This window comes from Alkalibacterium sp. 20 (genome assembly GCF_001885615.1).
Classification (GTDB): Bacteria; Bacillota; Bacilli; order Lactobacillales; family Carnobacteriaceae_A; genus Alkalibacterium.
The window spans coordinates 1-57671 of the sequence record NZ_LSRN01000089.1; the positions used below are offsets into that span (position 1 = coordinate 1).

The following is a 57671-nucleotide window of genomic DNA, read 5'->3' on the forward strand; positions in this document are numbered from 1 at the left end:
ATTCAAACCCAATAGTTATCTGTAGTTTACCAATATCAGAGGGAGTATTTCAATTTTTAAACAACAAAAAACTGGGTCCTAAAAGTAGGGTGCTTTATTAAGCGTCTACTTTATAGGATCCAGTTTATTTAGCTTGTTCATTGATTTAGGTCTTTTTTTTTCCTCATGTGTGTCTCTGAAGCGCTGGATGGTCGAGACGTGTTCCATCAGGAAGTTAGCCGCTATCCCGATCGCTATCCCCGACAGGATACCCATCGAAGACAGGATCGGAAGATAAAGGAGCACGGTCCATGTTTGTGCGATACTACTCGCAACAAGCAGCTGTCCCAGATTATGCAGGATACCTCCCGTGGCACTCACGCCGATAATGCTGACACGTTTCCCTCCAAAGAATTTAACAAATAGCATCCCGAAGTAACTGAGGAGTGCCCCGGCGGTACTGTAAAGAAAGGTTGAAAGAGTACCCCCGAGCAATGTCGTCATTAAGAGTCGCATCCATACCACTGTAAAACTATCTTTAAAAGGCAGCGTATAGATGGCGACGATTATTATTAAATTAGCTATTCCCAGCTTCGCACCGGGTGCAAAGGCAAAAGGAAATGGAATACTGCGTTCAATCAAACCTAGGATAACAGCCTGAGCGGAAAGCAGTGAAATGTAAATCATTTTTTGTGTACGGTTCATATAAATCCCTTCTTTTCTGCACTTACTTGTAATAGTTATAGTTTGCCACAAATGGAGCCAAGTAGCTACGGTCATTAAAAAATTATTAAATCAAATCTAATCTTGTGAAAACATAGACAGAATAGCACTTTTGAGGTAATATGTACAGAGAAAATGAATGGGAAGGATAATGAATAATGAAAAAGCGCAATAAAATGGCTTTTGCTTTAATTGGTCTACCCCTTTTCGCATTGTTTCTAGGGGCCTGTGAAGAACAAGACCCAAGAGGACTGGCTGAGAGACCCATTGAAGGTACTGAATTCTTACTTGGAACAGTTGCAAGCATCAAAGTATATAATGAAGGAAAAGAAGAAGCTCTGGATCTGGCTTTTGAACGTGTCACAGAACTTGACGAGTGGTTTTCGATGCAGAAGGAAGAGTCTGAAATTTCAGAAGTGAACCGTCAAGCAGGTATAGCGCCAGTAGAAGTTTCTGAAGAAGTCTTTCACGTGATGGAACGTGCCCTTTATTATGCGGAAGAATCTGGTGGAAAGTTCGACCCGACCATTGGAGCAGTGACGAGCTTATGGAACATTGGACAGGAATACGCAGCTGTCCCTGACCAGGATGAATTAAATGCGATTTTGGATGTCGTTGACTACAACTTAGTTGAGTTGAACGAAGAAGACCAGACGATTTTTCTTCAAGAAAAAGGGATGAAACTTGACTTGGGCGCGATTGCCAAAGGATATATTACGGATGAAGCTGCCCGGGTACTGACCGAAGAAGGTGTGAATACCGCAATCATCGATTTAGGCGGGGATATCGTAGTCGTGGGTAACAGCACACGAGGCGAAGATGAACCTTGGCGCGTGGGTATTCAAGATCCTTACGGTGAACGTGGAACGATCCTTGGAATGATCGATTTGGCAGACAGCGCGATTGTAACATCGGGTATCTACGAACGTAATGTCGAAAAAGACGGAAAATCTTATCATCACCTGATGAATCCGGCAACAGGTTTTCCTGTTGAGAATAATATATCCGGGATCAGTATCATTGCGGACAATGCGATGGATGCAGATGCGATAGCGAATATAGCTTTTTCTAAAGGCGTAGAAGAAGGACTTGCCTATATCAACGAGCTGCCGGGTGTAGACGTCATATATGTAACAAAAGATAAAAAAGTGTACGCTTCGGATGATGTCATTGACCGAGTAGAAATTACAGATGAATCTTTTGAGAAAGTAGAATAGACTGATTTGACAGTCTTTCACTTAGATGTTAAAGTAAACAAGATAATGCACAAATTCAACTTTAAATATGTAATGCGAAAAGCGAGGATAAACCGATGAAGAAAAAATTAGCACTAGCTTGTACTGTATGTGGATCAAGAAACTACACCAAAGAAGTAGGCGATAAAACGCGTACAGAGCGTTTAGAAATAAAAAAATATTGTCGTTATTGTAAACAACACACATTGCACAGAGAAACAAAATAAAGACGGGCAAAATGAACGTGGAAGGAGTAACACATGAATAAAGTTAAAACATTTTTAGGCGAAGTAAAACACGAATTAAAAGAAACAACATGGCCTACAAAAGTAGCCATGAAGAAAAACACAATAACTGTATTTGGTGTCATGGCATTCTTTGGCGTTTTCTTTTATGCCGCTGACTCTGTCATTACTTTTTTATTGAATTTAATATGACAAAAGGGAAAAAGTAGAATTCGTTAAGGTTTCGTGCTATACTACACTACGAGAACCGGTAAAAACCTTCTCTATCGCAGATTGCGTAGAAGGTTTTTTTTAATACAAAAAAACAGTAAAAAAAGGGAGTCGAAAATGGAAGAATTAGAAACTTCAAAAGCGTGGTACGTGTTACAAGCATACTCAGGTTATGAGAATAAAGTGAAACAGAACTTGGAATCTCGTGCACACAGTATGAATATGGAACATAATATCCTGCAAGTGTTGATACCTGAAGAAGAAAAAACCGAAGAAAAAGACGGTAAAACTAAAACGGAAATGGAAAAAGTGTTTCCTGGTTATGTATTAGTTGAAATGATCATGTCAGATGAAGCCTGGTATATCGTGAGAAATACGCCTGGAGTAACAGGGTTTGTAGGATCACACGGCGCAGGGAGTAAACCCGCTCCTTTATTACCTGAAGAGGTAGATCAAATTCTCCGTAGTATGGGTATTAATCCGCGTAAAGTGGAAATGGACCTTGAGATTGGAGAACGTATCAAGATCAACGATGGCGCGTTCGCTGGCATGGAAGGAAATGTGACTGCGCTCGAAACTGAAAAAGGTAAAATCAAAGCATCGATTGAAATGTTTGGTAGAGAAACGAACGCAGAACTGGATTACAATCAAATCTCAAAAATAGATTGAGTAGATATTGCTTAATTTATTAAAGTATGGTAATGTTTGTCAGTGCGCTTTATACACTTAATTAGTGTGAAAGAGTAGAAACATAGTGGGAGAGGAAAATTGAAACCTCATTTAACCACTCACGGACACAAAATCAAGGAGGTATGTCTCGTGGCAAAAAAAGTAGTCAAGATTGTGAAATTACAAATACCCGCAGGGAAAGCTAATCCAGCACCCCCAGTAGGTCCGGCATTAGGACAAGCTCAAGTAAACATTATGGGATTCTGTAAAGAGTTTAACGCTCGTACAGCTGACCAAGCAGGTATGATCATTCCTGTAGTTATTTCTGTTTATGAAGATCGTTCATTCACATTTATCACTAAAACTCCACCTGCAGCAGTATTGCTTAAAAAAGCAGCTGGCGTTGAGTCTGGTTCTGGCGAACCAAACACTAAAAAAGTGGGATCTGTTACAAGCGATCAAGTTAGAGAAATTGCTGAAACAAAAATGGAAGACCTAAACGCAGCTAGTGTAGAAGCAGCAATGCGCATGGTTGAAGGTACAGCACGTAGTATGGGATTCACTGTCGAAGGTTAATTAGACAATCTCATTGCTTGCTGGCTCCGCACCCAATCATTTAAAGAAGACTTTAAATGGAATAGAAGGTATTGGTTAAGCCGATACGTTCAGTGCGGAGATCAAGTGGGAGGTCAAACCGTTAACACCACAATAAGGAGGAAAAAATTATGGCGAAAAAAAGCAAAAAATTCTTAGCTGCTTTAGAAAAAGTAGACAGAGAAAATAAATATGATGCAATTGAAGCATTAAAATTAGTTAAAGAACTTGACTACTCCAATTTCGATGCTAGTATTGAAGTGGCTTACAGATTAGGAGTAGATCCTAAACAAGCAGATCAACAGATCCGTGGCGCAATGGTATTGCCACACGGAACAGGTAAAACTCAAACGGTTATTGTTTTCGCAAAAGGCGATGCTGCTAAAGCTGCTGAAGAAGCAGGCGCAGATTTCGTTGGCGACAGCGACCTAGTAGAAAAAGTTCAAGGTGGATGGTTAGACTTTGACGTAGTTGTAGCAGCTCCAGATATGATGGCTGAAGTAGGGAAATTAGGTCGTGTGTTAGGACCCAAAGGTTTAATGCCTAACCCTAAAACAGGAACAGTTACACCAGATGTAGCCAAAGCTGTTAATGACATCAAAGCTGGTCAAGTCACATACCGTGTCGACCGTCAATCAAATGTACACGTACCAATCGGTAAAGTATCATTTGACCTTGAAAAATTACAAGAAAACTTAGTTGCATTGCATGACGTTATTGTAAAAGCTAAACCTGCAAGTTCTAAAGGTATTTACATTAAAAACATGGCAATAGCAAGTACGTTTGGTCCTGGCGTAAAAGTAAACCAGAGTACAGTTCTTAAGTAAAAAAAGTTTATTTTCTCTTGACCTGCATACAATAGCTTGCTATACTTATGCAGGTCAAAGAAATAAATTAAATATGTATTTATAAATGAAGGTAATGGGTTACTATTACCGGATAATACCGAAGACAGTATGCGGCTTAGGCCTTAATATCATACCGAGGACACATGTGATTACGTTAATCAACTATGATCCCTCTATGTCTACGGTGACATGGGGTTTTTTTATACGATAAATTCCTTTCGGAACGTAAGTAAAATCAAATCCTCATTTCAATCGATCAGGAGGTGAAATATCAATGAGTAAAGCAAATGTCATTGCAAAAAAAGAAGAGATCGTCAATGATATTACGAAGAAATTTCAAGACGCTGAAGCTGTCATAGTTTTTGACTATCGTGGTTTAACAGTGGAACAAGTGACTGAATTACGTAAACAATTACGTGAAGAAGGAATTGAAATGCGTGTATTGAAGAATACTATGCTTCGTCGTGCTGCAGAAGCAGCTGAGTTATCAGAATTAGTGGATATCTTTAAAGGACCCACAGCTGTAGCATTCAGTAACGAAGAAGTAGTTGCCCCTGCAAAAATTATTGCAGAATTCGCTAAAACTGCAGAAGCTTTAGAAATTAAAGGTGGCGTATTGGAAGGTAAAGTTGCAAGTGTTGAACAAATCAACAAAATTGCTAAACTACCAAGCCGAAACGGACTACTTTCTATGCTATTATCTGTACTTCAAGCACCTATTCGAAACACAGCCTTGGCAATCAAAGCTGTTGCAGAGAAAAAAGAAGAAGAAGCTGCATAAAGCAGTCTATTCGACTAATTTACAGTTATGCTTTTGTATAGCTGGTTAAAAAAATAACTTAAACTATAAATGGAGGAAAACAAAAATGGCATTAGATATTGAAAAGATCATTGCTGACTTGAAAGAGTCAACTGTCGTAGAATTAAACGACTTAGTAAGTGCAATTGAAGAGGAATTTGGCGTTGAAGCAGCAGCACCAGTTGCAGCAGCAGGAGCAGCAACTGTAGAAGAAGAACAAACAGAATTTACTGTTGAATTAACAAGCGTAGGTTCAGCAAAAATCAAAGTTATCAAAGCAGTTCGTGAAGCTACTGGCTTAGGCTTGAAAGAAGCTAAATCATTAGTAGATGGCGCACCTGCAGCAATTAAAGAAAGTATTTCTAAAGACGAAGCAGAAGAAATGAAAGCTAAATTAGAAGAAGCTGGCGCATCTGTAGAAGTTAAATAATTTTATTTAACTAAAACATATTGAATCCCTTTGCTGTAAGGAGTATCTTTATAGCAAAGGGGTTTTTTTGTTCTACACTTTTGTGTCAATTTTGCTATAAAGTGGGAATTATACGGAATATCTGATAGAATATGTCCTTGAATAAGCTTTCTCATGACACTTACCAGGATTTGCGTTTACAAAAGAAGGAGAAAAAAATGAATGATGATAAATATCCTCACCGTATTGATTATGGGATAATTCTATCCGTATTGCTCTTGGCTATCATAAGTATTGTTTCATTATATTCTACGACAGTGATGATTCAAGGGGCTCCGTTAAGTATGACGCTACGTCAAATCTTGTGGTACGGTTTAGGAACAATAGCCGTACTTGTAATCATGCAGTTTGATTCAGAGCAATTATGGAAGATGACGAATTATTTATATATCTTAGGGATTGTCGCCCTGGTTTTGACACTCATACTTTATGATCGAAATATGGCAATGAGTACGGGTGGAAAATCATGGATTCGTATTGGCCCATTGGGCACTCTTCAACCTTCGGAATTTGTCAAGATCCCTTTTATTCTGATGCTGGCCAAAACAGTGACTAAACACAACAGTACTTATCAAGCGAGGGACTATTCCAGTGACTTTCTCTTAATGGGAAAATTGGTATTATATTCCTCATTGCCGCTCATTTTGGTTTTTATGCAAAATGATTTAGGAACAGGATTGGTTTATATTGCGATCCTTGTTGGTGTCGTGTTGCTCTCAGGCATTAAATGGCAAATCTTGTTACCCATTTTCCTGATTATTTCTACGATAGGGTTAACACTTATTGTATTGGCGGTCTATAACCGAGACATGTTACTCGCGACTGGTTTATTTAAGCCTTATCAGTTTGCACGGATCGATACTTGGTTGAATCCGCATCAGGGCTCAACCGATGCGACCTATCAAGTGATGCAGGCATTTAAGTCTATTGGTTCAGGAGGCGTATTTGGTAAAGGCTTCGGTGTGAGTGAGGTTTATGTCCCTGTTAGAGAATCGGATATGATTTTTACGACTATTGCTGAAAACTTCGGATTCGCAGGTGGATCAATTCTTGTTTTCATTTACTTTGTCCTCGTGTATCATATGATCAAAGTGGTCTATGACACGAGAAATGAATTTTATGCGTACATTGCCACTGGAGTCATTATGATGATCGCTTTTCACGTGTTGGAAAACGTTGGGATGAATATTGGCTTGCTGCCAATAACAGGCATTCCTTTACCGTTTGTTTCTCAAGGAGGGTCATCTCTGCTTGGAAATATGATGGGTATCGGTTTGATCATGTCCATGCGTTACCATCATAAATCTTACTTCTTCTCGGGCGAAGGAGAAGACTTTCATCCGGGAACGTCATAAGATGCGTAGGAAAGGAGCTGCTTTTTGTTAAAGAATAGAATAAAATATGTTGATAAATATCTAGTGTTACCCTATATTGCTCTGACGCTTTTCAGTGTTATTATGGTTTATAGTGCGAGCAGTTACAGCGCATTAAATGATTATGGCAATCCACATCATTATTTACCTAGACAAGCTGTCTTTGTAGGCATGTCATATTTCTTTTTTGTTGTCTCGCTGTTTTTACCTTTACAGATATTGAAACAGAAGAAGGTCGTTATATTTGGGATCCTACTCACTGCGGTGTCGTTATTTTTTCTTCTGCTATTCGGCAGAGAGATATATGGAGCGAAAAGGTGGATCGAAACACCGCTGTTTAATATTCAGCCGGCTGAATTCACTAAATTTATGGTTATCTGGTATCTAGCTTACATCTTATCTAAAAAACAAAAGAAAATTGCTGAGAATTTTTATCGAGCAGTTGTTGCACCTGTTTTCCTGGTAGCATTAATCGTGTTGTTCATATACATTCAGCCAGACACGGGATCTGCTTTTATTATTGTGATCATTAGTGCTGTTATGATTTTTGCTAGTGGGGTGTCACCTAAACTAGGAATGGGTTTCGGCTTGTTCGGAGTGGGAAGCCTTTTTGGTATGACTCAACTCATAAGAAATTTCGGAACAGATCTTTTCTTTCTTGACGAGTATCGATACAATCGCTTCTTAGGGTATTGGGATCCATTTCAGCTAGCTGAAGGTGCAGGCCTTCAGCTCGTTAATTCTTACTATGCCTTAAGTCGTGGTGGCTTACTTGGTGTAGGCTTTGGCGACAGCATCCAAAAGACCGGTTATTTACCGTTCCCTTACACCGACTTTATCGTGTCCATCATCGGAGAAGAATTTGGATTGCTCGGTATTTCCGTTCTTTTTTCAGTTTTCGCTTTGATGGTCTCTCGGATGTTCTTGACTGGCATTCGGTCTAAGAGTGCGTTCAACTCATTATTGAGTATCGGTATCGCATCCATGTTTCTAATTCAATCGCTCATTAATCTTATGGGTGTCGTTGGTTTGATGCCTATCACTGGCGTGACTTTTCCGTTCATCAGTTACGGAGGATCCAGTCTGATGGTGCTATCTGTTTCATTGGGGTTAGTTGCCAATGTCTCAGCTCGGGTCAACTATCAACGAGCAGAATCTCAACTCTAGGAGGGATTGTATGCGTTTATATATCAAGCAAAAAGTCTGGTCATTCAAAGATCGTTTCACGATCAAAGATGACGTGGAACGAGATGTGTATTATGTCGAGGGAGAAATGCTTACCTTTGCGAAGAAATTGAGGTTATTTAATCAGCAGAATGAGGAACAACTTTATATTGAACAAAAGTTATGGCATTTATTGCCGGAGTTTGATTTGTATCAGGATGGACAGAAAGTCGCCACGGTCAAGAAAAGATTTGCCCTCTTCAATAATAACTACACGATCTCAGGACCGGACTGGTATATTGAGGGTTCGGTGATGGCTCATGACTATGTCATCAAAGAAGGCGATAAAGTCATCGCGGACATCAATAAAAAGTGGATGTCTTGGGGAGACTCGTATGAGATCATCATTCATGACAGAAAGTCGGTCTCCATTTTGCTTGGTGTAGTCGTCGTCATCGATGCTGTCATCTCTAAAGCAAGAAATAGTCAGTCAGCCACATAAACAAGTATCAATCGACGAAAAAAGACCAGGATATTATGTCCTGGTCTTTTTTCGTCGATTATTCATTCTTCAAAGCGTTGATTATCTATTTAATGCTTATTGGTTTGTCGAAATTGGTTGATTAAACATACCCAGGAAAAAAGACCAGTGAGTTAGGCAAATAGGTTTTACTTCGGCAAACTCAGCGGAAAACCTCAGTGAGTGATGCTAAGAAGGCCTTAGTTCGGCAAGCTCAGTGGAAAACCTCAGTGGGTGATGCTAAGAAGGTCTTACTTCGGCAAACTCAGCGGAAAACCTCAGCGAGTGATGGTAAGAAGGACTTAGTTCGGCACACCCAGGAAAAAAATTAGACGAGTTGTACCAATAGTACGATAATTGCCGTTGTTTAATAAAAAAACTTGCCGAGTGAGAGGCTGATTGCCTGATGAATCTGTTTAAGATGACCAGACGGAACTAGTGCGAGAGTACCTAGCTGTATGAAATGTTAAGTTAAGGATTTCCAGTTTGATTAACCAACAAAAAAGTTAGTATTTTCGGTTTATTTACTGAGAGATGGATGTTACATAATAAACAAATCTATGAAGAAGATTATTAAAATTTGGTAATAATTATGAGAGAAGGTATGATTCAGCTTTAGCGTTTGTTAAAATGTGGACTTGGCAAGACTATCAATAAGAATCGAGCTGATTGGAAAGGGGGGAATAATGAATAACGATAAATATCCTCAGCGAATTGATTACGGCGTGATTTTATCTATCATGCTTTTAGCTATTATAAGTATCCTTTCATTATATTCTACGACAGTACTTATTCAAGGTCATGGAATAGGCATGACTCTCAGACAAATCGTTTGGTATGGGTTAGGTGTCTTGGCAATTTCGATCATAATGCAATTCAACTCAGAACAATTATGGAAAATGACAACTTATTTATATATTGTAGGTATCGTTATATTACTGCTCACACTACTTTTTTATGATCGAAACATGGCGCTAAGTACGGGAGGAAAACGATGGGTGCGTTTAGGGCCGATAGGAACAATACAGCCCTCCGAATTCGTCAAAATTCCGTATATACTTATGTTGGCTAAAACGGTGACTAAGCATAACAGTATATTTGATCAAAGAGATTATCATACTGATTTCTTATTGCTTGGAAAAATAGCTTTCCTTTCTTTACTGCCCATAGTACTCGTTTTCATGCAAAATGATTTGGGAACGGCACTCGTCTATATTTCGATTGCAGTGGGTATAGTCCTGTTGTCAGGAGTGAAATGGCAAATATTGCTTCCTATTTTCTTAGTAATCGCAACGGTAGGAGCAACGCTTATTATACTCGTTGTCTATAACAGGGAAATTTTGTTAAACACTGGATTATTTAAACCCTATCAATTTGCTCGAATAGATACGTGGTTAAATCCTCATCAGGGGGCAAATAGCACGTCCTATCAAATCGTTCAAACGTTTAAAGCTATTGGATCGGGCGGTGTATTTGGTAAAGGATTTGGAGTAAGCGAAGTCTATGTGCCCGTTAGAGAGTCTGATATGATCTTTGCAACGATCGGGGAAAATTTCGGTTTTACAGGCGGAGCATTTCTGATATTTGTGTATTTCGTGTTGATCTATCACATGGTTAAAGTGATTTATGACACCAAAAACGAATTTTATGCTTACGTAGCCACAGGGGTCATCATGATGATCATGTTTCACGTTTTTGAAAATATAGGAATGAATATTGGCCTGCTGCCAATGACAGGCATACCGTTGCCCTTTGTTTCTCAAGGGGGATCATCGCTCTTAGGAAATATGATGGGGATAGGATTGATCATGTCCATGCGTTACCATCACAAATCTTACTTCTTTTCCGGTGATGGAAAAGAATTCCATACGGGTGTATAAATCAGGTGATTATGAAGCGATTAAAGAATGGGAAAAACGAAAAAAACCCGGTAAACCTCCATTTCAGAGGTTGCCGGCTTTTTTTTTCTCGTTTTAAAGAATGTCTTTGCGCCGAAAAGAGTAAGGGTACTGTGAGAATAGCGAGAACGGTCCCGAAGAGCGATATGCTGATTTCGTAAGCTTTTTATGTAAGTAGTAGAGTTTAGTCTCATGAATTGCTCGGTCCGGGTTATGAACAGCCCGCTAATTTGGCTGAGAAGGATCATAAATGGCAATGTTTTAGATGGCGCATATTTTCTTCTCGGATATCGTATTATCAAATGGATATTATGTTATACTAAGTTTCATAAAAATGGTCAGGAATCCTCTTGCAGCAAATTTCTCAAATATAAACAGTAAGCATTTTCCTCTTAATGTCAGAGCGTTAGGGATTTACAAAATCAATAATACATACTATGAATGATTTTTCTGATAAAGTATATTAAACAATGAATCCACGTAGCAAATCAAATGATATGAAAAATAACAGTAAGGAGCAGCGCTATGATTAAAAAAAATTTTGCTGTCTCATTTTAAATTTATAGATTGGTCCAAAATCTCTTATGTTCTGAAAGGTATCCTTGTAGGAGCCGTTGCCGGAATAGTCGTGAGTGCTTTCCGATGGGCCGTTTATCGAATTCTAGATTTGATGCCATATATCTATTCCTTTTTACGTGACAATCCAAATTGGATCATAGTTTGGGTTATTCTCGTTTTGATAATTGCATTTATCGTTATCTTGATTGGGAGAGATGAACCTGATATACAAGGAAATGGTGTGTCAGAATTAAAAGGGCAACTGCAGGGGACCCTTAAACTCGACTGGTTTTCGATTTTATGGAGAAAATTTATTGCGAGCACGTTGGTTCTTGGCATGGGTCTCCCAGTCGGAAGAGAGGGACCCTCCATTCAAATCGGAGGAATGGTTGGGCAAGGGATAAATAAAATGCTTAAAGGCAATAAATCCCAGGAGAACATATTGATATCCGGGGGTGCGGCAGCGGGTTTATCTGCGGCGTTTAACGCCCCGTTATCAGGGTTAGTTATCATATTAGAAGAAGTCCACCACCGATTTTCAACGATTCTGATTCTGTCGGTTTTCTCAGCTTCAGTCACTGCCAATTATTTGTCGTTTCATATTTTTGGAGTTGAACCAGCATTATCGTTAGGGCGAATGAATGTGTTTCCGTTGGAGCATTATTTTTATCTGGTAGCTTTGGGTACGAGTCTCGCGCTTGCCGGCTGGGTCCAGAAAGCTCTTTTTCAGATGCCGAGAATATATGCCAAGTTACCCATTCCTAAATATTTGTATGGGTTCATACCCTTCCTCATTGTTATTCCAACCGGATTGTTTTGGGGGGATATGTTAGGCGGAGGTACGGGCATCATCACGACTTTGGCTTCGGGAAGAACAGCGACAACCGTATTACTGGCTATTCTTCTGTTCAGATTTCTAACATTTAACATAGCTTTTGGATCCGGTATTCCTGCTGGGGTTCTAATACCGATGCTATCAATGGGAGCGATACTTGGAGCGATATTTGGAAACATGGTCTTGGACGTTACCGGTCTGGATGATTTCTATCTTAGAAGCTTTATCATTTATGCTATGGGCGGTTTTTTTACTTCGATTTCTAAAGCGCCTTTGACGGCTATTATATTAATTACCGAAATTACCGAATCGATCTCTCAAATGATGCCTATTGCGGTGTTCTGCTTAACTGCCTATATTGTGGCAGATATCATCGGTCTAGAGCCATTAGATGAAGTGACGTTAGAAAATAAGACTTCACGCATTCCTACTGTCTTCGAAGGTAAACTAGCAAACATTGATATCTTCATAGAACCGGATAGTTATTTAGATGGGGCTCAGTTAAGTAACCTGACGCTGCCCTATAATTCCAAAGTGCTCAGAATCAAACGTCATCATCATGAATTTATTCCCCATAGAGATACGGTGTTTCTAGCTGGAGACGAATTAAGAATCGCCTGTGACTCTGGATTTGTCAAAGAGGTGAATAAATACCTTGCAAAAGTTAATTGATTATTTTATCTCAACTTTATTAAAAAACAGAGCATAGGTTACGGGAAAAAACTTATGAAGTGGACGCTATAGCGGAACAATTTGGTGTAGCCTTGAATTTTGATCCCAAACGAAAAGGTCATTCTCCTGTTATCGGAGAATGACCTTTTGTGTTTGCGACGATTATTATACTTGGGTATCAGCTGATCAGCAATTTAAAGTTGTTAAGCTCGTTTTAAAGCGTGTCTTTGTGCCACGAAAAGTAAAGGGATGTTTACCATATGGAAGACAAGAGCAACAGTAAAGGCCAGGGCATATGAACCTGTAAAGTCGTACGCATAGCCAACCAGAGTCATGGATAAAGCGGCGCCTATCCCCGCTGAAAACGAAAGGATGGGGTAAATTCTGACGTATAACTCTTTTCCGAAAAATTCTGTCGTTAACAGCGGTAAAGCGACTGAAGGAATCGTAAAGACGGTACCAAATAGAAAGGCTGCGAATATCAGAAGATAGATATTGGTCAGTGTCAGAAGCATGACGATGCTTGCTGCATTAAGAATCAGCGTGAGGACGCTGGATCTGATGACTCCTAAATAATCGCTCAATGAACCGAAGATAAGTTTAAAGGTGATATTTCCGATCATGACAGCAGATAACAGCACACCACCAATTTGTTCAGACAGAAAGTTTGATTCCGCAAAACCGGGTAAGTGCTGTGCAATCCCTGCTATTGACGTGTGAGTAAATGCAATCACAAAAATAAGAATAAAGGCTATATTAGTGTAAGAAAAATTGAGCCAGTTCGGTTTTCTGATCAACCGTTCCGCAGTATCCTTTGAATCGTCATGACCATAGGGAAGAAGTCCTTCGTCTTTGGGATCCAGAGAGTAGGGAAAAAGTATAGCGGGTAAGGCCAACACTATCATGAGCAGTCCCATAGCGATGAAGGCATTCTCCCAGCCAGATGAACTGATCAATGTAGTGAATATGGGGGAGAAGACAGCGCCCGCGATACCACTGAAACTAAAAGAGAGGCTCATTGCCAATCCCCTTTTCTTTTCAAACCAGTTATTTATAATGAGAGATAAGGGAACCATGGAATAAAGGCCAGCACCAAGGCCTCGAAGCGTACCAAGGAGGTAAAAGACCCATATCTGATTAGTGAAAGCCATAGCGATGGTAGATAAAGAAGCGAGGGCAACACCAGTGGTTAATATTTTCTTCCAGCCAAAGCGATAAATCAGTGGGGCGAAAAATAAGGAGATAACGGCCAGAGAAATGGATGACAACGTGGCGTGCATGGCAAAGGTTCCTCGGTAAATATTTAAATCTTCAGAAACGGGTGTGTAAAAGACGCCAATCACGTTCATTGTCAACCCGATGGCACTTGCGAACATCATGCAGCTTACAGCTAAAACCAGCCAGTGCTTCAAATTCTTTGAGGGGGTATTCATGTCAAGCAGACCTCTTCCTAGTGATATATTACATTTAGTATACTAGCACATTCTCATTAAAGTAAAGCCTATTCAAGAAAACAATAAAAGGGAAGCGAAATTAGTCTTGCATTAAGGATAGACACTTGGTAAACTAGAAGAAAGCAAAATTCCTTTAATTCTATTCAGAGAGATAGAAAAGGATGGAAAAATTTTATAAGCTAAAATTTTTAGGAGTATGCTGCACGTGTAAAATGCGTGAAGACAGTTATTCTTAATGCGGAATTAGCATCCATCTTACCTAAAGGTCCTTTTGCACAATGAAAAGGGCATTTTTTTATGCCCAAAAATAGGGAAGAAGGATGATAAGGTATGGCAGTTATACAACGACCGTTAATATTAGACGTGGAGGATAAACCGACTCTCTTTACCGGGTTGTTTTTAAGTCTACAGCATGTATTCGCAATGTTTGGGGCAACAATACTCGTCCCTGTACTGCTCAACATGCCCGTTTCCGTTGCACTTTTAGCGAGCGGGGTCGGCACGATCATTTACCAGATAGCAACGAAAGCGAAAGTGCCTGTATATCTCGGTTCTTCATTTGCCTACATTGCAGCGATGCAAATAGCGATAGAACAAATGGGCGGGGACATCAGCGCCGCGCAGACGGGCGTCATCATGGCCGGATTGCTTTATATTGTTATCGCAGGAATCGTAAAGTTCGCCGGAACAGCTTGGGTGGATACCATTTTGCCTCCGATCGTCATTGGACCAATGATCATGGTGATCGGGTTAGGCTTAGCCAGCAATGCTGTACAAAGTGCTGGCTTCGTTATGGATTCCGACTGGCGCACGATCCTAGTCGCCGTTTCGACTTTTTTGATCACAGCATTTATTAATACTTCCGCCAAAGGATTCATGAAAATCATTCCTTTCTTAATGGGCATAGTCGGTGGATACATTTTGTCGATACTTCTGGGTATCGTCGATTTTTCCGTAGTAGCAGAAGCACGGTGGTTCGCTTTACCGGAATTGTATCTCCCATTTGAAACCAACACCTTCAATAATTATTCGTTTTACTTCGGACCGGAATCCTGGGCGATCCTGCCTATCGTGTTAGTCACTGTGGCTGAACACATTGGTGATCACACGGTTTTAGGAAAGATTTGTGACCGAGAGTTTTTAAAAGAACCCGGTTTGAAACGCACGTTGATCGGTGACGGCGCAGCAACAGCCGTGTCAGCCTTTTTCGGCGGACCGGCCAATACAACTTACGGAGAAAATACTGGCGTCATCGGTATGACGCGCATAGCGTCTGTGTCAGTCATAAGAAACGCGGCCTTTATTGCCATTACTCTAAGTTTTATGGGTAAGTTTACGGCATTGATTTCAACCATACCAGCTGCGGTACTTGGCGGGATGTCTATCCTGTTATATGGAGTCATCGCAAGTAATGGACTCAAAGTCATGATCGAAGATAAAGTAGACTTCAATCAGTCAAGAAATCTGGTTATTGCAAGTTCGATGCTGGTGATCGGTTTGGGCGGCGCAGTGTTTGACATCGCAGGCTTTATGACCTTGTCAGGAACGGCTCTCAGTGCTATTATAGGCATCATCCTCAATCAGTTGTTACCGAAACAAGAAACGGAAGAGGCTTAAGTCTCGAGCGTGTAGTAGAAATCAAATGAACATCCGTTGTGATAAGGCCTATAGCATAGTATACTGTAAGAGAAAAGTTATAATGGAAAGAGGCTTTATACAATGACGGATCATTATTACACTTCTCAGCCGAGCGCAAAAGGGAATGAAAAGAATTTTGAAGTGAATTTAAAAGGTAACACATTAAAATTATATACAGATTCAGGTGTATTTTCCAAGGATCGTGTCGATTTTGGCTCACAGGTATTGATAGAAGCGATTGATGCAGCAGTTTTTCTTAACGATAAATTGCTGGATATGGGATGCGGGTATGGACCAGTAGGCTTGTCTCTAGCTAAAGCGTATCCAAACCTGACTGTCGATATGGTCGATGTCAATGAGCGGGCACTCGATCTTGCCAGGAAGAGCGCGGAATTAAATCAGATCAAAAACGTCAATATCTACCGTTCATTCATATATGAAGAAGTGAAAGAGCCGGCATTTGGTGCTGTCATCTCTAATCCGCCTATACGAGCAGGAAAAGAAGTTGTGCACCAAATCATCACAGAGGCGCATAACCACCTGGCCGATAAAGGTGTGCTGATTATTGTTATTCAAAAGAAACAAGGCGCACCGAGTGCCAAACAGAGAATGATCGATGTGTTTGGCAATGTGGAACGTATTGGTCTGGATAAAGGCTATTGGGTTTTACAGTCAATTAAATAAAGAGTTTGGTGGAAAGAATAACCATTGCCTTTAAAAGCAATGGTTATTCTTTTTTGTATCCACATTGATAGTGGATTTGGTCTTGACATTCTAGTTGCTTTAATATAAGATTAATAGACGCTTAACAAAGTATGAAAATGAGACACGTGCGAAATATTGTCCGTACGCGATTTTTGAAGCTAAACAAAAGAATGTGTGATGATTGCGACTGTATCTTTCACTAATCTTTTGTATTTTTTTTGGTCTAAAATAGGTTGAAACCCTAATTTTTAAACGAATGGTAACATTTGTAACAAGATTGTAATGTTTTTATTGAAAATATTTCGATTCAGACCAAGTAGCTTTTGATTATGGCGACTAGTGATTAATAATGAGGGGTGAAGAGGTTGGCAGGCCAAAATGTGAAATACGGCAAGCACCGTACACGTAGAAGTTATTCACGAATAAGTGAAGTATTAGAACTTCCAAACTTAATTGAAATTCAAACTAATTCATATAACTGGTTCCTAAAAGAGGGACTTAAGGATATGTTTAAAGATATCTCTCCTGTTGAAGACTTTTCTGGAAATCTAGCATTAGATTTTACGGACTATAAATTCCAGGAACCAAAATATACTACAGACGAAGCAAGACAACACGATGCAAATTATTCGGCACCTTTATATGTCAAGTTACGTTTAATGGTCAAAGATACAGGAGAAGTGAAAGAGCAGGAAGTGTTCTTTGGCGACTTCCCATTGATGACTGAAGAAGGAACGTTTATTATCAACGGTTCTGAACGTGTTATCGTTTCGCAACTTGTTCGTTCACCAGGCGTATACTTTCATCCGAAAGTTGAAAAGAATGGAATGGAAGGGTTCGGTTCAACCGTCATACCTAACCGAGGCGCTTGGCTAGAGTATGAAACGGACTCTAAAGGTTTATCCAATGTCCGTATTGACCGTACCCGTAAGATCCCGCTAAGTGTACTTGTTCGTGCACTAGGTTTCGGATCAGATGACGAAATCTTGGATATCTTTGGAGAAAACGAAAGTTTATCCGCAACGCTGGAAAAAGATATTCATAAAAACAGTTCTGACTCTCGCGTAGAAGAGTCTTTGAAAGATTTGTATGAACGTCTGCGTCCAGGAGAACCCAAAACAGCGGATTCTTCACGTAGTTTACTAACCACGCGTTTCTTCGATCCTAAACGTTATGACCTAGCGCGTGTCGGTCGTTATAAAATGAACAAAAAAATGGACTTGAAAATTCGTTTGATGGGGCTTACTTTAGCAGAAGCAATTGTAGATCATGAAACAGGCGAATTGCTGGCTAAAGAAGGAACCGTCGTTACGCGTGAACTCATGAACGAATTAGGTCCACGTATCGACAACGGGTTGAATCATGTCACACTTCATCCTTCAGATGATGGGGTTGTGCCAGAACCGATCGAAATTCAAATGTTCAAAGTCTATTCCCCTAGTGATAATATACGTGTGATCCACGTCATCGGAAATGCTTATCCGGATAGAGAAATGAAATATATTATCCCGGCCGATATGATTGCGTCAATGAACTACTTCTTCAATTTACAAGAAGGTATTGGCGAAGTAGATGACATCGACCACTTAGGAAACAGACGTATCCGTTCGGTTGGAGAGTTATTACAAAACCAGTTCCGTATCGGTCTATCTCGTATGGAACGTGTGGTACGTGAGCGTATGTCTATTCAAGACACGTCAACGACGACACCACAACAATTAGTAAACATTCGTCCAGTCGTTGCGTCGATCAAAGAGTTCTTTGGTTCGTCTCAATTGTCTCAGTTTATGGATCAAACGAACCCACTAGGTGAATTGACCCACAAACGACGTCTATCTGCTTTGGGACCCGGCGGGTTAACACGTGACCGTGCGGGTTATGAAGTGCGAGATGTTCACTATTCCCACTATGGCCGTATGTGTCCGATCGAAACGCCTGAGGGACCAAATATCGGATTGATCAACAGTTTATCAACTTATGCAAAAATAAATGAATTTGGTTTTATCGAAACACCTTACCGTAAAGTAGATAAAAAGACCGGTCGAGTGACTGATAAAATTGATTATTTAACTGCAGATGTAGAGGACTTATATGTGGTAGCCCAAGCGAATGCACCTTTAAATGAAGACGGGTCATTTGTTAATGATCTAGTATTAGCACGAACAAAAGATAACAATGAAGAATTAGAAGTATCCAAAGTGGATTACATGGATGTATCACCTAAACAGGTTGTTTCTGTAGCGACGGCAAGTATTCCGTTCTTGGAAAACGATGACTCCAACCGTGCGTTAATGGGTGCAAACATGCAGCGTCAAGCGGTTCCTTTGATCCAACCAGAAGGACCACTCGTAGGAACAGGGATTGAATTTACGGCGGCACGAGATTCTGGTGCGGCAGTGATTGCTAAAAATTCAGGTAAAGTAGAATATGTGGATGCAAGAACAATCCGTGTCAGACGTGAAGACGGTACTTTAGATAAATATCAATTAGCTAAATTTAAACGATCAAATGCTGGAACTTCATACAATCAACGTGCTTTAGCACGCCATGGCGATGTTGTTGATAAAGGGGATATCTTAGCAGATGGTCCTTCTATGGAAAATGGCGAAATGGCTATTGGACGTAACCCGCTGATTGCCTTTACAACATTCGATGGGTACAACTTTGAAGATGCGATAATCATGAGTGAACGTTTAGTCAAAGATGACGTGTATACTTCGATCCATATAGAAGAACATGAATCAGAAGCGAGAGATACAAAATTAGGACCCGAAGAAATCACTCGTGAACTGCCTAACGTGGGTGACGATGCGCTTAAGAACTTAGACGATCGCGGCATCATCCGTATCGGGGCAGAAGTACACGACGGTGATATTCTGGTTGGTAAAGTAACACCTAAAGGCGTATCAGAACTATCTGCAGAAGAAAAACTGCTGCATGCTATTTTCGGTGAAAAAGCACGTGAAGTGAGAGATACGTCTCTTCGTGTTTCACACGGTAGCGGGGGTATTGTTCATGATGTGAAAATCTTTACACGTGAATCCGGAGATGAATTGTCTCCAGGCGTGAATTATCTCGTCCGTGTATTCATCGTTCAAAAACGTAAAATCAACGTTGGGGATAAACTTGCTGGACGTCACGGTAATAAAGGTGTTGTATCCTTGATTTTACCTGAAGAAGATATGCCGTTCATGCCAGATGGCACACCTGTTGACATTATGTTGAACCCACTTGGCGTGCCTTCACGTATGAATATCGGACAAGTTCTTGAACTTCATATGGGTATGGCCGCACGTAAATTAGGTATTCACATTGCTACGCCAGTATTTGATGGTGCATCAGATGAAGAAGTCTGGGATATCATTAAAGAAGCGGGCATGGATGAAGATGCCAAGACAGTGCTGATCGATGGCCGTACAGGCGAACCGTTTGACAACAGAATATCTGTTGGTGTCATGTACTATATCAAGTTGGCGCACATGGTCGACGATAAACTGCATGCACGTTCTACTGGACCGTACTCACTCGTTACGCAACAACCACTTGGTGGTAAAGCGCAATTTGGTGGACAACGTTTTGGTGAGATGGAAGTTTGGGCTCTTGAAGCATATGGAGCAGCTTACACCTTGCAAGAAATCCTGACGTATAAATCCGATGACGTTGTTGGTCGTGTGAAAACATACGAAGCCATTGTCAAAGGTGAAACTATTCCTAAACCGGGCGTTCCAGAATCCTTCCGTGTTCTTGTCAAAGAGCTTCAATCATTAGGATTGGACCTGAAAGTCTTGGACATTAATAAAGAAGCAATCAATTTAGAAGATTCTGATGAAGATGATGATTTTGGAAACATTGACTCTTTAGAAAAAATGAAAAAAGAACAAGATGAAAAACGCGCAGAAGAAGCTAAGAAAAAAGCTGAAGAAGAAACCGCACGTGCCGAACTAGAACAGCAACAAGAGCAAGAGTGAAAATGTAGCCTAAACGTGAGTGCGGTCGAATGACCGGCTCTCGATCAGTTACATGAAAATGAGTAATAGAAACGTGAAGCAATAGGGCAGCTTCATAATCTACAAAAGGGAGGTAGCCCCTTTGATCGATGTAAATAAATTTGAAAGTATCCAGATTGGATTGGCTTCACCAGACAAGATCCGTAGTTGGTCTTATGGAGAAGTTAAAAAACCAGAAACAATTAATTACCGAACATTGAAACCAGAAAAAGATGGCTTATTCTGTGAAAGAATATTTGGACCATCAAAAGACTATGAATGTGCGTGCGGTAAGTACAAACGTGTTCATTATAAAGGCATTGTTTGTGACCGTTGTGGGGTCGAAGTAACAAAATCTAAAGTCCGAAGAGAACGTATGGGACACATAGAACTAGCGGCACCAGTCACACATATCTGGTATTTTAAAGGGATCCCAAGTCGTATGGGTCTGATTTTAGACATGTCACCACGCGCGCTGGAAGAAATCATTTATTTTGCTTCTTACGTTGTCATCGATCCAGGTGATACACCACTCGAGAGAAAACAATTAATGACAGAAAGAGAATATCGTGAGCGTCGTGCACAATATGGAAAATCTTTCCAAGCTGATATTGGTGCCGAAGCCATTAAGTCATTATTAAACAATGTAGATTTAGTAGAAGAAGCCAAAGAGCTGAAAGAATTGCTTCAAACAGCTTCCGGTCAAAAACGCACACGTGCGATCCGTCGTTTAGATATTCTGGAAGCATTTAGAAATTCAGGGAACGATCCATCATGGATGGTCATGGACGTTGTGCCAATCATCCCGCCTGAAATCAGACCAATGGTTCAACTCGAAGGTGGACGTTTCGCAACAAGTGACTTGAACGATCTTTACCGCCGAGTCATTAACCGTAACAACCGTTTGAAACGCTTGTTAGATTTAAATGCACCTCATATCATTGTTCAAAACGAAAAACGTATGCTGCAGGAAGCTGTCGACGCATTAGTTGATAATGGTCGTCGCGGCCGTGCAGTAACTGGACCAGGTAACCGTCCGCTTAAATCGTTGTCTCATATGTTGAAAGGGAAACAAGGACGTTTCCGTCAAAACTTATTGGGTAAACGTGTAGACTATTCTGGCCGATCAGTTATCGTAGTTGGACCAACCTTGAAAATGTACCAATGTGGTTTGCCTAAGGAAATGGCAATAGAACTGTTCAAACCTTTTGTTATGCGTGAGTTAGTTGTAAGAGAAATTGCAAATAACATTAAAAATGCTAAGCGAAAAGTGGAACGCATGGATGAAGAAGTCTGGGCAGTCTTGCAGGACGTTATTCGTGAACATCCCGTTCTTTTGAACCGCGCACCTACATTACACCGTTTGGGTATTCAGGCGTTTGAACCGATTCTTGTCGAAGGTAAAGCAATTCGTCTGCATCCACTAGTCTGTGAAGCCTATAATGCCGATTTCGATGGAGACCAAATGGCTGTTCACGTTCCTTTAAGTGATGAAGCTCAGGCAGAAGCACGTATTCTGATGCTTGGTGCTCAAAACATCTTGAACCCTAAAGATGGTAAACCCGTTGTAACGCCTTCACAGGACATGGTTTTAGGAAACTATTACCTGACTATGGAAGTGGACGGAAAAATCGGAGAAGGAATGGTATTCTCAAGTAATGCTGAAGCTGTTCAAGCTTATCAAACTGGCTATGTTCACTTGCATACACGCGTTGCGGTACATGCGTCGTCATTACCTGACAAACCATTTACAGATGAACAAAAAGAACAGTTTTTGATTACAACAGTCGGGAAATTGATTTTTAACGAAATCATGCCTAAAGAATTCGCTTATTTAAATGAACCAACGATGGAAAACCTTGAGGAAAAAACACCTGATAAATATTTTGTCCCTTATGGTACAGATATCAGAAAACATATCAGCGAAATGCCTCTTGTTGTGCCATTTAAAAAGAAAAATCTAAGTAATATCATTGCTGAGGTCTTTAAACAGTTCCAAGTAACTGAAACATCTAAAATGCTTGATAAGATGAAAAACCTAGGCTATAAATATTCGACGAAATCCGGTATCACAGTTGGGATTGCCGACATTTCTCACTTGGAAGAAAAAGAAGAAATCTTAGAGAAGGCGCATAAGCAAGTAGAACGTATCAATGCGTCACATCGTCGTGGTTTAATTACCGAAGAAGAACGTTATACTTCTATTATTGAAGTATGGACGAAAACAAAAGATACGATTCAAGCACACTTAATGACCACTTTAGATAATCACAACAACATCTTCATGATGAGTGATTCCGGAGCGCGTGGTAATATCTCTAACTTTACACAGTTAGCAGGAATGCGTGGATTGATGGCCGCTCCAAGTGGACGAATCATGGAACTGCCGATCACATCGAACTTCCGAGAAGGCTTATCCGTTTTGGAAATGTTTATCTCAACTCACGGAGCTCGTAAAGGTATGACTGATACAGCGCTTAAAACAGCTGACTCAGGTTATCTTACACGTCGTTTGGTTGACGTGGCACAAGACGTTATTATTCGTAACGAAGATTGTGGGACGAAACGTGGTTTAGTTGTTGAAGCGATTCGTGACGGCAATGAAATCATTGAACCGCTAGAAGAACGTATCAGCGGAAGACATGCACGTAAAACAGTGTTACATCCTAAAACGGGTGAAGTGATGGTTTCTGAAAATGACTTGATCACGGAAGGTTTGTCCAGAGCAATCGTTGAAGCAGGAATTGAACAAGTAACCATTCGTTCAGCCTTTACATGTAACGCTAAACATGGTGTATGTAAAAAATGTTATGGTCGTAACTTAGCAACGGGACGCACGGTAGAAGTTGGAGAAGCAGTCGGAACCATCGCTGCTCAGTCTATCGGCGAACCAGGCACGCAGTTAACTATGCGTACGTTCCATACAGGGGGAGTTGCCGGTGATGATATCACTCAAGGTCTTCCTCGTGTTCAAGAAATATTTGAAGCAAGACATCCTAAAGGGCAAGCTGTCATTACGGAAGTAACGGGCGAAATTGTCTCGATCGATGAAAAACAAGGTGAGAGAACGAAAGAAATCACGGTTAAAGGAGCAACAGATACACGAACGTATACCGTGCCAAGTAATGCACGTATGCGTATCAAAGAAGGAAGCTTCATTGAACGTGGCGATGCCTTTAACGAAGGGTCGATCGATCCCAAACAACTGCTCGCAGTTAGTGATGTTCTTAAATTACAAAACTACTTGCTTAAAGAAGTACAATACGCTTACCGTAGTCAAGGGGTAGAAATTGGCGATAAACATATCGAAGTAATGGTTCGCCAAATGCTGCAAAAAGTTCGTGTTCTCGATCCGGGGAATACAAACATCTTGCCAGGTAGCCTAATCGATATAGACGACTTTAAACAAGCAAACAAAGAAACGTTATTATCAGGCGGACTTCCTGCCACGGCACGTTCAGTATTATTAGGTATCACTAAAGCATCACTTGAAACAAACAGTTTCTTATCTGCCGCATCCTTCCAGGAAACAACACGTATCCTGACAGATGCTGCAATCAGAGGTAAAAACGATCCGCTCATTGGCTTGAAAGAAAATGTTATTATAGGTAAATCTATTCCAGCTGGAACAGGTATGAAAGTCTATAACGATATGAAGCCTAAAGAAGTGGGCGTAGTCAGCGAAAATGTTTATAGTATCAATGATGAAAAAACACCGACAAAAAATACAGAAAAATAAAATGTAATTAGGAGACAGAGCAGCTATCGCTTCTCTGTCACTCCTATTATTTTTTTAAAAGAACAAGAGAAGCTATTGACACTCTAATTCTCACGTGATATTATGTTATATGTGCTTTTGTGTAGAGATTCCTGTTCAAGATTTGTCTAATTCGTAAGAGTTAAAACCATTCTGACTGGCGCGCAAGAGCCGCATATAACCATATATTATGGTAGTTTATATGAAAGTTGATTGAACCGCATGTAATGCGATTATTCTTTTTTACTTTTAAATGAACCGCCTGGTAGTGTGGGTCTAGAAACAAAAAATTGAAAGTCAGCACTAATGAAGGGAGGAAACATGAAATGCCTACAATGAATCAATTAATCCGTAAACCTCGTAAAGCAAAAGTAAGAAAATCTGAAGCACCTGCTATGAATAGAGGGTATAACACTCAGAAACGTAAACAAACAATGGTATATTCTCCACAAAAACGTGGTGTTTGTACACGTGTTGGAACAATGACTCCTAAAAAACCTAACTCAGCGTTACGTAAATATGCACGTGTTCGTTTATCTAACATGATGGAAGTTACTGCATATATTCCAGGTGAAGGACATAACTTGCAAGAACACAGCGTGGTACTTATCCGTGGAGGTAAAGTAAAAGACTTACCGGGTGTACGTTATCACGTCATTCGTGGTGCTCTTGATACTGCTGGAGTTGCCGACCGTAAACAAAGCCGTTCTAAATACGGTACAAAACGAGCAAAGAAATAATAAAAATGCACAGTTTATTATTAAGCTGACATTAACTTGTAAAAAAATCAATTAAAAAATATAAAAATACTATCTCTCGAAAGGAGGAATTTGAATGCCTCGTAAAGGTCCTGTTGCAAAACGTGATGTATTACCAGATCCAATGTACAATAGTAAATTGGTATCTCGTTTAATTAACCGCTTGATGGTTGATGGTAAACGTGGTAAAGCATCTTCAATTTTGTATGACGCATTTGATATAATTAAAGAACAAACGGGTAATGACCCAATTGAAGTGTTTGAACAAGCACTCAAAAACATCATGCCTGTATTAGAAGTTAAAGCACGTCGTGTAGGAGGTTCTAACTACCAAGTACCTGTAGAAGTACGTCCAGATCGTCGTACAACTTTAGCGTTACGTTGGTTAGTTAACTATGCACGTCTCCGTGGTGAAAACACAATGGTTGAGCGCTTAGCTAAAGAAATCATGGATGCAGCAAACAACACTGGTGCTGCTGTCCGTAAACGTGAAGAAATCCACCGTATGGCAGAAGCGAACAAAGCGTTTGCTCATTACCGTTGGTAAGATAATCATTTCTGTATTTCTATCTGATAGAAATCCGGTCAAAGATTATTATTGTGATACTATTTCCGGCTTCATTAAGTATGAAGCAAAATTTATTTAAGAGAGGTGTAATGATTAGTGGCCAATAGAAAATTTCCTCTACAACAAACGCGTAATATTGGAATCATGGCGCATATCGATGCTGGTAAAACAACAACAACCGAGCGTATCCTTTATTACACTGGCCGAATCCACAAAATTGGTGAGACTCACGAAGGTGCGTCACAAATGGACTGGATGGCGCAAGAGCAAGAACGTGGTATTACAATCACGTCAGCTGCTACAACAGCTCAATGGAGTGACCACCGCGTAAACATCATCGATACTCCAGGACACGTAGACTTCACAGTTGAAGTTGAACGTTCACTCCGTGTATTAGATGGAGCGGTAGCTGTACTAGATGCACAGTCTGGTGTTGAACCACAAACAGAAACAGTATGGCGTCAAGCAACAACTTATGGCGTACCCCGTATTGTTTTCGTAAACAAAATGGATAAAATTGGTGCAAACTTCCTGTATTCAAACGAAACACTACATGATCGTTTACAAGCCAATGCACATCCGATCCAATTACCAATTGGTGCTGAAGATGACTTCAAAGGTATTATCGACTTAGTTGAAATGAAAGCATTTATGTATTCAAACGACTTGGGAACTGATATTGAAGAAGTCGAAATTCCTGAAGATATGATGGAATCAGCTAAAGAATGGCGTGTTAAATTAATTGAAGGCGTTGCTGAAATGGACGAAGAGTTCATGATGCGATATCTTGAAGGAGAAGAAATCTCTATAGCACAATTAAAAGAAGGAATCCGAAAAGCAACGTTAACGGTAGAATTTTACCCTGTACTTGTCGGTTCTGCTTTTAAAAACAAAGGGGTTCAATTACTTCTCGATGCAGTCGTCGATTACTTGCCATCACCATTAGATGTTCGTGCCATAGTTGGGCATGAACAAAGAAATCCAGAAGCTGAAGTTAAAATTCAAGCGGGCGATGATCAGCCATTTGCTGCTTTAGCCTTTAAAGTTATGACAGACCCTTATGTTGGTCGTTTAACTTTCTTCCGTGTATACTCAGGGAAGTTGGAATCAGGTTCTTATATCTTGAATGCAACTAAAGATTCCCGTGAACGTGTTGGACGTATTTTACAAATGCACGCGAACTCTCGTCAAGAGATTCCAGAAGTATTCTCTGGTGATATCGCAGCTGCAGTTGGACTAAAAGATACATCAACTGGTGACACTCTATGTGACCTAGAACATCCTGTAATTTTAGAATCTATGGTATTCCCTGAGCCAGTTATTCAAGTGGCCATCGAACCTAAATCTAAAGCTGACCAGGATAAAATGGGAATGGCTCTCCAAAAATTAGCTGAAGAAGATCCTACTTTCCGTGCTGAAACAGATCAGGAAACAGGAGAAGTAATCATCGCTGGTATGGGTGAGTTACACTTAGACATCATTGTTGACCGTATGAAACGTGAATTCAAAGTTGAAGCTAACGTTGGAGCACCACAAGTTTCTTACCGTGAAACATTCACTAAACAAGTTGAGTCTGAAGGTAAATTCGTTCGTCAATCTGGTGGTAAAGGTCAATACGGTCACGTATGGATCGAATTTACTCCAGGTGAAGAAGGTTCAGGCTTTGAATTTGAAGATGCTGTTGTTGGTGGGGTTGTTCCTCGTGAATATATTCCCGCAGTTAAATCTGGTTTAGAAGCGTCACTTGCCAATGGTGTCTTAGCAGGCTATCCATTAGTTGACTTTAAAGCTAAGCTTTATGACGGTTCATACCATGATGTCGACTCAAATGAGACTGCATTTAAAGTAGCTGCGTCATTAGCACTTAAAAATGCTGCAAAAAGAGCTGGCGCTGTTATCCTTGAACCTCTTATGGCTGTTGAAATTACAGTTCCAGAAGATTACATGGGTGACATTATGGGTCATATCTCAGCACGTCGAGGAAACATAGAAGGTTCTACTCAACGTGGGAACGCAGTAATCGTTAAAGGATTCATTCCTTTATCTGAAATGTTTGGTTACGCAACTTCATTACGTTCTGCAACACAAGGTCGTGGAACATTCACAATGCAATTTGACCACTATGAACAAGTGCCTAAGAGCATTGCAGAAGAAATTATCAAGAAAAATGGTGGAGCAGCTTAATTTAGGATCAAACCTAAGAGCTGCACTCAAGCACCCCTGATATTTTAAAGATGTTTGAGTGTACATTCATTATAATATTTGATATTATGCCGTGCACTCGGTATAATATATTAGAAAAAATAGGAACAGAAAAATCTATTTTCTGTTTTAAAATAGAACAAAACCCTAAGGAGGAAATGTTTAAAATGGCAAAACAAAAATTTGACCGTACAAAAGAACACATGAACATTGGTACTATTGGACACGTTGACCATGGTAAAACAACATTAACAGCTGCTATTACTACTGTATTGGCTTTAAAAGGTTATGCAGAAGCACAAGCGTACGACAGCATTGACGGTGCTAAAGAAGAAAAAGAGCGTGGAATCACAATTTCTACTTCTCACGTTGAGTATGAAACAGATACTCGTCACTATGCCCACGTTGACTGCCCAGGTCACGCGGATTACGTTAAAAACATGATCACTGGTGCTGCACAAATGGACGGAGCTATCTTGGTAGTTTCTGCTGCTGATGGCCCAATGCCACAAACACGTGAGCACATCTTACTTTCTCGTCAAGTTGGCGTACCTTACATCGTTGTTTTCTTGAACAAAGTTGATATGGTCGATGACGACGAATTACTAGAATTAGTTGAAATGGAAGTTCGTGACTTATTATCAGAATACGATTACCCTGGTGACGATGTTCCTGTAATCGCTGGATCAGCTTTAAAAGCTTTAGAAGGCGACGAAGCATACCAAGAAAAAATTACAGAACTCATGGAAGCAATAGATACCTATATTCCTGCTCCTGAGCGTCATTCTGACAGACCATTCATGATGCCAGTTGAGGACGTATTCTCAATTACTGGTCGTGGCACTGTTGCTACAGGTCGTGTTGAGTCTGGTAAAGTTTCTGTTGGTGACGAGATTGAAGTTATCGGTATCAAAGATACTGCTAAAACAACTGTTACTGGTGTAGAAATGTTCCGTAAATTGTTAGATTACGCTGAAGCTGGCGATAACATCGGCGCATTGTTACGTGGTATGTCTCGTGAAGATGTTGAACGTGGACAAGTATTAGCTAAACCAGGTTCAATTACACCACATACAAAATTTGACGCTGAAGTTTATGTTCTTTCTAAAGAAGAGGGTGGACGTCACACTCCATTCTTCTCAAACTATCGTCCACAATTCTTTTTCCGTACAACTGACGTAACTGGTGTTATTGATTTACCAGAAGGTACAGAAATGGTTATGCCTGGCGATAACACAAACATGATCGTTTCATTAATTGCTCCTATCGCTGTTGAAAACGGTACTAAATTCACTATTCGTGAAGGCGGACGTACAGTTGGCGCTGGAGTTGTAACAAACATCATCGAATAATTTCGATTTTGCTTAAACAATTCAAACTCGAAGCACTTGGAAGTTTTCTTCCAAGTGCTTTTTTTATACTCAAAAAGAGGAAACTGACCCCACAGGGTCAGTTTCCATAACCTTTTAAGATCAAAGAGACCATACTCGCCGTTGGGGGTGAGTATGGTCGTAACTTAGAGCAGGCAAAATGCTGAGATGAAATTGATTAACATCATTTAGTGCCGGCTCAGTCTCTGAATAAACTGACTAGTCAGTAGAGATTTTTTAAGTATCTACTCAATGAATTACACCAAGTGACTGGACGATTACTAAAGACGAACCGAAGTTCCAACGCAACCGGTCGATGTTAATCAGCAGCTACTAGATGTTTTTGAAGTGACCGCTCAAACAACGAAGGATTACCAGTAGTCACTTGTTTTCAAGGCGATACTCAAGTGCTATCTTGTCTTATAATAAGTGTTAGAGGACTTGCCTTCTATACGCGGGAGTATAGGATATAATTCCAACATAGCTAGCGCTACCTGCCGCTGTTTTTCTGTCAGCTGATGAGCTGTTCCCCTGGGTTTATAATAGGCAGCATCGGCTAGTTCGGTGAAATGCTCGAGTGTTTCTGTATGATCTGATACATAAGGTTTCCAGTTGTTAAAATACATCGGTATCGTTTGTCCGGCAGCGGGCTTCTGCTTTAAATAATAGAGTTTAAGGATAAGGGTAGAGGCTTGTCTCGAGGAAAGAAAGTTATTCCTTATCAGGAGTTTAAACAACCACAATACTGTATGCCAGCGGAAGATAGCGATAAAACCGGCAAATATTGAAATGAAAAGGCTGAAACGATAAAAGGTGTTACGCCATTTCAAACGATTTGCCTGTCGTGCTTCTTCTGCGGCTTCTTCACTAATTACACGTATCGCTTCTTCGGCTGGATTGGATACATCTCCAGTCTCGTTTTCTCCAGAGATCTCGTCTGTAGTTGAAGCAGCGTCATTAACATCACCTATGTCGATCACATCATCATTGCTGAATGAATAGGTCTGACCTCTAATGCTAGTAACGGGTTCGGTGCTAGTGACCGGGTTGGCAAAAGAGGGGCTCGGCTCAAATGGTATCCATCCGTAACTTGGGAAAAACACTTCAGACCATGAGTGAGCATTTGAATTATCCACGAGAAAATAGTCTTCCTCCAGCTCGTTAACTAGGAGGCTCCCTGGTGTGAATCCTTTGGTCCAACGGGCTGGAATCCCAACTGCCCGCAACAACACGGTCATAGCAGACGAAAAGTTGTCGCAGTATCCCACTCCTGATTCAAACAGAAAATGATCCACGTAATCGCCATTTCTGGGGGTCTGTTCTACATCAAGCAAACTATAACGATACCCACTGTCTTTTTTTAGGTAAGTTTCTATAGCGCGGATCATGTCGTATTCCGTGTCCAGTCCTTGGGTTATTTCTTCTGCCAATTCGATCACACGCTCGGGCAGAGAAGAAGGCAATTGCAGCTCTTCTTCAAACAAGAGGTAAAATAAGTCTTCATCATCTAATTCGCTTAAAGTATCATCCGTCGTTAAGTCTCTATAGGTATTGACTGTCTCTTCGCGCCAGCCATCGTCCACGCGTAAAGTTTCCTCATCGAAGCGGTCAGGAAAGGTTTCGTCATAAGCAACGGTATAGTAGGATAAAGCGTCCGGCTCAGGTTGAATAGCGAAATAACCACTCAAGGTATTTAAGCTGAAAGAGTCATCCGCGTCACTTTCAGCTAATTCGATATCAAACCAGCCATATGGATAAGCAAGATAGGATAATTCTTTGGTCCACTCCAGTCTGGCTAGAGAAACTGATTCTGATTCAAGCAGTTCTTCACGTTGAGTGGGCCCCGCAGGACCATCTATCCAAATATTGTAAGGTGAATCGACTGATTCAAAATAATCGTCATAGTCGCTTTTCCAGCCAGACCCGGTATATTCTGTCCGATGCAGCACTTTCCAGTATTGCGGGCGAGTAGTGTAGGCTTTAAAGACAAGTGAAAAGTCCTGATGTAAGCGACCACCTAAATCAGTGTCATCCGTGCCCATGCCCGTCCGCCTAAAACCTGAGCCTATCGCATTGTCATTGACCCAATCAAATAGGCCTTTATTATCCAACTCTTTTTGATAAGCATTGGACTTTGTCTCCACCCATTCTTGAGTCGGTCGTAGATAATCCAAGCTGAAGTAAGCGATTAGAATCAGAAGCAAGGTGAATGGAATGGTTAGGAACATAGTCGTTGTGAAAAGGATCCAATTAGACTGAGTATCGATCTGGTTGAAAGCAATCAATAGAAAGCCAAACCCGATCAAGGGGATCAGATAAGATAAAACACTTTGAGAGGTAAAGGTGTGCAGCGTCAATAAATAGACGATCCCAGAAAATAATGAGGGGAGGGCCAGTTGAAAATGGAAAAGTAAGAAAGTCAGGAGTGTAATGAGTAAAAACAAGAGGCTCATCGTCAGTAAAACCGGTAATTCGGTTAAACGAGTTGCCAGCAGATCATTCCATTGCGCGATACCTAAAGACCATGTCTCTCGAAGCCACTTTCCAAAATGGAGAAAATCAGCTGCTGGCGGAAAGAGGATGTACAAAAAGAAGGTGATCATGATTGCCTGGAAGAAGAAATAGAACCATCCTTTTTTGAAAAAGAGAGCAGCAAATTGAGTAAAGATAAAAAAAGTGAAAAGAAACCATTTACCGGGAACTTTGTTGATGTCCATGAGTAAATTCAGTATAGGTAAAAGTAAAAAACTATGCACACTTCCGAGCAATAAATTTCGACTAAGCGCCTGTTTGTTTTTTATGGTCTGCAGCATTCAGCCGTCCTCCTTTCACTTGGAGAAGGGTATCTTCATCGATAAAGCGATGATCGAGGTGTGCGTTTAACGGCAAAGGAATCTGGACTTCACGAGATTTAATAATGATTTTACTTGAGTGTTTGTTTAACACAGACCGGGTCACTTCAGTTAGCTCATGTTGGCTTTTGATCGGCTCGATGGTCAAGAAACTGTCTTCTGTTGTTTTTACAATCACTTTGTTCTCGAATCGTCCAATTAAAAAGATGTTTACTTTCCGAGTCGCTTTCAAGTCTTGCAGCAGGCTGTATCCAAGGCTAAGTAAGTCTTCGAAAGAGGTTGTATTGAAGCCTATAAAGTAAAAATCGACGGGTGCCTCCTCTTCAGCTTCATATTCTTTGACCATCCATTGTCCGCGTTTCAAACTGGCTTTCCAGTCGATACCGGCAAGGGAGTCGCGATTTTGAAAAGATCGGATCTCATTCATATAATAATCATGATTAAATGAACGAGACGTCTGTGTGAAGTGTGCAGTCAGAGTGTGCATCAGCTTGTCCCGTTCAGATTTTTTAAGTATGGTCGGATAGACATCAATATTGATCGGCACGGTTAATTGTGAATGCTTTTTCCAAACCCCAAATAAACCGATAGCTGTGATTTCGAGCGTGAGAGTATCATGATGTCCTCTTGGGAGAACGACAGCTTGAAACTCACTGTCTATCTGTCTTGAAAAGAGGGTGGATGTATAAAATGTTTGCTGAGTATTATTGAGCAGCAAGTTTATTTTTACTGCGGATAGAAAGAAGGGATACCTTCTTTTGTTTTGAATCGTAAAAGCGAACGAAAATCGATTGTCGTCTTTTTTGATCCGTTCAGTATGAGTGAGGTGATAAGATTGACGTGTGGAAAGAAATGAAGAGATGATCCAAAGTGTCAGAGCATAGAAAATAAACCAGGAGGCATTCGTTGGGAAGATAAGGGTGTAAACAACAATTGTTAGATAGAATAATAGAAATAAGACAAGCCGGATTACGTACATAAATTTAGTCATCGTCTGAACCTGACTTGAGTCGGAATCATTAACTCTTTCGTCAGTTGTTCTATAAATGCGTCGATTTCATCCTTGCTTAAATTATTCTCGAATAATAAACGGTGTCGGTACAGAGGTTTGAGGATGGTTAAAATATCTTGAGGAATAACATAATCACGCCCTGCCAGTAAGGCATGAGCGCGGGCAGAGGCTAAAGCGAATTGATTCCCTCTAGGACTGATACCTAGTCTTACTGCAGGATGATTACGCGTTAACGATGCCAAAGATACAATATATTTAAGCAGGTTTGTTTCAGCATGAACCTGTTCAACTGTGTCTTTCAGAGTTAAGAATTCTTCGAGGGACATAACGGGTTTCAGTTTTTCAACTTCTTTTTGCTGATCGGGAGCTGCCAGCATCTGAATCTCCTGATCGGTTTCCGGATAGCCTATAGATAATTGGAAAAGAAAACGATCCAATTGTGCTTCAGGTAGAGGGTAGGTCCCTTTATATTCGATCGGATTCTGAGTAGCTAAAACAAAAAAGGGATTTGGCAGGGCATGGGTCACGCCATCTAAAGTCACTTGCCTTTCAGACATGGCTTCGAGCATAGCGGCTTGGGTCCGCGGCGACGTCCGGTTGATTTCATCAGCGAGCAGGAGTTGATTGAAGATAGGACCTTTACGGAAACTAAATAATGTGCCATCAGCATTAGGAACAGAAAAGCCTATAATGTCAGAAGGGATGAGGTCAGGTGTGAACTGGATACGCGCGAAATCAGCATCAAGACATTTGGCAATCGTGCGGATCAAAAGTGTTTTGCCTACGCCAGGAATATCTTCGAATAAAACGTGACCGCCGGCTAACATTGCGACGATCGTTAATCGGGTGACATCCTTTTTCCCAATGACAATGCTGTCCACAGTATCGATCAGCGTGTGAAGCTTTTCGATAGACAAATGTGTCTGCTGGATAAACGCCATATCGTTCCCTCCTTTTTTCGCAGTATTTAAAAACAGGCTATCTGTATGAAGACAGCTGAAAAGTTGTTTTGTTTCTTTCTATTATTGTATAGAGAATAGCTAGATAATTCAACGATTTAGCCGGACGAGGCATCGACAGATCGATAGCCGAAACGACTTGGGTGGATAGCTGTTACAGGAGGAAGGATGGAAGAAAACAAAAAGTAATAGTAATATATAGAAGAAACAGCAAAAAGAGAAAAGCACTATACAGGTGAGATATTTCAAACTTTCGCGACGCTAGAAAAAAATAGACGAGGAATAAAAAGGTGCGCACGTGAAAACTTTTACGTTATTAAAAAAAAGAAAGAAAAAGACTTGATTAAATTATTTGTTGTCTGTATACTTATAAAGGTGTCTGTGAGTGACGCTTCTTTTCTGGAAAAAGAGCATACCGTAAGGGTTTTGCCCGACATCCAGAAGGGGAGGTTGAATCGCAGAACCAAGGCTAGGAAGCGAGAGGTTGCGACACACCCGGGTGCATTGCCATGGAGGGTCGTTGGAAATTTTCGTGGAGCTAGGTTTATTTTTTAAATAAGCGAAGGAGGGAAAATCATGGCAAAACAAAAAATACGTATTCGTTTGAAAGCTTACGAACATCGCGTGCTTGATCAATCAGCAGATAAAATTGTGGAAACAGCAATAAGAACTGGGGCGACCGTATCTGGTCCGATTCCATTGCCGACTGAACGTCAATTGTTTACTGTAATCCGTTCACCGCACGTATACAAAGACTCGCGCGAACAATTCGAAATGCGCACTCACAAACGTTTAGTGGATATTATAAACCCAACAGCTAAAACTGTTGATGCTTTAACTAAACTTGACTTACCATCAGGCGTAGACATTGAAATCAAACTATAATAAATAATAAAAAATATAAAATAACGGAGGTGTACTCATGACCAAAGGAATCTTGGGAAGAAAAGTCGGAATGACTCAAATGTTCAGTAAATCAGGTGAATTACTACCTGTAACAGTAATCGAAGTTCAGTCAAACGTTGTCTTGCAAGTTAAAACAACTGAGACAGACGGTTACAATGCTGTTCAATTAGGGTATGAAGATAAACGTGAAGTTTTATCTAACAAACCGGCACAAGGTCATGTTAAAAAAGCTAACACGGCTCCTAAGCGCTTCATTCGAGAAATACGAGATGCTGAGCTAGAGGACGTAGTAGTTGGAAATGAATTAAAAGTAGACACATTTGCAGAAGGTGACATCGTTGATGTCACAGGAACGTCTAAAGGTAAGGGATTCCAAGGGGTTATCAAACGTCACGGCCAAAGCCGTGGACCCGAAACTCACGGATCTCGTCATCATCGTCGTCCTGGTTCGATGGGTATGGCTACTCATCCCGGTAAAGTATTCAAAGGGAAGAAATTAGCTGGCCGTATGGGTGGAGAAGTAGTAACTGTACAAAATCTTGAAGTAGTAGGCGTTGATACAGAACGTAACGTTCTATTGATTAAAGGTAATGTACCTGGTTCTAAAAAAGCACTTATAGAAATTAAATCTGCAGTAAAATCTAAGTAATAGTAGGAAGGGAGGACTAGCAGAATGCCAACTGTAAAGTTATTTAAACAAGACGGAACGCAAAATGGTGAAGTAACTTTAAACGATGCGATCTTTGGGATCGAACCAAACGAAAACGTTGTTTTTGATGCAATCACTATGCAACGTGCGTCTTTAAGACAAGGAACACACGCAGTAAAAAACCGTAGCGCAGTACGTGGCGGGGGACGCAAACCATGGCGTCAAAAAGGAACTGGACGTGCGCGTCAAGGTTCAATCCGTTCACCACAATGGCGTGGAGGTGGCGTTGTCTTCGGACCAACACCACGTTCATACAGTTACAAATTACCGAAAAAAGTTCGTCGATTAGCTATTAAATCTGTTTTATCTGCGAAAGCAGCAAGCGATGAAATCATCGTATTAGAAGGTTTGAACTTCGATGCACCGAAAACAAAAGAATTCAGAGCTGTGCTTACTAATCTTGATTCAAGTAGAAAAGCATTGGTTGTCGTAGAAGATGATAATGAATTTGCAAAATTATCTGCACGTAATATTCCCGGAGTTAAAGTAGTAGCTCCTAACAATGTATCCGTGCTAGACGTTGTTTCGCATGACAAACTCATCTTGACGAAGGCTGCTCTGGAAAAAGTAGAGGAGGCTCTTAATTAATGGATGCACGCGACATAATATTACGCCCGATCATTACTGAAGCTTCGATGTCTGCTATGGAAAATAAAAAGTACACATTTGAAGTTCATGTTCGCGCTAAAAAAACAAACATCAAAAAAGCTGTTGAAGAATTATTCGATGTAAAAGTTGACAAAGTCAACGTTATCAATACAGCTCCTAAACCTAAACGCATGGGACGTCACGAAGGTCATACTAAAAAACGTCGTAAAGCGATTGTAACTTTAAAAGCTGATTCTAAAGATATTGCATTGTTCGGAGACGAAGAATAAGAACTTAATTTTAATATAGGTTTCGATAAACTAGCTTAACAAGGAGGGGAATAACGTGGCAATTAAGACATACAAAGCTACCACAAACGGACGTCGTAACATGACAGGGTCTGATTTCGCAGAAATCACAACTAATAAGCCTGAGAAAAGCTTACTAAGACCAAGCCCAAAACGTGCCGGACGTAACAATGCTGGTAAAATTACTGTCCGTCATCAAGGCGGCGGCCACAAACAAAAATACCGTGTGATTGATTTCAAACGTCAAAAAGATGACGCCCGCGGTATTGTTAAAACCATTGAATATGATCCAAATCGTTCCGCAAACATCTCATTGATTCAATATGAAGATGGAACGAAAACTTACATCTTATCACCTAAAGGAATCGAAGTAGGCCAAAACATCTATTCAGGTCCTGATGCTGATATCAAAGTAGGGAATGCCTTACCATTATCTAATATCCCTGCTGGTACAGTAGTACACAACATTGAAATGAAACCAGGTAAAGGCGGACAATTAGTTCGTTCAGCCGGAACTTCAGCTCAAGTATTAGGTAAAGAAGGTAAATACGCACTTATTCGTTTAGGTTCAGGAGAAACACGCTTGATCTTAGCTAGCTGTCGCGCAACGATCGGTGCAGTTGGTAACGAACAACATGAATTAATCAACATTGGTAAAGCAGGACGTAACCGTTGGTTAGGTAAACGTCCGTCAGTTCGTGGTTCTGTAATGAACCCTAACGATCACCCACACGGTGGTGGTGAAGGTAAAGCGCCTATTGGTCGCCCAAGCCCAATGTCACCATGGGGTAAACCAACTCTTGGTAAGAAAACACGTTCAAGTAAGAATCGTTCAGATAAACTTATCGTACGTCGTCGTAAAACTAAGAAAAAATAAGCAAAAATAAGCCAAACAGCAAAAAAATTATAACGAGAAATATTATGGGGTAAACCCGAAGAGGAGGGCAATACATGAGCCGTAGTTTGAAAAAGGGACCTTTCGTCGATGATCATTTGATGAAAAAAGTTCGCGAAATGGATGATGACAAGAAACGTGTAATTAAGACATGGTCACGTCGTTCAACTATCTTTCCGAACTTTGTAGGTTATACCATTGCCGTATATGACGGAAGAAAACATGTGCCAGTCTATGTTCAAGAAGACATGGTTGGACACAAATTAGGTGAATTTGCACCAACAAGAACGTACCGCGGACACGGAAAAGATGACCGCACTACGAAACGTTAAGAGCGAAGGGAGGATACATTCATGGCAGAAACAGTAACAGCAGCTAAAGCAACTGCTCGTACGATTCGCATCGCACCACGTAAAGTACGTATGGTGATCGATACCATCAGAGGGAAAAGTGCTGCAGAAGCTATTTCTATCCTTCGCTTCACTAACAGAGGCGCAGCGGTAGCGGTAGAGAAAGTTTTAATGTCAGCGATAGCAAATGCTGAACATAATTACGATATGGATATTGAAGAATTAGTCTTAAGTGAAGCCTATGTAAATGAAGGAGCTACTTTAAAAAGGTTCCGTCCACGTGCTAAAGGTGCAGCATCACGAATCAACAAACGTACTAGCCACATTACCATTGTGGTAACAGAGAAGAAGGAGGGGTAATCAGTGGGACAAAAAGTAAATCCTCATGGTATGCGTGTTGGCGTCATTCACGACTGGGACGCAAAATGGTACGCAGAAAAAGATTTTGCAGACAAATTACATGAAGACCTTGCTGTTCGTGAGTACATTGCTAAAAAATTAAGTGATGCCTCCGTTTCTCGTGTAGAAATCGAACGTGCAGCAAACAGAGTTAATGTTTCAATTCATACTGCTAAACCAGGAATGGTTATTGGTAAAGGCGGAACAGAAGTTGATTCATTAAGAAATGGATTAAATAAATTAACTGGTAAACGAGTACACGTTAATATCGTGGAAATTAAAAGACCAGATCTAGATGCTTTATTAGTAGCTAAGAGTATTGCTGAACAATTAGAAAACCGTATTTCATTCCGTCGTGCACAAAAACAAGCTCTTCAACGCACAATGCGTTCAGGTGCTAAAGGTGTCCGTACAATGGTTGCTGGTCGACTAAATGGAGCAGATATCGCTCGTAGCGAAAGCTTTGCTGAAGGAAGTGTTCCTTTGCATACTATTCGTGCAGATATAGATTATGCTAACGAAGAAGCCGATACTACCTATGGTAAAATCGGAGTCAAAGTATGGATTTATAAAGGAGAAATTCTTCCTGAAGTTAAGGAAGACAAGAAAGGAGGGAAATAATCAATGTTAGTACCAAAACGTGTAAAACACCGTCGCGAATTCCGTGGTAAAATGCGTGGAGAAGCAAAAGGCGGCAAAGAGATCGCTTATGGTCAATATGGTTTACAAGCACTTGACTCTGTATGGATCACAAGTAGACAAATTGAATCAGCTCGTGTAGCGATGACTCGTTATATGAAACGTGGTGGGAAAGTTTGGATTAAAATTTTCCCTCACAAACCAGTGTCAGCTAAGGCAATTGGTGTTCGTATGGGTTCTGGTAAAGGAGCTCCTGAGAGCTGGGTATCACCTGTCAAACGTGGTAAAATAATGTTTGAAATTGGTGGAGTATCTGAAGAAGTAGCTCGCGAAGCATTGCGTTTAGCTTCACACAAACTACCGGTTAGAACTAGAGTAGTAACTCGTGAAGAAAGTGGTGACTCAAATGAAGGCTAATGAATTAAACAGCTTATCCACTACTGAATTAATTGAAAAAGAAGCAGAATACAAAGAAGAGCTATTTAACTTACGCTTTCAATTAGCTACTGGACAATTAGAAAACACCGCTCGTATAAATGCAGTACGCAAAAATATCGCGCGTGTTAAAACTGTATTGCGCCAAGCTGAAACGGCATAGTAAGAAGATAAAGCAATAGCTTATTCAAAGGAGGCTAGCAAATGGCTGAACGTAATAATCGTAAAGTGTATCAAGGAAAAGTGACTTCTGACAAAATGGATAAAACCATTGTTGTTGAAATCGCAACTCAAAAACAACATCCTAAATACAAAAAACGTATAAAATACTCAACTAAATTTAAAGCACATGATGAAAATAACACTGCTAAAACTGGCGACGTTGTTAAAATCATGGAAACACGTCCGTTATCTAAAGATAAACGATTCCGTTTATTAGAAGTGGTTGTTGAATCAGTAGTTTTATAATACGAAATCCGGGAAACCGGGAGCTACACAACGACGGAGTAATCTTTGTCGTGAGTTTGAAAGGAGGATCCTAACGTGATTCAAACAGAAAGTCGTATGAAAGTCGCTGACAACTCTGGGGCACGTGAAGTGCTTGTCATTAAAGTTTTAGGTGGATCAGGAGCCAAAACTGCTAACATTGGTGACGAAGTAGTTGTTACTATAAAACATGCTACACCAGGCGGCGTTGTCAAAAAAGGGGACGTTACTCGTGCAGTAATCGTTCGTACTAAATCTGGCGCTAGACGTGCAGATGGTTCTTATATTAAATTTGATGAAAATGCATGTGTAATAATTCGTGAAGATAAAGCACCACGTGGAACACGTATCTTCGGACCAGTTGCTCGTGAATTGCGTGAAAATAACTTTATGAGAATTGTTTCGTTAGCTCCGGAAGTTTTATAATTCCGATAAACGTCATAAGGAGGTGCGATAGAAATGTTTGTAAAAACAGGAGATAAAGTCAAAATATTGACAGGCAAAGATAAAGGCAAAGAAGGCACTATATTAGCTGCTATGCCTAAACGAAACAAAGTTGTTGTTGAAGGACTCAATATTATGAAAAAACATACCCGTCCTACTGGTATGGGACAAGAAGGCGGAATTGTTGAAAAAGAAGCACCAATTCACGTTTCTAATGTTCAATTAATTGATCCGAAAACAAATGAATCTACTCGTGTAGGTTATAAAGTTGAAAATGGTAAAAAAGTTCGTTACGCTAAAAAATCTGGCGAAGAACTTTAATCTAAAGTAGGAAAGGAGGGCATTCATAAATGACACGCCTTAAAGAAAAATATAACAATGATGTACGTAAATCATTAGTTGAAAAGTTTGACTACACTTCTATCATGGAAGCACCATCAGTTAATAAAATCGTTATCAACATGGGTGTTGGTGAAGCTGTATCAAACACAAAAAACTTAGATAAAGCAGTAGAAGAATTGAAATTAATTTCTGGACAAAAACCAATCATCACGCATGCAAAAAAATCTATTGCTGCATTCCGTTTACGTGAAGGTATGCCAATCGGTACTAAAGTCACACTACGTGGCGATCGCATGTACGATTTCTTAGATAAATTAGTTACTGTTTCATTACCTCGTGTACGTGACTTCCGTGGAGTAAGTAAAAACTCATTCGACGGACGTGGAAACTACACGTTAGGAATCAAAGAGCAACTTATTTTCCCTGAAATCAATTATGATGATGTGGACAAAGTTCGCGGTATGGACATTGTTATTGTAACATCAGCTAACTCCGATGAAGAAGCTCGTGAATTACTTGGACAATTGGGAATGCCGTTCCAGAAATAACCTAAACTACCTATTAGGAGGGTAATTGTAAAAATGGCTAAAAAATCAATGATTGCAAAACACAAAAAACCAGCCAAGTTTTCGACCCGTGAGTATACCCGTTGTGAACGTTGTGGACGCCCACATTCTGTATACAAAAAATTTAAATTATGCCGTATATGCCTGCGTGAGCTAGCATATAAAGGTCAAATTCCTGGATTGAAAAAAGCAAGCTGGTAAACAAAACGAAAACTCGCCGTAAAGGAGGCTACAACGAATGGTCATGACAGATCCAATTGCAGATTTCTTAACTCGTATTCGTAACGCTAATAGCGCGCGCCATATGAAAGTAGAAATTCCTGCTTCTAACATAAAAAAAGGTATGGCCGAAATCCTGAAATCGGAAGGTTTCATCAAGGGTTTTGAATTCGTGGAAGATGATAAACAAGGTATCATCCGCGTTTTCTTGAAATATGGTCAGAACAACGAACGTGTCATTACTGGTTTGAAACGTATATCTAAACCAGGCTTACGCGTTTATGTCAACGCAGAAGAAATGCCTAAAGTGTTGAACGGACTAGGAATAGCTCTCGTATCTACATCAGAAGGTATTGTAACAGATAAAATTGCTCGTGCTAAAAATATCGGTGGAGAAGTCCTCGCATACGTTTGGTAATGAGTTAAGATAGATGAAGGAGGTGCCGGACTTTGAGCCGTATTGGAAAACTACCAATCACAATTCCTGAAGGTGTTGAAGTAAACATCGACGGAAATGTGGTCACAGTTAAAGGGAAAAACGGAGAATTAAGCCGTGAATTAAGCCCAATTATTGATGTAAAAATTGAAGATAATCAAATAATATTTGAACGAAATAATGAATCAAAAACTAGTCGTTCGATCCACGGAACAACTCGTGCCAATGTGAATAACATGGTAGAGGGTGTTGCTGTAGGTTTTGAAAAGATTCTTGATTTCAATGGTGTTGGTTACCGTGCGCAAAAACAAGGTAACAAGTTGATTTTGAACGTCGGACTATCTCACCCAGTTGAATTTGAAGCAGTAGAAGGACTAACCGTTGAGGTACCATCTAACACTGTTGTTTCTATTAAAGGTGCAAATAAAGAAAGCGTTGGCGCATTAGCTGCCAACATTCGTTCCGTACGTCCACCAGAACCTTATAAAGGTAAAGGTATTCGCTATCGTGGCGAAGTCGTACGTCGTAAAGAAGGTAAAACGGGTAAATAATAAGTTGAAAGAAGACACTATAACGATCTGTTGTAACGTTCTGCTTTCCTTTTTACCGGGGAACCTATTGATCTCATAACTATGAGAATTTTGAATAAAGAGGTGACAATTGTGATTACAAAACCAGATAAAAATAAATTACGTCAAAAAAGACATAAACGCATTCGCAGAAACCTTTCTGGTACTGCTGTGCGCCCACGTTTAAGTGTGTTCCGTTCGAACACAAACATCTACGCTCAATTAATTGACGATGTAGAGGGTGTAACGCTCGCAAGTGCATCTTCCTTAGATACTGACGTTTCAGGAGATTCGAAAGTTGAAGAAGCTGCTGCGGTAGGAACTTTGCTCGCTAAACAAGCTAAAGACAAAGATATTTCTGTCGTTGTTTTCGACCGTGGAGGATATCAATATCACGGACGTGTGAAAGCTTTAGCAGACGCAGCTCGTGAAAACGGACTATCATTCTAAAGAAAAGGAGGAATAACAGTATATGACAACTCATATAGATGCATCTAAATTAGATCTTGAAGATCGCGTAGTTGCAATCAACCGCGTAACTAAAGTTGTTAAAGGTGGACGTCGTTTACGTTTCGCTGCTTTAGTAGTAGTCGGAGATAAAAACGGACATGTTGGTTTTGGCACAGGTAAAGCACAAGAAGTACCAGAAGCAATCCGCAAAGCGATTGAAGCTGCTAAAACTAATATAGTACAAGTACCTATGGTAGGTACAACATTGCCTCATAAAGTTATCGGACGTCACGGTGGCGGTAATATTATCATGAAACCAGCTGCTGCCGGTTCTGGAGTTTCTGCTGGTGGTCCAGTACGTGCAGTATTAGAATTAGCTGGCGTACAAGACGTTTCTTCTAAGTCCGTCGGATCCAGTGCACCAATCAACATGATTCGTGCAACAATCGATGGAATTAAGCAATTGAAACGTGCGGAAGACGTAGCAAAACTTCGTGGAAAATCTGTCGAAGAATTACTTGGATAAGGAGAGATGACACAATGGCAAACTTAGAAATCACTTTAAAACGTAGTTTAATTGGTCGTCCTCAAAGACAACACCAAGTAGTAAAATCTTTAGGTCTAAGAAAAATCAACTCTTCAGTTGTAAGACCTGATAACGATGCAGTACGAGGCGCAATTAAACATATCGCTCATTTAGTAGAAGTTAAAGAAGTTTAATGAGCAAAGAGTATATTTAACAGAGTCTATTTAAAGGAGGTGCCAAGATTTATGAAACTTCATGAACTAAAACCTGCCGAAGGATCTCGTAAAACACGCAACCGTGTTGGTCGTGGATCATCTTCTGGTAACGGAAAAACATCCGGTCGTGGTCAAAAAGGACAAAATTCTCGTTCAGGTGGTGGAACACGCTTAGGTTTCGAAGGTGGACAAACTCCATTATTCCAAACTTTACCAAAACGTGGGTTTACAAACTATACCCGTAAAGAATTTGCAATTGTCAATTTAGATACATTAAACCGATTTGAAGAAGGTACAGAAGTTACTTCAGAATTACTAGTTAAATCAGGAGTAATCAAAAACAAAAAATCCGGTATTAAAGTGTTGGCGAAAGGTAACATCGATCGTAAACTTACTGTGAAAGCACACAAGTTTTCTGCTGCAGCTAAAGAAGCGATCGAAACTGCCGGTGGATCAGTAGAGGTGATTTAAGTATGATCGAGCTGATTAAAGGTGTTATTAAAGAAAAAGATGTTCGTAGTCGTGTGATGTTCACCCTTGGCATTTTAATCGTTTTTCGTTTAGGTACACACCTTACAGTGCCTGGCGTAAACGCCGATTCCTTAGGTGATTTATCAAGCACTGGTTTATTCAACCTATTAGACACTTTTGGTGGTGGTGCCCTTAGCAGTTATTCAGTATTCGCTTTAGGTGTTTCACCTTACATTACGTCTTCTATCGTCATTCAACTTTTGCAGATGGACGTCATTCCCAAATTCAAGGAATGGTCTGAGCAAGGTGAAGTCGGTCGTAGAAAGTTGAATCAGGCAACACGCTATTTAACAATTTTCTTAGCATTTTTCCAAGCTATCGGTATTTCTTATGGATTCAATGCATTAACGGATTTAGGGTTAGTACGTAATCCGGGACCGGCAACATATATGACTATTGCAATCATATTAACAGCAGGAACGATGCTAGTCATGTGGCTAGGTGAGATGATCACTGTTCACGGTTTCGGGAACGGCGTATCGTTCATCATCTTTTCTGGTATTATTGCACGTTTTCCGCAGGACATTGGTCAATTCTATAACACACAGATCAGAAATGCAGGGGATGAAATTGTTGGTGCCTGGGTACTAGCAATCACCATCTTGGTTGCATTTATCTTACTGGTATTATTGATCACTTATGTAGAAAATGCTAAACGTAATATACCGGTACGTTACTCTAAACGTGCCAGCACTTCGAAAGACAGTGCTGTATTGCCATTGAAAGTAAACTCAGCTGGTGTTATTCCAGTTATTTTTGCTAGTTCGTTTCTTATGACGCCACAGATTATTCTTGGCTATTTTGCTCAAGGGAATCAAGATGCGGGATGGTTCCAAGTGTTGAATAGTGTATTCAACCTTCAAGAACCGATGGGTGCTGTTCTTTATACAGTCCTTATTGTCTTGTTTACGTTCTTCTACGCGTTTATTCAGGTCAATCCTGAAAAAGCTGCTGAAAATTTACAAAAACAAAACGGCTATATCCCTAGTATACGTCCAGGACGAGCAACCGAAGAGTACATTGGTTACATGCTTATACGCTTAAGTACAGTGGGAGCCATTTATTTAGGAACGATTTCATTGCTTCCAATTATTGCTTCTGCTTTATTCAATCTGCCTGGTTCGCTTGCATTAGGAGGAACAAGTTTACTCATCGTAGTTGGTGTGGCACTTGACTCTATGCGACAATTGGAAGGATTATTAAGTAAGAAGAATTACCAAGGTTTCATTCAGCAATCTTAAACGGTCATTGACAATTGAATTGAGACGATTTACCCAAATGTCATTGAGACATTAGTGGGTGGATCGATCTTTTTCCAATTATGCTGATGAAATATCTGAACTAAAAAGGAGGAAGCGTGATGAATTTAATCCTATTGGGACTTCCTGGAGCTGGTAAAGGAACGCAAGCATCACTGATATCGGATAAATATAATATCCCGCATATTTCAACCGGAGATATGTTTCGTGCAGCTATGAAGAACAAAACGGCTCTCGGTTTAAAAGCAAAAAAATATATGGATGAAGGCGAACTTGTTCCGGACAGTGTAACAAACGGAATAGTTAAAGAGCGTCTACAACTAGATGATGCAAAAAGAGGATTTTTACTCGATGGATATCCTCGTACATTGAATCAAGCTCAAGCGTTGCAGCAGGCTCTATCTTCTTCAAACAGAAGATTGGATCATGTGCTGTATATCAAAGTACCGAAAGAGATTTTGATGGAACGTTTAACTGGCAGATTCATGTGTTCAAATTGTGGAGCGACCTATCACAAAGTAGCCAATCCACCAAAAGTGGAAGGTACGTGTGATAAATGTGGTTCTCATGATTTTTATCAAAGAGAAGATGATAAACCGGAAACGGTCGAAAAGCGTATCAACGTGAATGAAGAGCAAACGGAAAAACTTGCTAAACACTATAGTGACTTTAATCTCGTTAGAGAAATCGACGGCGAACAAAGTCTGAAAAAAGTTTTCCATGACATTGTGGACCAATTAAACTAAGAAGTCCGATGTTTTATGATGAATCCTTGCAATGATCATGTATGCATGTTATAATAGTGCGAGCGTCAAAATGTAAAGATGTATTCAACTATTAGAGCGTGAATTTTGTGAGATGTCATAGTTTCACTCTATTAATGCGTACAAATGTGAGATATCAAAGGAGGAAACCAGGCGTGGTAAAAGACGATGTTATAGAGATTGAAGGAAAAGTCCTAGAAACATTACCTAATGCAATGTTCAAAGTAGAACTTGAGAACGGTCATGAAATTCTAGCACACGTTTCTGGCAAAATTCGTATGAACTACATTCGGATACTGCCTGGGGATAAGGTAACAGTCGAAATGTCTCCGTATGATTTAACACGTGGACGCATTACGTATCGATTTAAATAAGCTTAGGACTCCGAAGAAATCAAGGAGGGACAGTTCATGAAGGTAAGACCATCAGTAAAAAAAATGTGTGATAAGTGTAAAGTGATCCGTCGTAATGGCCGAGTAATGGTTATATGCGAAAATCCTAAACACAAACAACGTCAAGGATAATTTCTAAACAGGAGGTGCATAGACATGGCTCGTATAGCAGGTGTAGATATTCCACGCGACAAACATATCGTTATTTCATTAACTTATATTTATGGAATCGGTAAAACTACAGCGAAAGAAATTTTAGTAGCTGCAGGAGTTCCAGAAGAAACTCGTGTCCGTGAATTAACAAATGATCAACTAGATGCAGTTCGTGCTGAAGTAGATAAACGTAAAATTGAAGGCGATCTTCGTCGTGAAGTTAGCCAAAACATTAAACGTTTAATCGAAATTGGATCATACCGTGGCATTCGTCACCGTCGTGGTTTACCAGTACGCGGACAAAATACAAAAAACAATGCGCGTACGCGTAAAGGCAAAGCAGTAGCTATTGCCGGCAAGAAAAAATAATCACCAAAAGTTAGGAGGTCAATCTACGTATGGCTAAAGTGAAAAGACCCGCTCGCAATCGTAAGCGCAGAGTGAAAAAGAATATTGAACATGGAGTAGCACATATTCGTTCAACATTCAATAATACAATCGTAATGATAACTGATGTACATGGAAATGCAATTTCTTGGTCTTCTGCAGGCGCATTAGGTTTTAGAGGTTCTCGTAAATCTACTCCCTTTGCTGCTCAAATGGCTGCTGAAGCTGCTGCAAAAGGCGGCATGGAAAACGGCATGAAATCAATCGAGGTTTGTGTAAAAGGACCTGGATCTGGTCGAGAAGCTGCAATCCGTTCTTTGCAGGCAACAGGACTAGAAGTCACTGCAATTCGTGACGTAACACCGGTACCACATAACGGTTGCCGTCCTCCAAAACGTCGTCGTGTATAATAATATATACTAATGGTGTCGTTTTTGGGATAGCGTTAATTAACGTTTTGAAAGGGGTAAACGGATTATATGATCGAAATTGAAAAGCCGGTAATAGAAACAGTTGAGATCAGTGAAGATGGGAAATTTGGCAAGTTTGTCGTAGAACCGCTAGAGCGAGGATACGGGACAACTTTAGGCAATTCCTTACGCCGCATCTTATTGTCATCTTTGCCAGGTGCTGCCGTCACAACTTTACAAATCGATGGTGTTTTACATGAATTCACTGCAATCGATGGTGTTGTTGAAGACGTCACTGCCATCATTTTAAATTTGAAGAAACTTGCACTTAAGTTGTATTCTGAAGAAACAAAAACCATTGAAATAGATATCGAAGGGCCCGCAACGGTAACAGCTGCAGACGTTATTTTCGACAGTGATGTTGAAATAATGAATCCTGATCTCTATATTTGTACAGTCTCTGAAGGTGGACACTTACATGCTCGCATGGAAGCTCACAAAGGCAGAGGTTATGTACGCGCTGAACACAACAAACACGATGATATGCCGATAGGTGTATTACCGGTTGATTCGATTTATACCCCAATTAGCCGCGTAAATTACCATGTCGAAAATACACGTGTTGGAGAAAAAGAACAATATGACAAGTTAACTCTTGACGTCTGGACAGACGGATCGATTTCTCCAGAAGACGGTGTTAGTCTTGCCGCTAAAATCATGACTGAACATTTAAATATTTTTGTTAACTTAACAGAAGAAGCTCGTGAAGCAGAGATTATGGTCGAAAAAGAAGAAACGCAAATGGAAAAAATGTTGGAGATGACCATCGAAGAGTTGGATCTATCTGTGCGTTCTTATAACTGCTTAAAACGGGCTGGCATCAACACTGTTCAGGAATTAACAAATAAAACAGAACCAGAAATGATGAAAGTCCGTAACTTAGGACGTAAATCGCTGGAAGAAGTAAAATTAAAACTTGGCGAGCTTGATTTAGGCTTACGCGAAGAAGAATAATTTGTGTTTAAGGAGGATTTCAACCAATGGGTTATCGTAAATTAGGACGTACTAGCTCTCAACGTAAAGCAATGCTTCGTGATTTAACATCTGACTTGTTTATCAACGAACGTATTGTGACTACTGTGACTCGTGCCAAAGAAGTATCTAAAATGGCAGATAGAATGATCACATTAGGCAAACGTGGAGACTTGCACGCACGTCGTCAAGCTGCCGCTTTTGTTCGTAATGAATTAGCAACTGTATCAGAAACTGAAGACGAAATCGTAGTACAATCAGTATTGCAAAAATTATTCAATGATTTAGGCCCTCGTTTTGCAGAACGCAATGGAGGATATACTCGTGTATTGAAAATGGGACCTCGTCGTGGTGACGGTGCTCCAATGGCTGTTTTGGAATTAGTAGAAAAAACAGCAGTTTCAAGCGATGTAGAAGCTGAATAATTAAAGTTTAATAAACTATAACCAAATCACTTTTGGATGTATGATGAGCGTTATGATGATGGAAGGAACTATTTTCCAAGTGTCTAGCTCAGTTTCTCCTGGGGACATCCTCAGGAGAAACACCATATATCGTAAAGTGTTTTTTTATTATCATTAATAAACCATACATAAGCAACTGTACAATCTTGAATTCCAACATTTCATACACGATTTAATTCTTGAAGTTACATCATTAATAGGTATTCAAACTTTTTCGCTATTGTTATACTAAGGTGTTTTTGGTAATCTTGTATTGTTGAATAACTGTCAAGACACCTTGATAATTACATTGAAATTAAAGGTTCGTGACCGAATAAAAAAGTTGAGGTAAATCATGACTGAAATTATACGTTTGAAAAATATAACTTACAAATACACTGATGAAGATCTACGTCCTGCTTTACAGGATGTTTCTTTTTCGATCAATAAAGGTGAATGGGTGGCCATCATCGGTCCAAACGGATCGGGCAAATCGACCTTAGCAAAAACCATTAATGGCTTAATTGAACCAGACAGTGGTGAAGTTGAGGTTGGGGGACTAAAGCTTAACGAGAAGAATGTCTGGTCTATCCGTGAAATGGTCGGGATGGTGTTTCAAAACCCGGATAACCAGTTTGTTGGGTCGACCGTTCAGGATGATGTCGCTTTTGGCCTGGAAAACTTAGGCGTTCCCCGTGATGACATGATCGAACGTGTGAGAAATGCTCTGGAGAAAGTAAACATGCTTGAATTTGCCGAAAGAGAACCGGCAAGACTTTCAGGTGGTCAAAAACAACGTGTCGCCATAGCGGGGATCGTCGCTCTGCGTCCGGCTATCATGATTTTGGACGAGGCAACAAGTATGCTCGATCCGCAAGGCAGAGAAGAAGTGTTGCGTACCGTCAAGGAAGTCAAAGAACGGGAAAATTTGTCTGTTTTATCGATTACCCATGATATCGATGAAGCGGCGGAAGCTAACCGCATCCTTGTGATGAGAGACGGGAAAATGATTCAGGAAGGCTCACCGGAAACTATCTTCTCTTTTGGGGGAAAATTAGTGGAAATGGGTCTGGATCTACCGTTCCCTGAGCGCTTGAAAGCCTCATTAAAAGAACAGGGTCTAGACGTCCCGCAGGATTATTTAACAGAAGAAGGGATGGTGGACTGGTTATGGACATCGGTTTCCAAGATGTAGGCTATACCTATCAGAAAGGTACACCATTTGAAAGCAAAGCCATTTATGACATTAATCTTTCCATCAAAGACGGCTCCTTCACTGCCATAGTTGGTCACACAGGCAGTGGGAAATCAACGGTATTGCAGCATCTAAATGCCTTGAAAAAACCCACTGAAGGTGTGGTCACGATCGGTGACCGTGTGATCACGCGTATGTCAGAAAATAAAGGCCTTAAATCGCTGCGTAAAAAAGTGGGGATCGTCTTCCAGTTTCCAGAAGCCCAGTTGTTTGAAGAAACAGTCGGCAAAGATATTGCTTTTGGCCCTAAAAACTTCGGTATGACTGAAAAGGAAGGGCTCGAAAAAGCCAGAGAACTCTTGCCTGTAGTTGGATTGGACGAAACGTTCATGGAACGTTCTCCGTTTGACTTATCCGGGGGACAAATGAGACGGGTCGCTATTGCCGGCGTGTTGGCTATGGAACCAGAAGTACTGGTTCTAGACGAACCTACGGCAGGTCTAGATCCTCAGGGTCGTAAAGAAATAATGGATATGTTCCACAGTTTATATAAAAATAAAGGCTTGACCATCGTTTTAGTTACGCATCAGATGGATGATGTGGCAGCGTATGCGGACCATATGATTGTTCTTGGAGGTGGGACCGTTATGAAAGAAGGACACCCAAGAGATATCTTCCAGGAAACGGACTGGCTAACTAGTATGCAGCTCGGTGTTCCTTCAACGGTCAGGTTTGCACATGAACTGGAAGAGAAATTCAAGTGGACGTTCGATCCGCTGCCGCTAACGACTGATGACTTAGCCAGACAGATAAAAGAGAAGCTAACCAGTAAGGGCGGTGAACGCTCATGATGGATAAACTGATATTTGGACGCTATATCCCAGGTGATTCACTGATCCACCGTTTGGATCCTAGAACTAAATTGATAGGTGCAATCTCGTTTATCATTATCATTTTTCTGGCAAATAACTGGATTTCATACTTAGCTCTGATCGTTTTTGTATTAACGGCGGTCAAGCTTTCTGGTATCAATCCAAAATTCTTTATCAATGGTGTAAAGCCACTTATTTGGCTGATTCTGTTCACGGTCATACTGCAGATCTTGTTTACGAGTGGACAGACCATCTGGTTCAGATTCGGCCCGATCATCATTTCTCAAGAAGGCTTGCTGAACGGTGTCTATATCTTTTTCCGTTTTGTGTTGATTATTTTTATGTCGACCATCTTGACGTTAACGACGATGCCATTATCTTTAACGGATGCGATCGAGTTCCTGTTACGTCCGCTGAATGCCGTTAAAGTTCCTGTTCACGAAATTGCCCTGATGTTATCTATTGCCCTGCGTTTCGTGCCGACATTAATGGATGAAACCGAAAAAATAATGAACGCTCAGCGCGCACGTGGAATCGATTTCGGTGAGGGAAATATCTATGAACAAATGAAATCAATTGTTCCGTTACTGATCCCGCTGTTCGTCAGCTCCTTTAACCGGGCGGAAGAATTGGCCACAGCGATGGAAGCCCGCGGATACAAGGGCGGCGAAGGCCGAACGAAATACCGTCAGTTGTCCTGGGAAACCAGAGACACATCGGTAATGGTTGCCTTCGGTGTCCTCTCCGTTGTATTATTTTTATTAAGATCATAAGCAGAAGGATAAAGATGAGAATCTTTATCCTTTTTCCTTTATATTAAAAGAAGAGATACTTGTCTAAGGACTAGTATGCACATCATGAAGAGTTTGTTAAGGGATATAGTAAAGCGGTAAGTGCCGATTAGCTTTACTCGTGCAGAAGAAAGACCTGGGTAATACCAATAGGGTTTTGCTTAGGCATGTTCGCCTAAGCATTCATCTTGAGTGAGGCTAAGAAGCACCAATTAAACATAATCAGGAAAAAAGAGTATTGACTAGGGCAGATAAAGTCAGGATTAGGCACGAGGCTAATCCTATCTATCTTAAGGAGCTTAAAGTAGTATTGAAGAAGACTTATGCAACATGAAAAGGACGATGAAAATGACAGTTTTGAGATATAAAGCAAAAATCGTATACGATGGCACACAATTTTCCGGGTTCCAAGTGCAGCCCGATATGCGGACGGTTCAGGGAGACTTGGAAAAAGCTGTGACCAAGCTAGCCAAAGGACAAGAAGTCCGCGTTCACGGAGCAGGCCGTACGGATGCCGGTGTTCACGCGAGAGGACAGATCATACATTTTGATTTTCCTTTTGAGATCGACGCGGATGGCTTGATGCTCGGGATGAATTCAGTGACATCCTCTGAAATTACTATTTTAGACGTTGAACGCGTAGAAGACACCTTTCATGCGCGTTATCTGGCCAAAGGGAAGAAATATACATACCGTGTTGACAATAACCAGTTTCGTGATCCTTTTTTAAGATACTACAGTCATTATCACCGCTATCCGATGAATAAAGAAAAAGTAGAAAAAGCTCTGGCGCAGCTTGCCGGCACACATGACTTCACGAGCTTTGCCTCGACGCATTCTGACAAGGAAAACAAAGTGCGTACCCTCTATCAGGCATCGGTGGAAGTGAATGAAGACACGAATGAGTGGGTATTCACGTTTGTCGGGAACGGCTTTTTATATAATATGATTCGGATCCTGATCGGGACGCTTCTGGAAGTCGCTGACGGCAGACGCAAGCCGGAGGAAATTCAGGGCATTATCGCGGCAGAAGATCGCGAAGCTGCCGGAATGACCTTGTCGCCTGTCGGGTTATGCATGGAAGAAGTATACTATGAAATGGAAGACATTCCCGGGTACCCAAAGGAGGAATAACGCATGGTTCATAAGCAATATAAAGTGACCGGCCATCTGATCGATGTGTCATATATAGAAAAAGAAGTGAATGAGATCTTCAAACCTTTACTTGAAAAACTTGTTATGCTCAGGAAAGAGAAGAATGAGCGTGTCATCGTGTATTTGGCTGCACCTCCCGGGGCCGGCAAGACGATCTTATCTTTATACTTGGAAGATCTATATAATGAACAGGGATACACGTATACGTTCCAGTCGATTGCGATGGACGGGTTTCATCACGACAATGACTACTTGAATCAGCACACGATCATTAGAAACGGCAGAGAAGACCTTTTAAAGAAATACAAAGGAATACCCGATTCGTTTGATCTAACCTCGTTAACAGAGAAAATTGAGGCTCTCACACAACATCAGCAAGTCAACTGGCCAACTTATGACCGGGCTTTACATGATGTCTCGATAGAAACGATCTCGGTGGATGCCGATATTGTGCTGATCGAAGGGAATTATTTGCTTTTGGAAAAAGAGGGTTGGAATGAACTTAAAGAGTACAGTGATTACACCCTATTCATTCAAACCACTCTTTCGAATATAGAGGACCGACTGATTGAAAGAAAACAATTGGGTGGGGCCACTCCAGCAGAAGCGATGAGCCACTACGAGCAGACAGATAAAGTCAATGCTGAACTGGTTTTATCACATTCTGCCAAAGCGGATCTAACTCTGGAATTAACCAGCGACGGTCAGTTGAAAGAAATTTCAATTTAAAGTTCGAATCCATTATTTCTCCATAACTAACTTATATACTTTGGTTAAGAAGTAAGGGAGGCGTTAAAAATGATGAACAAAAAAGTAACTATATTAACAGTAGGTGTGTTGGGATTAGGCGGTTTGGCCGCTTTAAACACTGATTTTGCAGCTGCTGAAGAAAATACAGTAGACGCTTCAGCAGAACAGTCAGGTGTGTTTGGTTGGATGCAAGAGCACATGGGTCAAGGGTTCCAGGGATTTAACAGGGGCGAAAATACAGAAGGAGAATTCCAGCCTGGTTCTGGACCATTTAACCGTTCAGGTCAAGGACATATGGGCCAAGGCATGCATGGTGGAAGCGGTCTGGGCAATGGCTACGGCCATGGTTACGGAGCACAACAGTTCCAGGATGACGAATGGTTGGAAGAACGTGAAGCATTCAGAGAAGAGCAATTCGAAAATTTTGATCCAGATATGAGTGAAGAAGAATTTGAAGCATGGTTTGAAGAACATGACGCATTGAGAAGCGAGCGTTTTGGAGCGATGCATCCAGAGTGGGATGAAGAGTCGCTTGAAGAACGCGAGGCATTCAGAAAAGAACAGTTCAAAAACTTCGATCCAGATATGAGTGAAGAAGAACTTGAAGCATGGTTTGAAGAACACGATGCATTGAGAAGTGAGCATTTTGGAGCGATGCATCCGGAATGGGATGAAGAAACACTGCAAAAGCGCGACGAACTGAGAGAAGAACGTGAATCTTTCAGAAACGAACGCCGCCAAAATAATCGTCCATTCGAGGATTCAGAAGAATAAACGAAACCAACAAAATGACCTTTCCAGGAAGGTCATTTTTGTTAAATCAGCTTATCAGTGGTAGTATGATTTTAGAGAAAATTTATAACGATTTGAGGTGAGCCTATGCATGTATTAATTGTCGATGATGAACAGTCGATCTTGGATATCATTGAAGCCTATTTGAATACGAAGAATTACCGCGTGAGTCGGGCTGAAACAGGTCAGCAGGCACTCCAGATCGTTGAGAATGAAGAGATCGACTTCATTATTCTAGATATCATGCTACCCGATTTATCAGGATGGGAAGTCTGCCAGCAGGTCAGAGAAACATCGGCGGTTCCCATCATACTACTTACTGCCAAATCAACGGAACAAGATGTGCTGAAAGGACTGAACATGGGCGCGGATGATTATATCAAAAAACCCTTTAGTCCCAAAGAGTTGATTGCACGCATGGAAGCCGTCTACAGGCGGTCAGGCTTTTCAAGAGAAAATGAAACCAGATGGTCCTTCAATCAGAACCGGTTGATCATTTATCCTGAACGTCTGGAAGTTGAGGCGAGCGATAGAGCCATCAACTTGACGCACACCGAATTTCAACTGCTTAAACTGATGGCTGAACATCCTCAGCAAGCTTTTTCGCGCGAACACCTACTGGAATCGGTGAAGGGGCTGGAAGCCTCAGCGATGGATCGCGTGATTGACTCGCATATCAAAAACCTAAGAGCAAAGATTGAAGCTGATCCGAAAGAACCGACGTTTATTTTGACGGTCCACGGTGTAGGTTATCGATTCGGAGGTAAAAAAGATGAAGACCACACTATTTAGAAAGCTGTTTATACTGTTTCTAACTGGGAGTGCTCTTTTCATCTTTTTATTCAGTTTTCTCACGTTTCAACTCACGGAAAATCAGTTTGATCATTACCTTAGTGACCGATTCGTGCAGTCACGCGAGACGCTCGTCGGCCAGCTGGAAGAAAGCTACGTCGAGTACGGTGAGTGGAACACGGATGCGCTGGCGGGCATCAACTGGACCGGGATGCAGTCTCAAATCATGTTTACGGTCGTTACCCCTTCAGGAGAAGAAATCGTGCCTGAAGTAGGGATGATGTCAGATGGTCGCCGCATGATGCACGGAAATGGCAGTGCGATGCTGGAAACTGACGGAGATATACTGACGGAAACGATAGATTTATATGCGGATGATGTACCTATCGGAACAGCACAGCTGCAGTACCCGGGTGTACCGGATTATTCCGATCATGAACAGCAGTTTATCAGCGACTTGCTTGGCATGCTTGCCATTATCGCCGTTATTTCAATTATAGCAGCCGCGGTAGCCGCCTATTTGCTGTCCAAACGTTTGAGTAAACCGATCATAGAAACAAGCGATTTGACGGAAGCCATTGCCGATGGGGATTACAGCAGGCGACTCGAGCATCCTGAACCGATAGAAGAACTGAATAAACTGCAGACCAATGTCAATACGCTTGCGGATCAGTTAGCCATGCAGCAGACGATGCGGAACCAGCTCGTTTCTGACTTGGCTCATGAAGTCCGCACCCCTTTGACTACTTTGCAGGGAAACATCGAAGCCATGATGGACGGCGTCTGGCCGATGACTACAGAGCGGCTGGCACTGATCGAATTGGAAGTGAATCGCTTATCGCAGTTGATTGAAAAGATCGATCATATCGATGATGTCCAGTATCAGCAAAACGAGCTGAAGCTTGAGACCTTTGACCTGACCAAGCGCGTGGGTCAGATAGCAACGATCTACGAGCAGCGGGCGATGGAGAAAAAGATAGGATTAACGGTTGTCGGAGATCCTCTTCGGATCGAAGCGGATATCAGTCAGATCAGTCAGGTCATCACCAATCTCATTACGAATGCGATCAAGTTCACACCTGAAAAAGGAAAAATCACGGTTGACGTGAAAGAAGCGGATGGGTTTTGTCATCTTCTCGTTTCAGATACTGGTAAAGGCATAAGCAAAGAGAACCAGCAACAGATCTTTAATCGCTTTTATCAGGTCGAACCTTCGAGAAATACCAAGATCGAGGGTCAGGGACTCGGACTGGCAGTCGTAAAAAGTATCATAGATGCCCATCATGGTAAAATCAGAGTCGAGAGTGACGAAGGAAAAGGATCCGTGTTCGCGGTTATCCTTCCTATAAAACAATAAAACATACAAGGAAATAAAATTTGAAATAAAATAAAAAAAAGAAAGTAGTGGAAATTAGAATGAAAAAATTAATATTATTAGGATTAAGTACAACGTTTATCTTGATGGGGTGTACAGATACTAGCGACACCACTGAGCCAACTGAGCCAACTGATTCGAATACAGAGATGAATGTTGCCGAAGATGATGCTGTCCAAGATGAAATGGACGAAATGGACGAAATCGATGAAATGGCAGAAATGGACCATGATGGAGAAATCCCAACTGATTTGAAAAAAGCTGAAGAGCCTACATTCCCTGAAGGAAGTATTGCCATCATTACGGCGGCGCACATGCCAGGAATGGAAGGGGCAGAAGCTACGATAGTGGGCGCATTCGACACAACCGTTTATGAAGTAAGTTATACGCCTACTACAGGTGAAGAGAGAGTGACAAATCACCGTTGGGTCATACAGGAAGACTTGGCAGAGGGAACAGATGTAGCAGAGGCTGGCGATGAAGTTATTCTTGATGCCGAACATATGGCAGGCATGCAAGGGGCTACCGCCATAGTTGAGGAAGTTTATACTGGAACTGTTTACGCTGTCGATTATGACGCGACTACAGATGGCGAAAGAGTAACCAATCATATGTGGATGACTGAGGAAGAATTGGAAGCTCCGGAAGAGTAATCATCTTAACTTTTGCCTTCCAGCAAATTTTGAAAATAAAATATGTAACGACCTCAAAAGATAGAGTGTAATCTACCTTTTGAGGTCGTTTTTTTATTAGTAAAATAATTATATGTGGTGGATGAATGGCTATGTTCTGAAATAAATATTTCTTCTAAAGTTATATATATCGGAGAAATGCGTAATGGTTTGAATGGATATAAGAGTAATTATTATGAGAAAACAAAAACTCTTGACAAGTATCGTTTACAAGCGTAAACTTTAATCATGGTATACGATTACGTTTGTAAACAGGAGGTTAGAGGATGAATATAAAAGCAGTTCCCCCTCATATAACAGATGCCGAATGGGAAGTCATGAGGGTTGTGTGGGCTAATAAGCATGTAACCAG

General features: G+C 40.8%; 65 protein-coding genes and 1 other annotated feature (1 of these 66 running past the window's edge). Of the genes, 60 read left to right on the forward strand and 5 right to left on the reverse strand.

Going from position 1 to position 57671, the window contains the following annotated elements; all coding sequences use genetic code 11:
* Positions 1-105: 105 nt before the first annotated feature.
* Positions 106-684, reverse strand: a complete 579-nt coding sequence (locus AX762_RS11515) for a Gx transporter family protein (protein ID WP_071849250.1) — start codon at positions 682-684, stop codon at positions 106-108.
* A 176-nt stretch (positions 685-860) separates the two neighbouring features.
* Here AX762_RS11515 and AX762_RS11520 point away from each other — a divergent pair, with 176 nt between their 5' ends.
* From AX762_RS11520 to AX762_RS11580, 13 genes are all read left to right on the forward strand, one after another.
* Positions 861-1919: an FAD:protein FMN transferase gene (locus AX762_RS11520; RefSeq protein WP_071849251.1), complete on the forward strand. Its 1059-nt coding sequence runs from the start codon at positions 861-863 to the stop codon at positions 1917-1919.
* A gap of 95 nt (positions 1920-2014) precedes the next feature.
* The gene (gene rpmG, locus AX762_RS11525) at positions 2015-2164 is read left to right on the forward strand and encodes a 50S ribosomal protein L33 (RefSeq protein ID WP_071849252.1); all 150 of its coding nucleotides are present in this window, start codon (positions 2015-2017) and stop codon (positions 2162-2164) included.
* A 33-nt stretch (positions 2165-2197) separates the two neighbouring features.
* Entirely contained in the window at positions 2198-2374 is a 177-nt protein-coding gene (secE, locus tag AX762_RS11530; protein WP_071849253.1) for a preprotein translocase subunit SecE, read from the forward strand.
* A 135-nt stretch (positions 2375-2509) separates the two neighbouring features.
* A complete protein-coding gene (gene nusG / locus AX762_RS11535; RefSeq protein ID WP_071849254.1) occupies positions 2510-3061 on the forward strand; it encodes a transcription termination/antitermination protein NusG in 552 nt (183 codons plus the stop codon).
* Positions 3062-3211: 150 nt separating this feature from the next.
* Positions 3212-3637 carry a 50S ribosomal protein L11 gene (rplK, locus tag AX762_RS11540; protein ID WP_071849255.1) on the forward strand — a complete coding sequence of 142 codons (426 nt, stop codon included), beginning with the start codon at positions 3212-3214 and terminating at the stop codon, positions 3635-3637.
* A gap of 149 nt (positions 3638-3786) precedes the next feature.
* The gene (rplA, locus tag AX762_RS11545; RefSeq protein WP_071849256.1) at positions 3787-4482 is read left to right on the forward strand and encodes a 50S ribosomal protein L1; all 696 of its coding nucleotides are present in this window, start codon (positions 3787-3789) and stop codon (positions 4480-4482) included.
* 100 nt (positions 4483-4582) lie between these two features.
* Positions 4583-4713 (forward strand) — a sequence feature (ribosomal protein L10 leader region).
* Between the two features lie 64 nt (positions 4714-4777).
* Positions 4778-5284, forward strand: a complete 507-nt coding sequence (rplJ, locus tag AX762_RS11550) for a 50S ribosomal protein L10 (RefSeq protein ID WP_071849257.1) — start codon at positions 4778-4780, stop codon at positions 5282-5284.
* 85 nt (positions 5285-5369) lie between these two features.
* Positions 5370-5732, forward strand: a complete 363-nt coding sequence (gene rplL / locus AX762_RS11555; RefSeq protein WP_071849258.1) for a 50S ribosomal protein L7/L12 — start codon at positions 5370-5372, stop codon at positions 5730-5732.
* Between the two features lie 197 nt (positions 5733-5929).
* Positions 5930-7126, forward strand: a complete 1197-nt coding sequence (locus tag AX762_RS11560; RefSeq protein ID WP_143139366.1) for an FtsW/RodA/SpoVE family cell cycle protein — start codon at positions 5930-5932, stop codon at positions 7124-7126.
* A 24-nt stretch (positions 7127-7150) separates the two neighbouring features.
* Entirely contained in the window at positions 7151-8311 is a 1161-nt protein-coding gene (locus AX762_RS11565; protein ID WP_071849259.1) for an FtsW/RodA/SpoVE family cell cycle protein, read from the forward strand.
* A 10-nt stretch (positions 8312-8321) separates the two neighbouring features.
* Positions 8322-8810: an LURP-one-related/scramblase family protein gene (locus AX762_RS11570; RefSeq protein ID WP_071849260.1), complete on the forward strand. Its 489-nt coding sequence runs from the start codon at positions 8322-8324 to the stop codon at positions 8808-8810.
* Positions 8811-9514: 704 nt separating this feature from the next.
* Positions 9515-10708: an FtsW/RodA/SpoVE family cell cycle protein gene (locus AX762_RS11575; RefSeq protein ID WP_071849261.1), complete on the forward strand. Its 1194-nt coding sequence runs from the start codon at positions 9515-9517 to the stop codon at positions 10706-10708.
* 559 nt (positions 10709-11267) lie between these two features.
* The gene (locus tag AX762_RS11580; protein ID WP_071849262.1) at positions 11268-12791 is read left to right on the forward strand and encodes a ClC family H(+)/Cl(-) exchange transporter; all 1524 of its coding nucleotides are present in this window, start codon (positions 11268-11270) and stop codon (positions 12789-12791) included.
* 203 nt (positions 12792-12994) lie between these two features.
* Here the strand turns inward: AX762_RS11580 and AX762_RS11585 are convergent, their stop codons facing one another.
* Positions 12995-14224: an MFS transporter gene (locus AX762_RS11585; RefSeq protein ID WP_071849263.1), complete on the reverse strand. Its 1230-nt coding sequence runs from the start codon at positions 14222-14224 to the stop codon at positions 12995-12997.
* 351 nt (positions 14225-14575) lie between these two features.
* Here AX762_RS11585 and AX762_RS11590 point away from each other — a divergent pair, with 351 nt between their 5' ends.
* The 8 genes from AX762_RS11590 (at position 14576) to tuf (ending at position 29211) form a co-directional block, all read left to right on the forward strand.
* Positions 14576-15862, forward strand: a complete 1287-nt coding sequence (locus AX762_RS11590; RefSeq protein WP_071849264.1) for a uracil-xanthine permease family protein — start codon at positions 14576-14578, stop codon at positions 15860-15862.
* 102 nt (positions 15863-15964) lie between these two features.
* Entirely contained in the window at positions 15965-16567 is a 603-nt protein-coding gene (locus tag AX762_RS11595) for a class I SAM-dependent methyltransferase (RefSeq protein ID WP_071849265.1), read from the forward strand.
* 377 nt (positions 16568-16944) lie between these two features.
* Positions 16945-20556: a DNA-directed RNA polymerase subunit beta gene (gene rpoB, locus AX762_RS11600; protein ID WP_143139367.1), complete on the forward strand. Its 3612-nt coding sequence runs from the start codon at positions 16945-16947 to the stop codon at positions 20554-20556.
* Between the two features lie 121 nt (positions 20557-20677).
* Positions 20678-24313 (forward strand): DNA-directed RNA polymerase subunit beta', encoded by a 3636-nt coding sequence (gene rpoC / locus AX762_RS11605; RefSeq protein WP_071849267.1) that lies wholly within the window; start codon positions 20678-20680, stop codon positions 24311-24313.
* 344 nt (positions 24314-24657) lie between these two features.
* On the forward strand, positions 24658-25071 hold the full coding sequence (rpsL, locus tag AX762_RS11610) for a 30S ribosomal protein S12 (RefSeq protein ID WP_071849268.1): 414 nt from the start codon (positions 24658-24660) through the stop codon (positions 25069-25071).
* Between the two features lie 94 nt (positions 25072-25165).
* Complete coding sequence (gene rpsG / locus AX762_RS11615; RefSeq protein WP_071849269.1) at positions 25166-25636, forward strand: 30S ribosomal protein S7; 471 nt, start codon at positions 25166-25168, stop codon at positions 25634-25636.
* A 117-nt stretch (positions 25637-25753) separates the two neighbouring features.
* Complete coding sequence (gene fusA, locus AX762_RS11620; RefSeq protein ID WP_071849270.1) at positions 25754-27841, forward strand: elongation factor G; 2088 nt, start codon at positions 25754-25756, stop codon at positions 27839-27841.
* 185 nt (positions 27842-28026) lie between these two features.
* Positions 28027-29211: an elongation factor Tu gene (gene tuf, locus AX762_RS11625; RefSeq protein ID WP_071849271.1), complete on the forward strand. Its 1185-nt coding sequence runs from the start codon at positions 28027-28029 to the stop codon at positions 29209-29211.
* A gap of 428 nt (positions 29212-29639) precedes the next feature.
* Here tuf and AX762_RS11630 read toward each other — a convergent pair whose 3' ends face one another.
* The 3 genes from AX762_RS11630 to AX762_RS11640 are packed head-to-tail and all read right to left on the reverse strand — an operon-like array spanning position 29640 to position 34034.
* On the reverse strand, positions 29640-32042 hold the full coding sequence (locus tag AX762_RS11630; protein ID WP_071849272.1) for a transglutaminase family protein: 2403 nt from the start codon (positions 32040-32042) through the stop codon (positions 29640-29642).
* Positions 32008-33072 carry a DUF58 domain-containing protein gene (locus AX762_RS11635; RefSeq protein ID WP_083432959.1) on the reverse strand — a complete coding sequence of 355 codons (1065 nt, stop codon included), beginning with the start codon at positions 33070-33072 and terminating at the stop codon, positions 32008-32010. The genes AX762_RS11630 and AX762_RS11635 overlap by 35 nt, the downstream gene beginning before the upstream one ends.
* Entirely contained in the window at positions 33069-34034 is a 966-nt protein-coding gene (locus AX762_RS11640) for a MoxR family ATPase (RefSeq protein ID WP_071849274.1), read from the reverse strand. Before AX762_RS11640 ends, AX762_RS11635 begins: the two co-directional genes overlap by 4 nt.
* Before the next feature lie 594 nt (positions 34035-34628).
* Between AX762_RS11640 and rpsJ the strand changes: the two genes are divergently transcribed.
* The 39 genes from rpsJ to AX762_RS11835 form a co-directional block, all read left to right on the forward strand.
* Positions 34629-34937, forward strand: coding sequence for a 30S ribosomal protein S10 (gene rpsJ / locus AX762_RS11645; protein ID WP_071849275.1), 309 nt, complete (start codon positions 34629-34631; stop codon positions 34935-34937).
* Between the two features lie 37 nt (positions 34938-34974).
* Entirely contained in the window at positions 34975-35607 is a 633-nt protein-coding gene (gene rplC / locus AX762_RS11650; protein ID WP_071849276.1) for a 50S ribosomal protein L3, read from the forward strand.
* A 24-nt stretch (positions 35608-35631) separates the two neighbouring features.
* Entirely contained in the window at positions 35632-36255 is a 624-nt protein-coding gene (gene rplD / locus AX762_RS11655) for a 50S ribosomal protein L4 (RefSeq protein WP_071849277.1), read from the forward strand.
* Positions 36255-36545 (forward strand): 50S ribosomal protein L23, encoded by a 291-nt coding sequence (rplW, locus tag AX762_RS11660; protein WP_071849278.1) that lies wholly within the window; start codon positions 36255-36257, stop codon positions 36543-36545. The genes rplD and rplW overlap by 1 nt, the downstream gene beginning before the upstream one ends.
* A 55-nt stretch (positions 36546-36600) precedes the next feature.
* Positions 36601-37440: a 50S ribosomal protein L2 gene (rplB, locus tag AX762_RS11665; protein ID WP_071849279.1), complete on the forward strand. Its 840-nt coding sequence runs from the start codon at positions 36601-36603 to the stop codon at positions 37438-37440.
* A gap of 74 nt (positions 37441-37514) precedes the next feature.
* The gene (gene rpsS, locus AX762_RS11670) at positions 37515-37790 is read left to right on the forward strand and encodes a 30S ribosomal protein S19 (RefSeq protein ID WP_071849280.1); all 276 of its coding nucleotides are present in this window, start codon (positions 37515-37517) and stop codon (positions 37788-37790) included.
* Positions 37791-37811: 21 nt separating this feature from the next.
* Entirely contained in the window at positions 37812-38168 is a 357-nt protein-coding gene (gene rplV / locus AX762_RS11675; protein WP_071849281.1) for a 50S ribosomal protein L22, read from the forward strand.
* 3 nt (positions 38169-38171) lie between these two features.
* Positions 38172-38828, forward strand: coding sequence for a 30S ribosomal protein S3 (gene rpsC / locus AX762_RS11680; RefSeq protein WP_071849282.1), 657 nt, complete (start codon positions 38172-38174; stop codon positions 38826-38828).
* A 3-nt stretch (positions 38829-38831) separates the two neighbouring features.
* Positions 38832-39263, forward strand: a complete 432-nt coding sequence (rplP, locus tag AX762_RS11685) for a 50S ribosomal protein L16 (RefSeq protein ID WP_071849283.1) — start codon at positions 38832-38834, stop codon at positions 39261-39263.
* A complete protein-coding gene (gene rpmC / locus AX762_RS11690) occupies positions 39253-39444 on the forward strand; it encodes a 50S ribosomal protein L29 (RefSeq protein WP_071849284.1) in 192 nt (63 codons plus the stop codon). Before rplP ends, rpmC begins: the two co-directional genes overlap by 11 nt.
* Before the next feature lie 41 nt (positions 39445-39485).
* Complete coding sequence (rpsQ, locus tag AX762_RS11695) at positions 39486-39749, forward strand: 30S ribosomal protein S17 (protein ID WP_071849285.1); 264 nt, start codon at positions 39486-39488, stop codon at positions 39747-39749.
* A 75-nt stretch (positions 39750-39824) separates the two neighbouring features.
* On the forward strand, positions 39825-40193 hold the full coding sequence (gene rplN / locus AX762_RS11700) for a 50S ribosomal protein L14 (RefSeq protein ID WP_071849286.1): 369 nt from the start codon (positions 39825-39827) through the stop codon (positions 40191-40193).
* Positions 40194-40226: 33 nt separating this feature from the next.
* Entirely contained in the window at positions 40227-40532 is a 306-nt protein-coding gene (gene rplX / locus AX762_RS11705; RefSeq protein ID WP_071849287.1) for a 50S ribosomal protein L24, read from the forward strand.
* A gap of 29 nt (positions 40533-40561) precedes the next feature.
* Positions 40562-41101: a 50S ribosomal protein L5 gene (gene rplE, locus AX762_RS11710; protein WP_071849288.1), complete on the forward strand. Its 540-nt coding sequence runs from the start codon at positions 40562-40564 to the stop codon at positions 41099-41101.
* Positions 41102-41134: 33 nt separating this feature from the next.
* Entirely contained in the window at positions 41135-41320 is a 186-nt protein-coding gene (locus tag AX762_RS11715) for a type Z 30S ribosomal protein S14 (RefSeq protein WP_071849289.1), read from the forward strand.
* 37 nt (positions 41321-41357) lie between these two features.
* On the forward strand, positions 41358-41756 hold the full coding sequence (gene rpsH, locus AX762_RS11720; RefSeq protein ID WP_071849290.1) for a 30S ribosomal protein S8: 399 nt from the start codon (positions 41358-41360) through the stop codon (positions 41754-41756).
* 32 nt (positions 41757-41788) lie between these two features.
* Positions 41789-42325, forward strand: coding sequence for a 50S ribosomal protein L6 (gene rplF, locus AX762_RS11725; protein WP_071849291.1), 537 nt, complete (start codon positions 41789-41791; stop codon positions 42323-42325).
* Between the two features lie 102 nt (positions 42326-42427).
* Entirely contained in the window at positions 42428-42793 is a 366-nt protein-coding gene (rplR, locus tag AX762_RS11730; protein ID WP_071849319.1) for a 50S ribosomal protein L18, read from the forward strand.
* A gap of 22 nt (positions 42794-42815) precedes the next feature.
* A complete protein-coding gene (gene rpsE / locus AX762_RS11735; protein ID WP_071849292.1) occupies positions 42816-43319 on the forward strand; it encodes a 30S ribosomal protein S5 in 504 nt (167 codons plus the stop codon).
* Positions 43320-43333: 14 nt separating this feature from the next.
* Positions 43334-43513, forward strand: coding sequence for a 50S ribosomal protein L30 (gene rpmD, locus AX762_RS11740; protein WP_071849293.1), 180 nt, complete (start codon positions 43334-43336; stop codon positions 43511-43513).
* 51 nt (positions 43514-43564) lie between these two features.
* Positions 43565-44005 (forward strand): 50S ribosomal protein L15, encoded by a 441-nt coding sequence (gene rplO / locus AX762_RS11745; protein WP_071849294.1) that lies wholly within the window; start codon positions 43565-43567, stop codon positions 44003-44005.
* Between the two features lie 2 nt (positions 44006-44007).
* Positions 44008-45306 (forward strand): preprotein translocase subunit SecY, encoded by a 1299-nt coding sequence (gene secY / locus AX762_RS11750; RefSeq protein ID WP_071849295.1) that lies wholly within the window; start codon positions 44008-44010, stop codon positions 45304-45306.
* 119 nt (positions 45307-45425) lie between these two features.
* Positions 45426-46070, forward strand: a complete 645-nt coding sequence (locus AX762_RS11755) for an adenylate kinase (RefSeq protein ID WP_071849296.1) — start codon at positions 45426-45428, stop codon at positions 46068-46070.
* A 173-nt stretch (positions 46071-46243) separates the two neighbouring features.
* Positions 46244-46462: a translation initiation factor IF-1 gene (gene infA, locus AX762_RS11760; protein ID WP_071849297.1), complete on the forward strand. Its 219-nt coding sequence runs from the start codon at positions 46244-46246 to the stop codon at positions 46460-46462.
* A gap of 36 nt (positions 46463-46498) precedes the next feature.
* Complete coding sequence (gene rpmJ, locus AX762_RS11765; RefSeq protein WP_034299928.1) at positions 46499-46612, forward strand: 50S ribosomal protein L36; 114 nt, start codon at positions 46499-46501, stop codon at positions 46610-46612.
* A gap of 24 nt (positions 46613-46636) precedes the next feature.
* Positions 46637-47002, forward strand: coding sequence for a 30S ribosomal protein S13 (gene rpsM / locus AX762_RS11770; protein ID WP_071849298.1), 366 nt, complete (start codon positions 46637-46639; stop codon positions 47000-47002).
* Positions 47003-47031: 29 nt separating this feature from the next.
* Positions 47032-47430 (forward strand): 30S ribosomal protein S11, encoded by a 399-nt coding sequence (gene rpsK / locus AX762_RS11775; protein ID WP_071849299.1) that lies wholly within the window; start codon positions 47032-47034, stop codon positions 47428-47430.
* A gap of 69 nt (positions 47431-47499) precedes the next feature.
* Positions 47500-48444 carry a DNA-directed RNA polymerase subunit alpha gene (locus tag AX762_RS11780; protein WP_071849300.1) on the forward strand — a complete coding sequence of 315 codons (945 nt, stop codon included), beginning with the start codon at positions 47500-47502 and terminating at the stop codon, positions 48442-48444.
* Between the two features lie 26 nt (positions 48445-48470).
* Complete coding sequence (rplQ, locus tag AX762_RS11785; RefSeq protein ID WP_071849301.1) at positions 48471-48887, forward strand: 50S ribosomal protein L17; 417 nt, start codon at positions 48471-48473, stop codon at positions 48885-48887.
* 373 nt (positions 48888-49260) lie between these two features.
* Positions 49261-50100, forward strand: a complete 840-nt coding sequence (locus AX762_RS11790; RefSeq protein ID WP_071849302.1) for an energy-coupling factor ABC transporter ATP-binding protein — start codon at positions 49261-49263, stop codon at positions 50098-50100.
* The gene (locus tag AX762_RS11795) at positions 50076-50951 is read left to right on the forward strand and encodes an energy-coupling factor ABC transporter ATP-binding protein (RefSeq protein WP_071849303.1); all 876 of its coding nucleotides are present in this window, start codon (positions 50076-50078) and stop codon (positions 50949-50951) included. The genes AX762_RS11790 and AX762_RS11795 overlap by 25 nt, the downstream gene beginning before the upstream one ends.
* Entirely contained in the window at positions 50948-51745 is a 798-nt protein-coding gene (locus AX762_RS11800; protein ID WP_071849304.1) for an energy-coupling factor transporter transmembrane protein EcfT, read from the forward strand. Before AX762_RS11795 ends, AX762_RS11800 begins: the two co-directional genes overlap by 4 nt.
* Before the next feature lie 366 nt (positions 51746-52111).
* Entirely contained in the window at positions 52112-52897 is a 786-nt protein-coding gene (truA, locus tag AX762_RS11805) for a tRNA pseudouridine(38-40) synthase TruA (protein ID WP_071849305.1), read from the forward strand.
* A 3-nt stretch (positions 52898-52900) separates the two neighbouring features.
* A complete protein-coding gene (locus AX762_RS11810) occupies positions 52901-53647 on the forward strand; it encodes a nucleoside/nucleotide kinase family protein (RefSeq protein ID WP_071849306.1) in 747 nt (248 codons plus the stop codon).
* A 69-nt stretch (positions 53648-53716) separates the two neighbouring features.
* Complete coding sequence (locus tag AX762_RS11815; protein WP_071849307.1) at positions 53717-54442, forward strand: hypothetical protein; 726 nt, start codon at positions 53717-53719, stop codon at positions 54440-54442.
* Between the two features lie 105 nt (positions 54443-54547).
* Positions 54548-55252, forward strand: a complete 705-nt coding sequence (locus AX762_RS11820) for a response regulator transcription factor (protein ID WP_071849308.1) — start codon at positions 54548-54550, stop codon at positions 55250-55252.
* Positions 55233-56609: a cell wall metabolism sensor histidine kinase WalK gene (locus AX762_RS11825; protein ID WP_071849309.1), complete on the forward strand. Its 1377-nt coding sequence runs from the start codon at positions 55233-55235 to the stop codon at positions 56607-56609. Before AX762_RS11820 ends, AX762_RS11825 begins: the two co-directional genes overlap by 20 nt.
* 59 nt (positions 56610-56668) lie before the next feature.
* A complete protein-coding gene (locus AX762_RS11830; protein ID WP_071849310.1) occupies positions 56669-57280 on the forward strand; it encodes a YdhK family protein in 612 nt (203 codons plus the stop codon).
* A gap of 305 nt (positions 57281-57585) precedes the next feature.
* Positions 57586-57671, forward strand: partial view of a CopY/TcrY family copper transport repressor gene (locus AX762_RS11835; protein WP_071849311.1) — the start only. Its footprint extends 388 nt past the window's final position; only the first 86 of its 474 coding nucleotides appear in the window; the start codon lies at positions 57586-57588; the stop codon falls past the right edge of the window.

What these genes read in the sequence shown, in the direction of transcription:
- truA (WP_071849305.1), top strand. Translation starts at nt 52,112, where the DNA reads ATGACAGTTTTGAGATATAAAGCAAAAATCGTATACGATGGCACACAA.
- AX762_RS11585 (WP_071849263.1), bottom strand. Translation starts at nt 14,224, where the DNA reads ATGAATACCCCCTCAAAGAATTTGAAGCACTGGCTGGTTTTAGCTGTA.
- AX762_RS11815 (WP_071849307.1), top strand. Translation starts at nt 53,717, where the DNA reads ATGATGAACAAAAAAGTAACTATATTAACAGTAGGTGTGTTGGGATTA.
- secE (WP_071849253.1), top strand. Translation starts at nt 2,198, where the DNA reads ATGAATAAAGTTAAAACATTTTTAGGCGAAGTAAAACACGAATTAAAA.
- rpmC (WP_071849284.1), top strand. Translation starts at nt 39,253, where the DNA reads ATGAAGGCTAATGAATTAAACAGCTTATCCACTACTGAATTAATTGAA.
- rpsK (WP_071849299.1), top strand. Translation starts at nt 47,032, where the DNA reads ATGGCTAAAGTGAAAAGACCCGCTCGCAATCGTAAGCGCAGAGTGAAA.
- AX762_RS11780 (WP_071849300.1), top strand. Translation starts at nt 47,500, where the DNA reads ATGATCGAAATTGAAAAGCCGGTAATAGAAACAGTTGAGATCAGTGAA.
- AX762_RS11640 (WP_071849274.1), bottom strand. Translation starts at nt 34,034, where the DNA reads ATGGCGTTTATCCAGCAGACACATTTGTCTATCGAAAAGCTTCACACG.
- nusG (WP_071849254.1), top strand. Translation starts at nt 2,510, where the DNA reads ATGGAAGAATTAGAAACTTCAAAAGCGTGGTACGTGTTACAAGCATAC.
- AX762_RS11810 (WP_071849306.1), top strand. Translation starts at nt 52,901, where the DNA reads ATGGTTCATAAGCAATATAAAGTGACCGGCCATCTGATCGATGTGTCA.
- AX762_RS11635 (WP_083432959.1), bottom strand. Translation starts at nt 33,072, where the DNA reads ATGACTAAATTTATGTACGTAATCCGGCTTGTCTTATTTCTATTATTC.
- rpsQ (WP_071849285.1), top strand. Translation starts at nt 39,486, where the DNA reads ATGGCTGAACGTAATAATCGTAAAGTGTATCAAGGAAAAGTGACTTCT.
- AX762_RS11790 (WP_071849302.1), top strand. Translation starts at nt 49,261, where the DNA reads ATGACTGAAATTATACGTTTGAAAAATATAACTTACAAATACACTGAT.
- rpsL (WP_071849268.1), top strand. Translation starts at nt 24,658, where the DNA reads ATGCCTACAATGAATCAATTAATCCGTAAACCTCGTAAAGCAAAAGTA.
- rplC (WP_071849276.1), top strand. Translation starts at nt 34,975, where the DNA reads ATGACCAAAGGAATCTTGGGAAGAAAAGTCGGAATGACTCAAATGTTC.
- tuf (WP_071849271.1), top strand. Translation starts at nt 28,027, where the DNA reads ATGGCAAAACAAAAATTTGACCGTACAAAAGAACACATGAACATTGGT.
- AX762_RS11795 (WP_071849303.1), top strand. Translation starts at nt 50,076, where the DNA reads ATGGACATCGGTTTCCAAGATGTAGGCTATACCTATCAGAAAGGTACA.
- AX762_RS11575 (WP_071849261.1), top strand. Translation starts at nt 9,515, where the DNA reads ATGAATAACGATAAATATCCTCAGCGAATTGATTACGGCGTGATTTTA.
- AX762_RS11830 (WP_071849310.1), top strand. Translation starts at nt 56,669, where the DNA reads ATGAAAAAATTAATATTATTAGGATTAAGTACAACGTTTATCTTGATG.
- AX762_RS11520 (WP_071849251.1), top strand. Translation starts at nt 861, where the DNA reads ATGAAAAAGCGCAATAAAATGGCTTTTGCTTTAATTGGTCTACCCCTT.
- rpmG (WP_071849252.1), top strand. Translation starts at nt 2,015, where the DNA reads ATGAAGAAAAAATTAGCACTAGCTTGTACTGTATGTGGATCAAGAAAC.
- secY (WP_071849295.1), top strand. Translation starts at nt 44,008, where the DNA reads ATGATCGAGCTGATTAAAGGTGTTATTAAAGAAAAAGATGTTCGTAGT.
- rplW (WP_071849278.1), top strand. Translation starts at nt 36,255, where the DNA reads ATGGATGCACGCGACATAATATTACGCCCGATCATTACTGAAGCTTCG.
- AX762_RS11515 (WP_071849250.1), bottom strand. Translation starts at nt 684, where the DNA reads ATGAACCGTACACAAAAAATGATTTACATTTCACTGCTTTCCGCTCAG.
- rpsH (WP_071849290.1), top strand. Translation starts at nt 41,358, where the DNA reads ATGGTCATGACAGATCCAATTGCAGATTTCTTAACTCGTATTCGTAAC.
- AX762_RS11560 (WP_143139366.1), top strand. Translation starts at nt 5,930, where the DNA reads ATGAATGATGATAAATATCCTCACCGTATTGATTATGGGATAATTCTA.
- rplX (WP_071849287.1), top strand. Translation starts at nt 40,227, where the DNA reads ATGTTTGTAAAAACAGGAGATAAAGTCAAAATATTGACAGGCAAAGAT.
- AX762_RS11825 (WP_071849309.1), top strand. Translation starts at nt 55,233, where the DNA reads ATGAAGACCACACTATTTAGAAAGCTGTTTATACTGTTTCTAACTGGG.
- rpsS (WP_071849280.1), top strand. Translation starts at nt 37,515, where the DNA reads ATGAGCCGTAGTTTGAAAAAGGGACCTTTCGTCGATGATCATTTGATG.
- AX762_RS11630 (WP_071849272.1), bottom strand. Translation starts at nt 32,042, where the DNA reads ATGCTGCAGACCATAAAAAACAAACAGGCGCTTAGTCGAAATTTATTG.
- AX762_RS11820 (WP_071849308.1), top strand. Translation starts at nt 54,548, where the DNA reads ATGCATGTATTAATTGTCGATGATGAACAGTCGATCTTGGATATCATT.
- AX762_RS11715 (WP_071849289.1), top strand. Translation starts at nt 41,135, where the DNA reads ATGGCTAAAAAATCAATGATTGCAAAACACAAAAAACCAGCCAAGTTT.
- rplV (WP_071849281.1), top strand. Translation starts at nt 37,812, where the DNA reads ATGGCAGAAACAGTAACAGCAGCTAAAGCAACTGCTCGTACGATTCGC.
- AX762_RS11570 (WP_071849260.1), top strand. Translation starts at nt 8,322, where the DNA reads ATGCGTTTATATATCAAGCAAAAAGTCTGGTCATTCAAAGATCGTTTC.
- rpsG (WP_071849269.1), top strand. Translation starts at nt 25,166, where the DNA reads ATGCCTCGTAAAGGTCCTGTTGCAAAACGTGATGTATTACCAGATCCA.
- AX762_RS11755 (WP_071849296.1), top strand. Translation starts at nt 45,426, where the DNA reads ATGAATTTAATCCTATTGGGACTTCCTGGAGCTGGTAAAGGAACGCAA.
- AX762_RS11590 (WP_071849264.1), top strand. Translation starts at nt 14,576, where the DNA reads ATGGCAGTTATACAACGACCGTTAATATTAGACGTGGAGGATAAACCG.
- rpmD (WP_071849293.1), top strand. Translation starts at nt 43,334, where the DNA reads ATGGCAAACTTAGAAATCACTTTAAAACGTAGTTTAATTGGTCGTCCT.
- rpmJ (WP_034299928.1), top strand. Translation starts at nt 46,499, where the DNA reads ATGAAGGTAAGACCATCAGTAAAAAAAATGTGTGATAAGTGTAAAGTG.
- rplE (WP_071849288.1), top strand. Translation starts at nt 40,562, where the DNA reads ATGACACGCCTTAAAGAAAAATATAACAATGATGTACGTAAATCATTA.
- rpsJ (WP_071849275.1), top strand. Translation starts at nt 34,629, where the DNA reads ATGGCAAAACAAAAAATACGTATTCGTTTGAAAGCTTACGAACATCGC.
- rplA (WP_071849256.1), top strand. Translation starts at nt 3,787, where the DNA reads ATGGCGAAAAAAAGCAAAAAATTCTTAGCTGCTTTAGAAAAAGTAGAC.
- rpsE (WP_071849292.1), top strand. Translation starts at nt 42,816, where the DNA reads ATGACAACTCATATAGATGCATCTAAATTAGATCTTGAAGATCGCGTA.
- rplL (WP_071849258.1), top strand. Translation starts at nt 5,370, where the DNA reads ATGGCATTAGATATTGAAAAGATCATTGCTGACTTGAAAGAGTCAACT.
- AX762_RS11595 (WP_071849265.1), top strand. Translation starts at nt 15,965, where the DNA reads ATGACGGATCATTATTACACTTCTCAGCCGAGCGCAAAAGGGAATGAA.
- rplO (WP_071849294.1), top strand. Translation starts at nt 43,565, where the DNA reads ATGAAACTTCATGAACTAAAACCTGCCGAAGGATCTCGTAAAACACGC.
- rplJ (WP_071849257.1), top strand. Translation starts at nt 4,778, where the DNA reads ATGAGTAAAGCAAATGTCATTGCAAAAAAAGAAGAGATCGTCAATGAT.
- rplD (WP_071849277.1), top strand. Translation starts at nt 35,632, where the DNA reads ATGCCAACTGTAAAGTTATTTAAACAAGACGGAACGCAAAATGGTGAA.
- rpsM (WP_071849298.1), top strand. Translation starts at nt 46,637, where the DNA reads ATGGCTCGTATAGCAGGTGTAGATATTCCACGCGACAAACATATCGTT.
- rplQ (WP_071849301.1), top strand. Translation starts at nt 48,471, where the DNA reads ATGGGTTATCGTAAATTAGGACGTACTAGCTCTCAACGTAAAGCAATG.
- AX762_RS11800 (WP_071849304.1), top strand. Translation starts at nt 50,948, where the DNA reads ATGATGGATAAACTGATATTTGGACGCTATATCCCAGGTGATTCACTG.
- rplP (WP_071849283.1), top strand. Translation starts at nt 38,832, where the DNA reads ATGTTAGTACCAAAACGTGTAAAACACCGTCGCGAATTCCGTGGTAAA.